We start from the raw sequence: 54,900 nt of genomic DNA, 5'->3' as shown, positions 1-54,900 counted from the left end.
GACCTGGGCGACCAGCAACCGGACCGGGCTGACCGGGGTGGTGGACATCCGGCGCAGCACGCCGCTCTCCCGGTAGCCCACCAGCGCCGCCGGCAGGGTGGTCAGTGCCATCGTCACCACGGCCAGGATCACCATCATGGTGGGAAAGTGAGTGTCGATGACCCGCTCCCCGCCCATCTCGGGAGGGGCCTCCTGAAGTCCGGCGGTGCTGCCCAGCCCGAGCAGGAGCGCGAGGGGGAGCAGGATCGCGAAGATCGGGCCGGCGGGGTCCCGCAGGAAGAGCTTGAGCTCGGTCAGGATCATCTTGTTCATCGGGAAAGCTTCTTTCCGGTGAGACCCAGGAAGGCGTCGTCGAGATTGGCCTGCTCCACGCGCAGGTCGGTGGGTACGACATGGGCGGCGGACAGGGCGGTCGTGATCGCGAGCAGCAGGTCACCGGTACCGGTGACCGTGATCTGCCCGCCGCTCCGCCTTATCTCGGTGACCTCGGGCAGTGCCTTGAGCACCGAGTCGTCGAACGGTTGGGAGGGCCGGAACCTGACGGTCTGCTGCCCGCCGACCTTGGCGATCAGACCCGCCGGGCTGTCCAGCGCGACCAGCCGACCGGAGTCGATCAGCGCGAGCCGGTCGCAGAGCCGCTCGGCCTCCTCCATGAAGTGGGTGACCAGCAGGATCGTCACGTCGTCCTCGCGTACCTGTTCGATGAGATCCCAGGTGTCCCGGCGGGCCTGGGGGTCCAGGCCCGTGGTCAGCTCGTCCAGGATCGCCACGCGGGGATTGCCGACCAGGGCCAGCGCGATCGAGAGCCGCTGTTGCTGGCCGCCGGAGAGTTTCCCGTAGGGGGTGTCACGCTTGTCGGCGAGCCCGACCCGCTCCATCAGCGTGACCCAGTTCGCGGGGGTTCGGTAGAAGGACGCGTAGAGGTCGAGCGCCTCCCACACCTTGAGTTTCCCCGGCAGCGTGGAACTCTGCAGCTGGATGCCCAGCCGCTCCCTGAGCCCGGTGCCGGTGAGGCCGCCGAGCACGCTGACGGTCCCGGAGTCGGGGACGCGCAGGCCGGCGACGCACTCCACGGTGGTCGTCTTGCCGGCTCCGTTGGGGCCGAGAACGCCGAAGATCTCGCCCTCTTCGACGGTGAACGAGACATCGTCCACCACCAGTTGGCCTCGGTACTGCTTGCGGAGGTTGCTGACCTCGATGACCTTCATGCCAACCGACGCTAGGAGCCGCGCCGCGCGGAGAGAATCCACCTGGACCCCCGGTGGGGGCGGGCCAGGCACCCGGCAGGGGTGTGGCTACCTCCACCCCCGGTCGGCGTCCGCCACCACTGGGCACATCCGGAGACATCATCGAGACTTGACACATGAAGACGTACGCGGTGGCGGTCGGCAAGGCACTGGCCCTGGGGGCGATGGCACTGGTGGACATCGCCCTGGTGGCACTGACCCTGTTCGCGTTCCTGCTGACGTTCGGGTTGGGGATGATCTTTGTGTTCCCTCCGACGGCCTGGCTGATCAGGTACCGTACGGCGTTCGCCAGGAGGTTGACCGGCAGCTGGCTCGGGACCGCGGTGCCGGTTCCCTACCTGCCGCCGCCGCTGCCGACGCGACCCCAGCCCGACGGGTGGTACCGCCACGAGCGCCAGCTCTACAAGACGCCACGCTGGCCCGACTGGAACAACCGCTGGAAGTGGATGTTCGGCGACCCGGCCACCTGGCGGGACGGGCTCTGGCTGTTCCTCAACCCGGTGGTCGCGGCCGCTCTGTTGCTGCTCCCCCTCACCCTGGCCACAGGCACCGTCCTGGCGTCGCGGTCCGCGGTGCCGGCGGTCGTGCCCCCGCTCCTGGGGTGCGCCGCCGTGGTCGCGCTGATCGCGCTGCCCCACCTGCTGCGGGGGTACGCCTGGTGGAACCACCTGTTGCTATCCCCCACGGCCAAGTCCGTGCTCACGGGGCGGATTCAGCGGCTCGACCAGGCGCGCCTGGCGACGGTCGACTCCCAGGCGTCCGAGCTGCGGCGGATCGAGCGCGACCTGCATGACGGTGCGCAGGCGAGGCTTGTCGCGATGGGCATGACGCTGGGCGCGGTCGAGGAACTGATGGACAAGGACCCGGCGGCCGCCAAGGCCCTGCTCGGCAAGGTCAGGGAGGCCTCCTCCACGGCGCTCGTCGAGTTGCGTGACCTGGTCAGGGGCATCCATCCACCGGTCCTGGCCGAGCGCGGCCTCGGCGACGCGGTGCGCGCCCTGGCACTGGACAGTCCACTGAAGGTCACGGTCACCGTGGACCTGGACGCCCGCCCGGACTCGCCCGTCGAGTCGGCCGCCTACTTCTCGATCAGCGAGCTCCTCACCAACGCGGCCCGCCACGGTGGCGCCGAGCGGGTGTCGATCGACATCAGCAGCCATGACCACGCGCTGCGCGTCGTGGTCACCGACGACGGCGCGGGAGGCGCCGACCCGTCGCTGGGCAGTGGCCTGCGAGGCATCGAGCGCAGGCTGGCGGCCTTCGACGGGGTGCTCGCGGTCAGCAGTCCGTGCGGTGGCCCGACGACCGCCACGTTCGACCTGCCCAACGCGCTCGCCGAGAAGCGCCGGGACAGCACGCCGCTACCTCGGGGGAAGGCCGTCATCGTCGGGATCTGCTGGGGGCTCGGCTGGCTACCGCTCTTCCCGCAGGGGCTGGTGACGATGGTCATGAAGCTCATCGACACCGAGCACCTCAGCTGGTTCCTCGCGCTCTACCTGCCCGAGCCTCTGCAGTGGCCGCTGATCGTCTTCAACATCTCCCTGGGCCTCTCCATGTACGCCGCAGGCATGATCATCCCCGCCATGCACTCCAGCCGGCGCCGGCTGGCGGAGGTCGTGCCGACCCGTCTATGGTTGGGCCGATGAGCCGTAGAGTCGTCATCGCCGAGGACCTCTACCTCCTGCGGGACGGTCTGGTCCACCTGCTCCAGGCACACGACTTCGAGGTCGTGGCGGCGGTGGAATCCGGGCCCGAGCTGCTGAAGGCGCTGATCGAGTTACGGCCCGACGTGGCGGTGGTCGACGTGCGCCTCCCGCCCACGTTCACCGACGAGGGGCTCCAGGCGGCGCTGGCAGCGCGCAGGGCCGTCCCCGGCCTGCCGGTGCTCGTCCTGTCCCAGCACGTCGAGCAGCTGTACGCGCGCGAACTGCTGGCCGACGGCTCGGGGGCGGTGGGTTACCTCCTCAAGGACCGGGTCTTCAACGCCGAACAGTTCGTCGACGCGGTCCGCCGGGTCGCCGCGGGAGGCACCGCGATGGACCCGGAGGTGATCGCCAAGCTGCTGGCCAGCACCGTCCGTCACCAGCCGCTCGGCGCGCTGACCCCGCGCGAGCGCGAGGTACTGGAGCTGATGGCCGAGGGCCGCTCCAACGCGGCCATCTCCCAGCGCCTGTTCCTCAGCGAGAGCGCGGTGGGAAAGCACACGGCCAGTATCTTCGCCAAGCTCGACCTTGTCCCCTCCGATGACGACAACCGTCGCGTGCTCGCCGTCCTGACCTATCTCAACGCGGCCCGAGGCTGACTTTCCCAGACCCGGACCCTGTTCTGTCGGTCCTAGCGGATAACGTGCTGAAGGACGGTTTCCGCACGTGGCGGTGCTGTTCAGGACGAAGGGATGATCAGGTGAAGTTCCGGGTTAACCGTGATGTCCTGGCCGACGCGGTGGCCTGGGTGGCCCGGGTGCTGCCGAACCGACCGGCCATTCCCGTGCTCTCCGGGCTGCTTCTGGAGGCCGACGGGGACGATCTCGTGCTGTCGGTCTTCGACTACGACGTCTCCGCCCGCGTCTCGATCGAGGCCGTTGTGGCGGAGCCCGGCAGGGCACTGATTCCGGGTCGGATTCTCGCGGAGATCACCCGCAGCCTGCCCGGCGACGCGGTGGAGGTCGCAACCAGCGGTTCCGAGGCGGTTCTGACCTGCGGCAGCGCGGAGTTCGGCCTGTTGACCATGCCGGTTGAGGATTTCCCCTCCCTCCCCGAGATGCCCCCCAAGATCGGCGCCGTCGGCGGCGGGATCTTCGCGACCGCGGTCGGCCAGGTGGCTCCGGCGGCCAGCCGCGACGAGGCCCTCCCCATGCTGACCGGCATCCGGGTCGACATCTCCGGCGACGACGTGACCCTGGCCGCCACCGATCGCTACCGCATCGCGGCCAGGGGGTTCGGCTGGCGCCCCGAGCGGCCGGGCACCGCGGCCGCCGCCATGGTGCCCGCGCGGGTGCTCGTCGAGGTGGCCAGATCGTTGCGCGGCGGCGAGGTCTCCGTGGCGCTGGGTGAGGGCATCGCCGGTTTCGAGAGCGTGGGCAGGGCCACCACCGTCCGCCTGCTCGACGAGCAGTTCATCGACTACCGCGCGCGGTTGACCGACGACTGGTCGATCCGGGCCGACCTGCGGGTGGCCCCGTTCGTCGACGCGATCAAGCGGGTCGCGCTGGTCGCCGAGCGCAACACCCCGATCCGGCTCTCCTTCGGCCAGGGGCAGGTTCTCATCCAGGCGGGTGGCGGCGACATCGGCCGCGGCACCGAGGTCGTCGACGCCGAGTTGTCCGGTGACGACATCCAGATCGCCTTCCAGTCCCACTTCCTGCTCGACGGCCTGAGCGGTGTCGAGACCGAGTTCGTCCGGCTCAACATGGAGTCGCCGAGCCGCCCGGCCCTCATCACCGAGGTTCCCGGCGATGCCGACCCCGCCTTCCGCTACCTGGTGATGTCCCTGCGCCTGACCTGAACGCCTCCATGCCCGGCGCACCGGGTGCTCTGGGCAGCTGAGCCGTGGCCCGGGACGTTTCCCACGCCGGCCGTCTCGCTGCCCAGGGGGCCTCTCACGGTGCGGGCTCCGCACCGTGAGAGGACCCGGGAAGGAGGGGTCAGGCGGAGAGTTCCTGTTCCTCGGTCAGGGCGATCAGGATGTGCTCCATGCACGCGTGTCCCGCGTGTTCGGCGGCGGCGGCGTCACCGGCCGCAATGGCACGGGCGATGGCGTCGTGCGGGATGTAGGTGGTGTTCAGGGTGCTGCTCAGCGAGGTGCCCGCGGCGGTGATGCTGGCGCGCAGCGCCGCTGAGAAGTCCTCGTAGAGCTCGATCAGCACCAGGTTGTGGGTGGCACGGACCACCGCGATGTGGAAGGCCAGGTCGGCCTCGACGAACGCGTTGGGTTCGCCCAGTTCCCAGGCGTTGTCCCGCTCGGTCAGCGCCGCCCCGATCGCGGCGATGTCGGCGTCGGTGCGCCTAGTGGCGGCGAGCCTCGCGGCCTCCACCTCCAGCGCACGCCGCACCTCCAGGATCTCAAGCTGTTCGGCGGAGCGTAGCCGCCGCAGCATGGCCCCGGAGAGCTCGCTCGTGGCGCGAACGTACGTTCCGTCACCCTGGCGACACTCCAGCAGGCCGGCGTGTGTGAGCGCCCGCACCGCCTCGCGCACGGTGTTGCGACCGACCCCGAGTTGTTCGGCGAGTACGGTCTCGGTAGGAATCTTCGCGTGCATCTGCCAGGAGTTAGAAGTGATCTGCTCCTTGAGTTGGTCGATCACTTGGTCGACGAGGGATGCTCGCTGCGCCGTACGCAGACTCACCGTCCGCCTCCTCCGGAGAAACCAATCATCCTATGAATCAATGACTGGTAGACCCTAGTTATTCCAGAGGTGCGAAAACAAATCTGGAACTCTCTTAGCGAAACCGGTCTTACCGGACCAGAGCCGAGCCGACGGTCACGCCCACCAGCGCGTCGCGCACCCCAGCAGTTTCGAGAGCCCTACGATACGCGCTGGCCTGGTCGTCACGCGCACCGACCTGGCCGTACAGATCTCCGAGGTCACGCCAGACCCGCGCGGCCCCCCGGTCAGGGCCGGAGAGCTCGTACCGGACGCCGTTCAGCAGCCGCTTGGCGGCGTCCAGGGCGGTCGTGACGTCGCTCCGGCCGTGGGCCAGCGCGGCCCGGGCGAGAACCAGCTGCGCGGTCGCCCCGATGGCGCCGGCCTGGCCGCCCGGTATGTCGAGGGCGGTTCCGGCCAGATCCGCCGCGCCCTGGGCGTCGCCGGTCGCCAGCCGGACCTGGGCGAGCACGACGATGCTCCTGATGTACTCGTGGATGCGCTCGGGGAACGCCGCGAAGACCTTGCCGGCGTTGGTCGCGAGCCTGTGGGCCTCGTCGAGTGGCTCGTCGCCCGTGGAAGCGGCGAGACGTGCCCAGTCCATCGCGATGAGGGCGAGCTGCGACGCCATCCGCGCCGGGCGCCCGGTCGCGATCGCGTCGTCGGCGAGGCGGACGGCCAGTGCCGAGTCCTCTCTGTCGGAGGCTGCGACGCTCGCTCGCCAGAGGGCCTGGATCTCCGCGGTGCGGTTGACCGCGGTGGGGACGCCATTGATCGACAGGACGTGCCGGACATAGGACATGCCCTGCGAGCCGGGCCCGCGGGGGGTTTCGGTCTCCATCAGGGAGGCGGCCAGTTCGATGGCGATCTCGCCCTGCGACAGGGGGAGCCGGTTGACCTCGCTGAGCGCGTGGGCGGCCAGGTCGCGCGAACGAGAGGTGTCTCCGGCACGCTGGTAGCAGCGGCTCAGCGCCACCGTCAGCGGCAGGTCGGCCAGGCGCTCGGGGTGGGCGGCCGCCTCACGGCGGAGTCGCTCGAACGCCTCCAACGCCGGACCGACCCTGCCCTGGGCCTCCAGTGCGCGTGCGCGGCCGAGTCGCGCGTGCGCGGCCAGCATCGCGTTCTCCTCGCCGGCGACCTTGACGATCTCACCGAAACGGTCCGCCGCGACGGACGGGTCGCCGTGGAGAAGCTCCAACTCCGCGTGGCGCAGGCCAAGCTCGGTGTCGATGCGCTGGCGCGGCTCGATCCCGTGCAGCAGGAACTCGGTGGTGCACCCCAGTCGCTCGGCCAGCAGACGGGCGACCACGGGGGTCGGCGTCCGCTTGCCGGACTCGATGAGGGAGACGTAGCTGTCGGAAAGGTCGGGCCCTGCCAGCTGGGCCTGGGACATGCGCCTACTCAGCCGCAGTCCGCGGACGCGGTCACCGATGGTTCCCTGACTCGGCATCTGATCTCTCAGGGCGGGGGATGGTCAATGTTCCCGCCATGATTGCATGAAGCAGTCGAATCGGGTAACCCCGCGTGAAAAATCCTCACCGGGGAGTGTGGGCAGCCACTATGTCATTGCTATCAATATGGACATAAGGCGCTAATCATCTGAATCATTGCCCCCTGGGAAGAGCATCTGGCAGACCTCCAGGTAGAGGGTCTCCGGGTATGGAATGTAATTGACCCTCGACAGAGCCTGGTCCTGACCGGCCGACTCCAGAACGAACTCGCCGTAGCCCAGCATGCGGCCGAGGATCGAGCGCTGGAAGCTCATGTCGGTCACCTTGCCGAGCGGCATCATGTCGACCTTGCGGGTGATCAAGCCGGTGGTGAGCAGCATGCGCTTGGAGGTGACGACGAAGTAGTCGACCGACCACTCCGCGACCTTCCAGACGAAGCGGATCAACAGCAGCAGCCAGGCCCACCAGACGATGACGAGCACGCCGCCGCCGCCCTGGTCGCCGAACCACTTGCTCAGCAGTCCGGCGAGGATCAGGCCGCCGAAAACCTCGGCGACCGCGCGAAGCAGCACGGCCGGGTGGCGCCGCACCATGATGACCTGGTGTTCGTGGGGGAGCAGGTAGCGGTTGACCGACGAGGGGGCGGAGTCCCCGTGGGTCACGAGCCTCATGACAGATGTGAGACGAATTGGGCCAGAGAATCGGCCGCCGTGTAAACCGTGTCCATGGCACCCCTTACGGCGTTGGCTGCGTCACCTGGTCGGGTGAACAGGAAAAACGCCACAAAACCGACAGCGCTATACGATAGGACTTTCTTGACCTGCACGTTGGCCTCCCGCTACCACTCACCCACTGCACCCGCCATATACATTACCCAGGGCCATGCCACGGTAAAGCGCATCGGCTCATTCGGTCTCGTACGCGTCGCGAGATCCTGCGTGAGGGCCCCGTGGGGCACCTCCCGGACATCCGCGCCCCTCGTGACCAGTCACCCGCGTTCGCTCGCGACCAGTGCGAGGACCTCGAGGTGCTTGCGGGCGATCCGCTCGACCAGCGTCGGATGGGCGTGGCCGACGACCTCCAGCGCTCCGTAGTGAGCCGCCTCTATGCAACGGGTCACCGTGGTCGCCGGATGGACCTCGGAGAACTCGTCCCTAAGCGCGGCGCTGAAGTCCGCGTAAGGGTCGGGTTCGGTGTCCGGAATGATTCGCTCGCTCATGGTTCTCCCTGGTGTGCGCCCGCGGCCTCGGCGGACCGGGGACACAGAAGAGATGTCTTCGCGACTCTTCGTACCCGCTCGACCGCGTTATGTAACGATCGGCGGGTAGAAGAACCATCCTTCAAGGGAAAAGGATGGCTCTGAAATCCCGGAACCTTCGGGCCGGCGGCGCTGCCGGGGAGTGCTCAGACGACGCCGTAGAGGCGGTCTCCGGCGTCGCCCAGCCCGGGGACGATGTAGCCGTGCTCGTTCAGGCGCTCGTCCAGGGCCGCGGTCACCAGGCGGATCGGCTTGCCGCTGCCGTTGAAGACCTTGTCCATGTGGGCGATGCCCTCGGGGGCGGCCAGCAGGCAGAGCGCGGTCACGTCGTCGGCGCCCCGGTCGAAGAGGAACTGGATCGCGGCGGCGAGGGTGCCTCCGGTGGCCAGCATCGGGTCCACCACGTAGACCTGACGGCCGGAGAGGTCGTCGGGCAGCCGGGTGGCGTAGGTCTCCGCCTGGAGCGTGGACTCGTTGCGGATCATTCCGAGGAAGCCGACCTCGGCCGTGGGCAGTAGCCGGGTCATGCCCTCCAGCATCCCCAGCCCCGCGCGCAGGATCGGGACCACCAGCGGGCAGGGCTGTGCCAGCCGCACGCCCTTGGCGGGAGCCACGGGTGTCTGCACGGACCACTCGGTGACGCGGACGTGCCTGGTCGCCTCGTAGGCCAGCAGGGTCACCAACTCGTCGGCGAGACGCCGGAAAGTGGGGGAGTCCGTGCCGGCGTCCCGCAGCACGGTCAGCTTGTGGGCCACCAGGGGATGGTCGACGACCAGGGTTTCCATGGTGGCCAAAGATATCCTGCACACTCGGCAGGCGATAAGCCGGGGGAGGGCGGGCGGTACCTGTTCGACATCACCCGCTCACTCGGATTTGATCACAATTTGGTCGGAGAGGCCCACGTCCGTGTCCCGCTTCTGAAAGCATTGACCTCCGTAGAGAAAGCATTCGGTGGGGATGGCCATGTCAGACGAAGACTCGCTGGACTTTGCCATCGTGATCTACCGTGAGGATGAGGGCTGGGAGGCGGAGATGCTCCCCGTGGCCCTCACATCCGACCTCGACGGCCTCATCCACGCCCTGCGTCAGCAGCCGAGCATGAACGGCACGATTGGCCTGGTCGCCGTTGGGGATGAGTTCTTCGTGGCGCTACGGGTGTTCGGCGAGAGGGTCGAGGTCTTCCTGTCCGACATCGCCGCGTCCTGGGATTTCCCGCTCGCCCGACAGGCGCTGGAATACCTGGACGTGCCGGTTCCCGACGAGGACGAACTCGACGCGATTCTTCAGGACGAGGAGACGGCGCTCCCCGCGGGGGACTTGTCGATCTTCGCGGACCTGGGGCTCGACGAGATGGAGCTCGGCATCCTTTCTGGCGACATCGACCTCCTGCCGGAGGACGTCCTGTCCAGCATCGCCGCGCGGCTGGGGTTCTCCGAGCCGTTCGAACGCGCCATCGACTCTGTGTTCGGCTGACCTCGGGAGATCGGCCATGCCCTCCAGACCACCCCGTAACAGTGTTTTCTCCGCGGCCTTCGTCCGTACGCCGGACGGTTGGAAAGGGGCGGAGGTCGACCTCAGTGAGGCCGAGATCGTCGACGATCTCGGCGACGCCGTTCAGGAGCATCTGGGGCTCAACGGCGACGAGCTTGCTCTTCTGTGTGTGGAGGTGGAGGACGAATGGTTTGCGCTCGTCCGATACCAGGGCGACCTGGAGCCACGCACCTTCCTGTCCGACGCCCACGCGGGGCTCTCCGACGGCCTCGGTGAGCTCTTCACCGAGCTTGCCGGGGTGGCGGTCGACAAGGACACACCCGACCTGGGCGTGCGGCCGGCGGGCGACTTCGAGTTGCTGGACGACCTCGGGCTGAGTTCCGACGAGCTCATCGAGCTCAGCATGGAGGAGGGCGCGCTCCCCGGGGACACGCTCTCGGTGATCGCCGAGCGGCTGGCCTTCGCCGACGAGCTCGACCGGTTGCGTTGACGGACTACGTCGGGGAGATGAGGCTCGCCCTGGCACAGGCCGCCGAAGCCGGAGCCCGCGGCGAGGTGCCCGTCGGTGCGGTGGTCATCGGCCCGGACGGCTCCGTGCTGGGGCGTGCGGGAAACGACAGGGAGGCCTCGGCCGACCCCACCGCACACGCCGAGGTGCTCGCCCTGAGGCAGGCCGCGAAGGCGTGTGGGCGGTGGCGGCTGACCGGCTGCACGTTGGTGGTCACCCTGGAGCCCTGCACCATGTGCGCGGGAGCCGCGGTGCTCGCCCGGGTCGATCGCGTCGTCTACGGCGCCGTCGATCCCAAAGGCGGAGCGGCGGGGTCGCTCTGGGACGTGCTCAGGGACCGCCGCCTCAACCATCGGCCCGAGGTGCTGCGGGGTGTCCTGGCCGATGACTGCGCGGCGGTTCTCACCGAGTTCTTCACCGCTCGCCGGATGCGCGAGCAATAGCGGTTATCCGGTAGGCTGCTCCGCGGTGGAGTCGCCTAGTGGCCGAGGGCGCACGCCTCGAAAGCGTGTGATGGGGCAACCTATCCGTGGGTTCAAATCCCACCTCCACCGCCACACAAAAGGGGCTCCCGCGGTCGCGGGAGCCCCTTTTGGCGTTCTGTCGTCTTTCCCCGCCGCTTCGCCCTTTCACGAGCCCGGCAAATCCCGTCCGGGGCCTCAGTTCTCCGCGGGCAGTTCCAGGACCCGGGCGTGCAGCACCGAGCGCTGGTGCAGGGCCGAGCGCAGGGCCCGGTGCAGGCCGTCCTCCAGATAGAGGTCGCCGCGCCACTGGACCACGTGCGGGAACAGGTCGCCGTAGAACGTGGAGTCCTTGGCAAGCAGGGAGTGCAGGTCCAGCACCGCTTTCGTGGTGATCAGCGTGTCGAGCCGGACCTGTCGCGGCGGTATCTGCGCCCACTCGCGATGCGAGAGACCGTGCTCGGGGTAGGGCCGTCCATCGCCGACCAGCTTGAAGATCACAGTACGTAGTTTAGGAGAGAATCCGGCCTCTCGCCTGTCCGATCTTCATCGCCGCAGTTCGGAGGCCGTCTTTCGGATGCGTCCCGGGCAGGCGCCGCCGGAGTTCTCAGATGCCGCCGGAGAAGGTGTCGCACCTGCCGGGATCGCCGCTCTGGTAGCCGGTGGTGAACCACTTGACGCGCTGCGCGGACGTGCCGTGGGTGAAGCCCTCGGGGGTGATCCGGCCCTGGGTCCGCTCCTGGATGCTGTCGTCGCCCACGGCGGACGCGGCGCTCAGCGCCTCCTCGATGTCCGTCCTGCTGAACGGTTTCTCGAACAGGCCGGTCTCGTAGGCGTTCTTGGCCCAGGCGCCCGAGTAGCAGTCGGCCTGCAGCTCCAGCCTCACCGAGCCGCTCTTGGGGCCCTGCCGGTCACCCCGGCCCCTGGCGTCGGTACCGAGCAGGTGTTGGACGTGGTGACCGTACTCGTGCCCGATGACGTACGCCTGGGCGAAGGGGCCGCCCTTGGCGCCGAACCTGCTCTGGAGTTCCTTGAAGAAGCTGAGGTCCAGGTAGACCTGGCGGTCGGCCGGGCAGTAGAACGGGCCGACGGAGGCGTCGGCGGCGCCGCAGGCGGTGCTGACCTGGCCGGAGAACATGACGGTCTTGGCGGGCTCGTATCCGTCGACCGCCTTCGGCCAGTACTCCTGGATGCTGTTGACCACGCCGACCACCCGGCACTCCTCGTTCTGGTCGGCGTCCCGCCCGGTCTTGCACTGCGCCGAGAGGTCGGCGCCCGGGCCGACAGGGGCCGGTTCGGACCCGCCGGTGATGTCTCCGGGGTTGATCCCGAACACCAGCGCGAGGATGAGCGCGATGATTCCGGCCGCACCGCCGCCGATCGCGAGACCTCCACCGGGAACCCTCCCCCGGCCGCGGCTTTCGACCTGCGAGCTGTCCAGCTGGACATCGTCCTTGAAATCCATCGCCCGACGTCCCTTCGATCCGCTTGGGGCGCTTCCCCTGCCCTGGGAAGGGCTTGACATGCCCGCACATGAACAAAGGCGTGAGATGTGAGGCTCACCCTGTTACATGGTTAAGTGCCCGTTTTATCCGAACGAATTCTCACCCTCGTGAAGATCGGCGGCATGCCCGGCTCACCGAGGCGTGTTCCCGAGCCGAGGGTGGGAATCGCCGCGATCTCCTTGAGTCACCCCAGGTCTCCCGCTCGACGCCCTGAGGCTCGGCGGACGTTCTCGCGGTGTCGACGACGGGAGAGCCGGCTCTGCCCCATGCACCACGCGGTGGCCGCTCCACGTCGAGGATTCCCCGTCACCGGGTCAGCGGCGGTTGCCAACGCATTGAGCCGTGTCTAACCGCAGTGCATCCACGTGCCTTCTGGTGTGCCTCCGTGGACGACCTTTAACGGCGCTTCGCGCGTTCGGCACGGGCGACCGGGAGGTCGCCAGGCGGCTCTTCATCACCGAGGCGACGGTCAAGACCCACCTGGTGCGCGTCTACGGTGAGTTGGGCGTGGACCCGCGCACCGCCGCCGTCACCGCCGACGGGCCGCCGTGGCGGCGCCGGCTCTGGTCTCAGCCGGCATGCACCTTCGGCACGGCCGGATCGACGGCCTACCCGGCCGGTTCCGCGCCGTCGTGGAGCGCCGGCCGCGTCCCGGTCCTGGGCGGTCCCGGCAGCCGATGACCTCCCCGGGCGGGGAGAGAGGTTCCGGAAAAGGCCAACCGAGACCCGAACGTCGGAAGGGGCGGCCCGCTGACGCGGGCCGCCCCTTCCGATAAGGCGGAGGATAGGAGATTCGAACTCCTGAGGGGTTGCCCCCAACACGCTTTCCAAGCGTGCGCCCTAGGCCAACTAGGCGAATCCTCCGTGGAGAAGCTTACCCAACTTTCGAGGTGCGCGGACCATGGATTTCCGACCCCGAGCACTCGGATCTGAGGCTAGACTGAGGGTCGACCCCTCGCGCGGCGTCATCCTGTGAACCTCCCCAGGGCCGGAAGGCAGCAAGGATAAGCGGGCTCTGGCGGGTGTGCGAGGGGTCTTTCGTTTCAGGACCCCTCGCAGGTGGGATCGTCGCATGAGTCTTGCGCTGTACCGCAAGTACCGGCCCGGAACCTTCGCCGAGGTCAAGGGTCAGGAGCACGTCACCGATCCGCTCCGCCAGGCGCTGCGCAGCGGGCGCATCAACCACGCCTACCTGTTCAGCGGGCCCAGGGGATGTGGCAAGACGTCCAGCGCGCGCATTCTCGCCCGCTCCCTGAACTGCGAGAAGGGCCCGACCCCCGACCCGTGCGGGGAGTGTGAGTCCTGCGTGGCGCTGGCGCCCACCGGCCCCGGCCACCTCGATGTCATCGAGATCGACGCCGCCTCGCACGGTGGTGTGGACGACGCTCGCGACCTGCGCGAGCGGGCCTTCTTCGCGCCGGTGTCGTCGCGCTTCAAGATCTACATCATCGACGAGGCGCACATGGTGACCCGCGAGGGTTTCAACGCGCTGCTCAAGCTCGTCGAGGAGCCCCCCCCTCACCTGAAGTTCGTCTTCGCGACCACCGAGCCGGAGAAGGTCATCGGGACGATCAAGTCCAGGACCCACCACTACCCGTTCCGGCTGATCCCGCCGGCCGCGCTGCGCACGCTCATGGAGGAGATCCTCACCTCCGAGAACGTCCCGTTCGAGCCCGCCGCGCTCCCGCTGGTGGTCCGGGCGGGCGCGGGTTCGGCCCGCGACTCGCTCTCCATCCTCGACCAGCTGTTCGCCGGGTCGGACGAGGCGGGCATCACGTACGCGCGCGCTGTCTCCCTGCTCGGCTACACCGACGGTGATCTGCTCGACGACGTGGTCGCGGCCTTCGCCGGCCGCGACGGTGCGCTGGTGTTCCAGGTGGTGAACCGGGTGATCGAGGGCGGCCACGACCCCCGGCGGTTCGCGATGGACCTGCTGGAGCGCTTCCGTGACCTGGTGATCCTGGCCAACGTGCCGGAGGCGGCCACCAGCGGGCTGCTCGACCGGCCGGCCGACGAGCTGGAACGGCTCCAGGTCCAGGCGGCCTCGATGGGCCCGGCCGAGCTGACCCGCGCCGCGGAGATCCTCAACGCGGGCCTGATCGAGATGCGCGGTGCGGCCTCGCCCCGGCTGCTCCTTGAGCTGATGTGCGCCAGGATCCTGCTTCCCGGCGCGGCGCAGGGCGAGGCGGCGCTGCTGGCACGGCTGGAGCGGCTGGAGCGGGGCGGAGTCGTCGTGCACGCCGCTCCGCAGGCCGCGGCTCCGGTACCGGTACCGGTACCGGAGCCGGCACCGGTGGTCCACGCGGCGCCCCCGCCGCAGGCGGAGCGGCCCGCACCGCCCGCCGTCAAGACACCCGTCGAGCAGCCCGGTGCCCAGGGTGACGACTGGCCGGTGGCGGTCAGACCCGGCGCACCGGCTACGGGGCAGCAGGTCCAGGCACCCGTTCAGCAGGCCCCCGGCGCGCCCGCGCCGGTCGACATGGCGGCCGCGCCCGGTTCCGGGGGCGGGGCCGTGCAGCAGGCGTGGCCCCAGGTGCTCGCCGCGCTCAAGCGGCGCAGCATCGTCGTGTGGGCCAACGTCAACACCAACGCCCAGGTCGTCGGGGTCGAGGGCAAGATCGTAACCTTGGGGTTCGCGCAGGTCGGCGCGATGAAGAACTTCACCGGGGGCGGCAAGGACGCGGTCGTCGCGGCGGTGCTGCAGGAGGTTCTGGGCGGGACCTGGAAGGTCGAGGCCGTCGTCGGCAACGGGCCCGCTCCGTCGGGCGGGGGCCGTGCGCCGGCACCGAGACAGCCCCCGGCTCCCCAGCAGCCCACCCCCCAGCCGTCGCAGCCGCAGGCGCAGGCACCTGTCCGTCAGGCGCAGGCCCCCGTCGCTCCGCCCGCGCCGCAGGCGGAGCGGGAAGCCCCGGCGAGTCAGACCCCGCCCGCGACGGACGAGTCCTGGCCGGACGCCCCCATGCCGGAGGACCCGGGCTCGCCTCCCCCGCCGATCTCCGGCCCCGGTCCCGGTCTGGCCGCCGCACGCTCGGCCGCCAAGGCCGCGGCCCAGGCCGGTCCAAGGGCCGTGGCCAAGACCGGCGCCAAGGCGGCCTGGCCCGACGCGGTGCCCGCCCGGGGTAACCGCGGCGCCGCCCCCGACGCCGACGAGGTCGACCCGCTGAACGACGCGGACGCCGACGTCGACGCGCTCACCGGGATGGCCCTCATCCAGCGCGAGCTGGGTGGTCAGATCATCGGCGAGATCGACCACACCTGACGGGCTCCACACCGCGCTCCCGTCCGCGTCCCGGAGGTCTCAAACCGGTCGACGGCGCGCGTCCGCCTCCTCGTATTCGCCGGGAAGCGGTCGCGGGGAAGTGGTCGCCGGGAAACCCGCCGCACACGTGGCGGCATGGGAATCCCCGCCTTCGGGATGGCGAGGACCTCAGGGCAGGTCGACGCCGCTGAGGCGGATCCGGGCCGTCACCGCGCGGTGGTCGTGGCGGGGCAGCGTGGCGGCGAGACGTTCGAGGATCTGGATGTCGTTCCTGCCGTGCTCGGTCTCGATGTAGGCCCAGAGGTCGTCGGGGTCGCCCCGCCGCAGGAGGCGGGCCCGTACCTGGCCCTCCAGTTCCTCCCGCTCGCGGCGCAGGGCGGGCGCCTCGGAGCGGGGCAGCAGGGGGCCGCGGTAGGCACGGGCGACCGGCGCGGTCTCGCCGGCCGCGAGCAGCCGCTTGAGTTCCAGGAAGTCGGCCTCGATCGTGCAGGTAAGGCGGTACGGCCTGGCGGCGATGGTGTGGCCGAGGTGGATGCGGAGCCGGTGGATCTCGGCACGGATGGTCACCGGATTTCCCGCGTCGCCGTACAGGTGGAAGGAGAGTTGGGCGGCCGTCATTCCCCGGGGGTTGAGGGCGAGCATCGCGAGGATCTCGGCATGGCGCAGGGAGAGCGGCAGGCGGACCCCCTCCAGGTACGCCGAGGGGTGCTCGGTGCCGAGGAGGGACAGGGTCAGCACGGGGCCGCGCGCCGGACCCGCGAGGCGGAGCAGGAAGCCCTCGTCGCCGAGCGCTTCAAGGAAGGCGCTCCGCCCGTCGGGCAGGACCAGACGGTGGCCCACCTCGGGCAGGCGGATGCGGTGACCCCACTGCGGCGCGTCGTCACCGGCGATGATCCGCCCGGTCGCGGTGACCAGGGCGCCAGGCTCGCCGCGCAGCGCGCTCACCTGTCTCTCGTGGCGGCGCCTGAGCCGCTCGTCACGTTCGAGCATGCGCAGCGTGAGGTGGCTCTCGGCCAGCCGCGCGGCGGCCTCGACGAGGGCGACGCTCGCCGGGTGCATGGCGCGCGTCGTGCCGCTGACGTCGACGCAGCCCAGCAGGCCGCCGCTGTCGGGATCGATGACCGGCGCGGCGGAACAGGACCAGATGTGGAGTGCCCTGACCAGGTGTTCGGAGGAGAAGACGTGGAGGGGGCGCCGGGTCGCGAGCGCGGTGCCCAGGCCGTTGGTCCCGATCGCCTGCTCGCTCCAGTCGAAGCCGGCGGCCAGTCCCACCTCGTCGGCGCGTTCCATCGTCCGGTGGTCGCCGTCCCGCCAGAGCACCCTGCCCTCGGCGTCGGCGATGAGCAGGATCTGGCCGTCCTCGGCGGCGGCTCCCAGAAGGGTGCCTGTGATGATCGGCAGCAACCCGCTCATCGGGTGGGCCGAACGGACCTCCCGGACGTCCTCGCCCTCGAAGGCCGGCGGGGCCGACCTGGTCTCGAGGTCGATCCCGGCGTCCAGCGACCGCTGCCACGACGAGGAGATCACGCTTCTGGGTCCCTCGGCCACCGGCTGCTCACCGTTGCTCAGGGCCTCGTGCAGGCGCCGCAGCCGTGACGCGTAGGAGTCGAGATCGGCTGTCTGGACGGCTCTCATCTGGCTGTCGGACACATATCCCCCCGGAATAGAGCCGATGGCGGAAGCATCGGGGCTCAGAACCCCGCACGCAACCCGTTCGATCAAAGAGGGCGCGCGAAGCGTGACCGGACGATCGCAACGTGTGTGCAACCTTCGGACGGTTACCCTTCGATCACACGTCGCCGTGTGCGGCCGCTCCGGGGCGTGTCCTGTCGGGTCTCGGACGTCTGGAGGGGGCCCGAGGCCCGACGAAGGTTTAATCCCCGTCAGCAGGGAACCCGTGCTCGCTTCAGTACAACACCCGGCTCAGAACCCGTAGGCTCGTGACGACCGATATCACGAATGAGGAGCACAACGACGGTGAACCCAGGGGATGTCAACCTGCAGCAGCTGCTGGAGCAGGCTCAGCTCATGCAGCAGCAGCTTGTGAGCGCCCAGCAGGAGTTGAACGACGCGGAGGTTCAGGGCTCCGCGGGCGGCGGCCTGGTCGTGGCCACCGTCAACGGCGGGGGCGAGCTGCTCGAACTAGAGATCAGAGCCGAGGCCATCGACCCCGGTGACCCCCAGGAGACGGCGGACACCGTCGCCGACCTGGTCATCGCGGCCATCCGCGACGCCGTGCGTGCCGCGGCCGACCTGCAGCAGGAGAAGCTCGGTCCCCTCGCGCAGGGGCTGGGGGGCGGGGGCGGGCTCGGCCAGCTTCCCGGGTTCTAGGTCATGTACGAAGGGGTCGTCCAGAACCTGATCGACGAGTTGGGGATGCTCCCCGGCGTCGGTCCCAAGAGTGCGCAACGCATCGCGTTCCACCTGCTGGCCGCGGAGCCGGCCGACGTGAAACGGCTCGCGCACGCTCTGCTGGAGGTCAAGGAGAAGGTCCGCTTCTGCCGGGTCTGTGGCAACGTCGCCGCGGAGGAGGAGTGCCGGATCTGCCGTGACGCCAGGCGCGATCCCCACGTGATCTGCGTCGTCGAGGAGTCGAAGGACGTCGTGGCCATCGAGAAGACCCGCGAGTTCCGAGGCCGCTACCACGTGCTGGGCGGGGCGATCAGCCCGATCGACGGTGTCGGCCCCGACGACCTGCGCATCAGAGAACTCATGACCCGCCTGGCGGACGGCCAGGTCACCGAGCTGATCCTCGCCACCGACCCCAACCTTGAGGGGGAGGCGACGGCGACCTATCTCGCCCGTCTGGTCAAGCCGATGGGACTGAAAGTGACACGACTGGCCAGCGGTCTGCCGGTAGGCGGTGACCTTGAGTACGCGGACGAGGTCACCTTGGGCCGCGCGTTCGAGGGAAGGAGGCTCCTTGATGTCTGATGACGCGTGGAGTGCTCTCGCGGAGCGGATCGCGGAGCACGCGAAGAACTACATCGACGGCCTGACCCGCCTGGCGGGCGGCGAGGGCGGCGACGCCATCCTGCCCCTGCTGCTGGTGGAGGTCGCGCAGGTCAGCTCAGCCGGCGCGCAGCTCGGCGCGAGCCAGGACGTGATCCTGTCGGGCAACTGGGAACCGCATCTGGGCGAGGACCCGGACGTCGACGCCGTCCGAACGGCTCTGGCCGAGCGGCTGGGGCCGGTCGACGACTACGCCGAGGTCTTCGACCCCTACAAGGACACCGGGGTCACTCCGTACCGTCTCTCCGACGACCTGACGGCGGTGGCCGCCGACCTCCTGCACGGTCTGCGGCACCACAGTGCGGGTCGCCCGCTGGAGGCTCTCTGGTGGTGGCAGTACTCCTATTTCAACACCTGGGGAAACCACGCCGGAGCGGCGATGCGGGCACTTCAGGCCCTTGTCGCCCATACCCGGCTTGATGTCGCCGAGGAGCGCACAACCGTGTGATCGTCCACATACTGAGCCACATCAGAAGATCCCAGCTAGGGCGCCAGTAGACTGTGAACTCCACAGCCCTAGATTGCTTCGGAGACATCTCGTGGCGCTCGTTGTTCAGAAGTATGGTGGTTCGTCCGTCGCCGACGCGTCCTGCATCAAGCGGGTCGCTCAGCGGATCGTCGCGACGAAAAAAGCCGGCAACGACGTCGTAGTGATCGTTTCCGCCATGGGTGACACGACGGACGAACTACTCGACCTCGCCCAGCAGGTCTCGCCGCTCCCGCCTGGCCGGGAGCTTGACATGCTGCTCACCTCGGGTGAGCGCATCTCGATGGCGCTGCTGGCGATGGCGATCGCCAACAGCGGCCAGGAGGCGCGTTCGTTCACCGGCTCCCAGGCCGGCGTGATCACTGACTCCTCGCACGGCCGCGCGCGCATCATCGACGTGACGCCCGGCCGGATACGTGGGGCGCTCGACAGCGGCCAGGTCGCGATCGTGGCCGGGTTCCAGGGCGTCTCCCAGGACACCAAGGACATCACCACGCTTGGCAGGGGAGGCTCGGACACCACGGCGGTCGCGCTCGCCGCCGCCCTGAACGCCGACGTGTGTGAGATCTACACCGACGTGGACGGCGTCTTCACCGCCGACCCCCGCATCGTCCCGACCGCCCAGAAGATTCCCAGGATCTCGTACGACGAGATGATGGAGATGGCGGCCTGTGGTGCGAAGATCCTGCACCTGCGCTGCGTTGAGTACGCTCGCCGTTTCGGCCTGCCGATCCACGTCAGAAGCTCGTTCAGCACCAAGGAAGGCACGTGGGTCGTCTCCGACCCCGACAGCGAAGGAACAGAGATGGAGCAGCCGATCATCTCCGGCGTCGCGCACGACCGGAGCGAGGCCAAGATCACCGTTGTCGGGGTTCCCGACAAGGTCGGCGAGGCTGCGACGATCTTCAAAACACTCGCCGACGCCGAGGTCAACATCGACATGATCGTGCAGAACGTGTCGGCGGCGACGACCGGGCGGACTGACATCTCCTTCACGCTGCCCACGAGTGACGCCTCCGTGGCGCTCACCGCGCTGAAGAAGATCCAGGAGCGCATCGGCTTCGAGTCGCTGCTCTTCGACGACCAGATCGGCAAGGTCTCGCTGATCGGAGCGGGCATGCGCTCGCACCCCGGCGTCACCGCGACGTTCTTCGCCGCTCTCGCCGACGCGGGGGTGAACATCGAGATGATCTCCACCTCGGAGATCCGCATCTCGGTGATCGTCGGACAGGACGAGGTGGACACGGCGGTCAGCGCCGCGCACCGCGCGTTCGACCTCGACGCCGACCAGGTTGAAGCCGTGATCTATGGAGGTACCGGGCGATGAGCCGCAAGCCCACCCTTGCCCTGATCGGCGCGACCGGCGCCGTCGGCACCGTGATGCGGGACATCATCTCCGGCCGCGAGAACGTCTACGGGGACATCAAGCTCGTCGCGTCCGCCCGTTCGGCGGGCAAGGTCCTGAGGGTCCGCGGTGAGGACCTCGTCGTCCAGGAGCTGACTCCCGAGGTCTTCGACGGCGTCGACATCGCGATCTTCGACGTGCCGGACGAGGTCTCCGCGACGTGGGTGCCGATCGCCGCCGAGCGCGGTGCCGTCGTCATCGACAAGTCGGGCACCTTCCGGATGAACCCCGAGGTTCCGCTGGTCGTGCCGGAGGTCAACCCCGAGGCCGCGCGCGAGCGGCCGCTGGGAATCATCTCCACCCCCAACTGCACGACCCTGTCGATGATGGCCGCGATGGGTGCCCTCCACGAGGAGTACGGCCTGCGTGAGCTGGTGGTCGCCTCCTACCAGGCGGTCTCCGGCGCGGGTGTGGCGGGCTCGGCCCGCCTCTACGACGAGGTCGAGGCCCTGGCGGGCGACCGTACGGTCGGGCAGACCGCCGGTGACGTGCGCAAGGTCCTGCAGAACAGGCTCGGGGACGCCGAGTCGCCCTTCCCGGCACCGGTGGCGTTCAACGTGGTGCCGTGGGCGGGCTCGCTCAAGGACGGCGGCTGGGCCTCCGAGGAGATCAAGCTCCGCAACGAGTCGCGGAAGATCCTTGGGATCCACGACCTGAAGGTCTCGGCGACCTGCGTCCGCGTCCCAGTGATCACCACCCACTCGCTGGCCGTGCACGCGACCTTCGAGCGTGAGATCACCGTCGCCGACGCCCATCGGATCCTGGAGGCCGCTCCGACCGTGGTCGTCATGGACGACCCGGCCAACGGCATCTTCCCGACCCCGGCGGACGTCGTCGGAACCGACCCCACCTACGTGGGCCGAATTCGCCAGGCGCTCGACTTCCCCAACACCCTCGACCTGTTCGTCTGTGGCGACAACCTTCGCAAGGGCGCCGCCCTGAACGCGGCGGAGATCGCCGAGTTGGTCGCGGCCGAGTACGCGTAACCTCCCCGGTCGTGCGGCGGCATCGGGTGTCGCCGCACGACCCTCGCGGCACTCGTGTGAGCGGCGGACACCGGAGGCGGTGGAACCCGGCGCTTGGGAGGTGGGATCTCGCGAGTCAGCGGAAGAGGATGTCCCAATGGTCCGCCTCGCGGGCGTAGAGGGTGCCCGAGGTCGCCGATTCGCCGTACAGGGGGGCTCCGTCGCCTCGTATGCCTTGTGACGGATAGTTCTTCGTGATGTAGCGGTTGATACATGCGTTGGGCTTGATGTCCAGCTTGTAGCCCATGTAGTGGCTGAAGGGGCCCGGGGCATGGCCCACCTCGGTGCCGCCGGTGACGACCAGGGGACAACCGCTGCGGCGCTTCAGCTCGATCACGTCGGAGACGGTGGCGGCCCGGACCGCCTGCAGCGAGGTGCAGTGCCGTCCGCGACGGTTCGCGCATTTGCCTGAGGAGCTCCAGGTCAGGCCCGCCGCCCGCAGGCGCTGCTTGGCATCCGCCTGCGCCAGCCGCACCGGCTGGCGCTGTTTGGCCCGCTGCGCCTGAGGGGGGTGGGCCTCGGTCGGGTTCTCGGGGGCGGAGGGTGCCTGCTCCGCGAAGGTTTCGGGGAGGGACCGCGGCTGGAAGGCCCGGGTCTCCCGGGGGCTCTGGGGGATCAGGAGGGCCGCCTGTTCCGATGGCGCGTCCGCGGTGGCGGTGTCCCGCGTTCGCGCCGCGGCTTCGAGGATCGGGGGAGTCGCCTGTTCCGGTGGGGTGCCCGCCGGGGCGGCGGCCCGCGTCCGTCCCGTGGTCTCGAGGATCAGGGGGGCCGTCTGTTCCGGTGGGGTGCCCGCGGTGGCGATGTCCCTCCCCCGGGGGGAGGGCTCCTGGTGGACGGTCCGGCGGTAGAGCCCGGCGGTTTCCAGGGCACCGGTGTCGTACGTCCCGATGATCGTGGACCGGTGTGCCTCCACCGGGCCGGTCGTGATCGGCCGGCTCACGATCGTGACGGTGGCCGACGCGTGTCCGCTCTCCGCGGTCGCACTGTCGTCCCGGGCCGATGCGATGAAAGATATCTGCAGAGCGAGCAGTGCTCCGGCGGTGAACCGGGCAGCCCGCTGTCTACAGGGACGTGTCCCCATTGTGTATCCCTTGTCGCGGGAGCCCTTCCGCCAAATGGATCAATCCCACCCCCGAACCCGGATGATCCCTCCCGAAGAGTGAATTTTGCCCGGTAATGGGGATCATCGTGCGGCTCGATGACCTGCTGAGACAGGGGTCGCACGGTGCTCGGCATGATCGGGTCGCTACCGCCAGAGGCACGCGGAGACGAGAGCCGTGTGGCAATAGTTGATATGAGTGGCGGGGGCAATGTGGCGCGCCTAGGGTCGTTGACTGGGGCTTCTCCCTGGTGACGCGGGACGGATGATCTAGGGTTCGTCCAGTGGAGAGAGACCAGATGAGCCCGTTCTCCCAGCTCCAAGCGATAGGTGACAGGTGCTCTATGGCCGAGCCGCCCCCGAGAAGCCGTGGATCAGACAGGACCCGTGAGGTCATCGTGGAGACGGCCCTGCGGCTTTTTCGCGAGCGAGGGTACGAGGCGACCACGATGCGGGCCATCGCCGCCGAGGCCGGGGTGTCGGTGGGCAACGCCTACTACTACTTCGCCTCGAAGGAGATCCTGGTCCAGGCCTATTACGACCGGGCCCAGGCCGAGCACGAGGCCGCGTGCGAGAAGCTGCTGGCCGCCGAGCACCGATTCGCCGCACGGTTGGAAGGCGTGCTGCGGGAGTGGGTGCGGGTCTCCGAGCCGTACCACGAGTTCGCGGTGAAGTTCTTCAAGCACGCGGCCGAGCCGAGCAACCCGCTCAACCCGTTCAGCGCCGAGTCCTCGCCCTCCAGGGACGCGTCGATCGAGATCTACCGGCGGGTCGTGGAGGGATCCTCCGACCGGATGGACGCCGAGTTGCGGGCCGAGTTGCCCGAACTGCTCTGGCTGATGTCGATGGGCGTCGTGCTGTTCTGGGTGCACGACGACTCGGCGGGATGCCGACGGACATATCGGTTCATCGAGCTCACCGTGCCGCTGGTGGACCGGTTGGTGGGGCTCTCGCACCTGCCTGGCCTGCGCGGGGTCGCCCGTGACTTCATCGCGGGAGTTCACGAACTTCGCGAGTGAATACCGGCGGAACTCCAGGAATCACCGTGTCGATCTGATTACCCTGAGTGATTGATTTGATGACGGATTCAAGGGAGTCCCATGGGTTGGGTAGCCGTGCTGGTGGTGCTGTCCGTCGCGATCCTGCTGATCGCGTTCCGTGTGCTGAGGAGAAAGGGGCGGGATGACGACGGGCACGGCTCGTCGTCCGTCGACTTCTCCGCCAATCTCGCCCTCGCCGTCTACCTGCTGGTGCTGGCCTACGCCGCGGTTCTGTGCCGGGACGGGCTCTGGACGACGGAGACCGACGTCCAGGCCGAGGCCGAGAGCCTCACCGAGATGTACTGGTCGGTGGCGCCCATCCCCGAGGCGGTGCCGGTCAGGACCCAGATCCGCCAGTACACCGCGCAGAGCATCGACCTCGACTGGCCGCTCATGGCCGGCAGCGAGATGTCCCCGCTTCCCGGGCAGACCCTCGCCGACATGCGGGCCTCGGTGCTCCGGCTCCAGCCGATCGGCGACGCGAGCAAGAACCTCCAGCAGGACGCGCTCGACCGGATCTCCGAGATCTCCCACGCCCGAACGGTAAGGGGGGACGACGCGAGTACCGGCCTGGAGAGCATCTTCGTGATCTTGATGATCCTCTCCGGGCTGCTGGTGATCGCGCTGCCCTGGACGCTCAGGGTGCGGCCCACGTTCCCGTCGATCGTCGCCGATCTGGTCCGGGTGGGCGTGGTCGTCATCGGGGTGTGTTTCATCATCCTGATCAGTCACCCGTTCAGCGGGCCGGGTGCCGTCGGGCCTGACGCGTTCAAGGCCGCACAGCGGCAGTACGACCAGATCGACGGTCAGTTTCCCGCCCAGCCGTAGTTCGGCGCGTCCGGGATCGGAAAAGCCCGCCGGTGGCTCCCGGCGGGCTTCGTTGTCCGATCGTGTGCCGTCCGCGCTATCTGCGGCCCCGGTGATTGAGGGCGGCGACCGCGGTGACCGAGATCACGCCGGTGAACATCACCAGAAGGACGAGTCTGCGGTCGGTGCCCTCGCGCCGCTCGGCGTAGCGGTCCAGCACCAGTCGCTGCCGCAGGAGGGGAGGAGCGCTGGGACGCGTCACCGGTGCGGGCCGCGGGGGGCGGGTCCGGGGTGGTGCCGGCGTGACAGCGGCCTTGGGAACGTAGGCGGGCGGAAAGGGGCGGGGCGGTGAGGGTGGGGCGGGCGTCGGCGACTCCGGTTCGGGTGTCGGTTCGGGTTCGGGTTCGGGCTTGGGTTCGGGCTTGGGTTTGGGTTTGGGTTTGGGATCCGACTCCGGTTCCGGCTTGATCGGAATGTCTGCCGGGTAGCCCGGTTTCTCCGGCGGTTCCTTCGGATGATCCGGTTCGGGTTTCACCTCGGCGGGAAACACGACCGGATCCCCGGGCTCCCAGCCCACCCGGGGAGGTGCTGTCGGGTAGTCGGGCTCGGCCTTCATCTCGGGTGACGGCATGGCCGGATATCCGGGCTTCCAACTCGCCTGGGGGCCTGCCGTCGAGTGGTCCGTCCCGGGTTCCGGGCGCGCTGAGCGACTGGAGGCCGAGATCGGCTTTCCGACGTGCCGGACGACCTGCGGGGCGGGCGGGCCGGCACCGCCCGTCGTCGAGAGCGCCGAGAGCGCCGAGAGCGAGGGCAGCACAGCCGGCGTGGCCGGTGCGGGGGCCGCGATACAGGTCGCGAGGACCGCCGCGCCGAGCAGGCCCCGTCGTTTTTTCCTCCACCGATGCGTCGTCACGCAAGGTTTCTAACATCATACGGAAAGTGATGAGAGGGTAAGCGGAGAGCCGACATAGATCATTACATCCGGGGCGTACCGTCTGGTTGGTACAGTCACCCTATTGACGACCCCCCAGCCGGGTGCGGCAAGCTACATCAGAATGTCGTTCTAGGGGGAAGGTCCCGGGGCGGCGACCACTGATATGGAGGCGGCACGATGGTTACGGGCCCACGCTGGGGTATGACGGTTCCCTTCAACGACCGCTCACTGGCCAGTTCCAAGGATCTGATCGCCGAACTCCCCGGGCTCGGCTACACCGACGCCTGGTCCGCCGAGGTCAGCGGCGTCGACGGCTTCGTGCCCCTGGCGATGGCCGCGGAATGGGCGCCGGGGATGCGGCTCGGCAGCGCGATCGTCCCGGTCTCCACCCGGGGGCCCGGCCTGCTCGCCATGTCCGCCGCGACGCTCGCCGACCTCGCCCCCGATCGCTTCGTCCTGGGCATCGGGGCCTCCTCCCCGGCCATCGTGGAGCGCTGGAACGCCGGAGCGTTCGTCAAACCGTTCGCCAGGACCAGAGACACCCTGCGCTTCCTGCGCAAGGCCCTCGCGGGAGAGAAGGTCACCGAGCGGTACGAGACGTTCGAGGTCAAGGGTTTCAAGCTGGAGCGCGCCCCCAAGATCCCGCCGAAGATCGTGCTCGCCGCGCTCCGCCCCCGCATGCTGCATCTGGCCGCCGACGAGGCCGACGGCGCGATCACCAACTGGCTCTCGCCGCAGGACGTGCTGAAGGTCAGGGCCGAGGTCGGGCAGGAGACCGAGCTGATCGCCCGGCTGTTCGTATGTGTCAGCGAGGACGCGGAGAAGGTGCGCGAGCTCGGGCGCTGGATGCTCGCGAGCTATCTGACGGTCCCGGTCTACGCGGCCTTCCACGACTGGCTGGGGCGCGGGGAGGTGCTGCGGCCGATGCACGAGGCATGGGCGGCCGGCGACCGGCAGGCGGCGCTCAAGGCCATCCCCGACGAGGTGGTGGACGAGCTCATCGTGCACGGCGACGCCGCCACGTGCAGGGCCAGGATCAGGGAGTATGTGCGCAACGGTCTGAGCACCCCGGTTCTCGCCCCCATCCCCGGTGGCGAGGTTCCGATCACGCAGGCCGTACGAGATCTGGCCCCCGCCGAGGAGTGACTCTTGCACGACCTGTTGAAGTTGGACGCGCTCGCACAGGCGCAGGCCGTATGGAAGGGAGAGGTCTCTCCGAGAGAGCTCGCCGAGGCGGCGATCGCGCGGATCGAGGCGTGTGACGGCGCGATCAACGCGGTGGTCCACCGCAGGTTCGAGCGGGCACTGGAGGAGGCGGACAAGGTCGAGCTCGACGCCCCCTTCGCGGGGGTGCCGACACTGCTGAAGGATCTGGGCTGGGGCATGGCCGGTGAGCCGTACCGTGCGGGATCGCGCACCCTCGACGGGATCTCGGCGGAGCGCGACGGTTACGCGGTGGCCAAGCTGCGCCGGGCGGGGTTCACGATCCTGGGCCGGACCAACACTCCGGAGTTCGGCACCGCGATCAGCACCGAGCCGGTGGCGTTCGGCCCGACCCGCAACCCGTACGACCTCCGCTACAGCAGTGGCGGGTCGAGCGGGGGATCCGCGGCGGCGGTGGCGGCGGGCATGGTCGCGGTGGCCACGGCCAGCGACGGCGGCGGATCGATCCGGATCCCGGCGAGCATGTGCGGGCTGGTCGGGCTGAAGCCCAGCAGGGGCAGGGTCAGCTCAGGGCCGTCGGCGGGCGAGCCCTGGGCGGGCTTCTCGGCCGCGGGCCTGCTCTGCCGTACGGTCAGGGACAGCGCGGCGACCCTCGACGTGGTCGCGGGGACGATGCCGGGCGATCCGTACGGCGCGTCCGCCTGGCGGCGCCCGCTCGCCGAGGAGGTCGGAGCCGACCCCGGGCGGCTGCGGATCGGTTTCCTCACCGAACATCCGGACGGGACCGTCCCGCCCGAGGCGGACCTGGTGGCCGCGGTCACCGGGGCCGCCGGGCTGCTGGCGGCGCTGGGGCACGAGGTCGAGCCGGGGGGACCGCCCGCGCTCGCCGAGGACGGCTTCGCCGCGCACTTCGGTACTGTCGTCGCCGCTCACGTGGCCGCCGACCTGGAGGACATCGGGCGCTGGCGCGGCAGACCCGTGGAGCTGGACGAGTTGGAGACGCGCAACCGGATCCTGGGCGCGGCGGGTCGCGAGCTCGGTGCGGTCGGCTACCTGGCCGCGCGCGACTGGATCGACGGGTTCCGGCGGCGGATGGCCGTCTGGTGGGAATCCCACGACCTGCTGCTCATGCCGTCCCTGGGGGTGGCGCCCTTCCGCCTCGGCCGGCTGCCCGCGGACGACGTCAGCCTCTCGCGGGGCCTGACCAACCAGGCGGTGGCGTTCACCTCGCCGATCAACGCCACCGGGCAGCCCGCGATCTCCCTGCCGCTGCACCGCACCACGGACGGTCTGCCGGTAGGCGTGCAACTGGTCGCCGCGGCGGGACGGGAGGATCTGCTCATCCGGGTGGCCGCCCAGATCGAGGAGGGGCGGCCCTTCCAGCACCCGGCGATGCGCTGACGCGATTTTTTCGGGATATTTGGTGATACCGGGGAACGGATGGACGGGAGCGGCGGCGGGGGTGTGATCGTCCCGGTCGCGGCGGGCGTTCGGGAACCGTATCGGAAAACCACGCGTTATATCGTGAGGTGGTGGGGTAATACGCCACCAGGCGAACGTGCTTCCGAGAGGAATCCCCATGGCGAAGGCGGCGCGCGCGGCACAGGCGTGGAAGACGTACAGGAACGTGTCGAAGCCGGGCTCACCCGGTCTCGGCGCTCGCCTGCGCGCTCTCCCCAGGATGATCGGCGCGGTCATGCGCGGGCAGTACCCCGGTATGAGCAAGGGCAAGCTGGCCATGATGGGCCTTGGCGTGCTCTACATCATCTCGCCGGTCGACGTCATCCCCGACTTCCTGGTTCTCATCGGGGTGGCCGACGACTTCGGCGTCTTCCTGTGGCTGATGAGTTCCCTGCTCGGCGAGGGCGGACGCTACGTCGACTGGGAGCGTGACCGGGTCAGAGCTGTTCCATCCTGAGCCAGGCGCGAGAGGGCAGCGGGTGGCCGAACAGGCGGGCGGCGTTGCCGTAGGCCACCCGGGCGATGTCGGCGGGCGGCAGGCTGCCCAGGTTCGTCGCGATGGCCTGCTGGGTGTCGGGCCAGGTGGAGTCGGAGTGGGGATAGCCGCTCTCCAGCAGCACGTGCTCCAGCCCGACGGCGAGCCGCACCCCGGACAGGGCGTGGTCGTTGAGCGTGCCGAAGAAGAAGTTTCTGCGCAGCACCTCGCTGGGCTTCAGGCCACCCTCCCAGGAGGCCTCACCGGCCACCGGGTGGTCGAGCGCGTAGTCGGCCCGCTCGGCGAGCATCGGCAGCCAGCCCACGCCCCCCTCCACGATGAGGATCCGCAGCGCGGGGAAGCGCAGCGGGATGCCCGACCAGAGCCAGTCGGCACAGGCGAACATGGCGCTCGCCGGCATCAGTGTGGTGATCGCCTCGATCGGGGTGTCCGGTGAGGGAACGGGTGCCCAGGAGCCGGCGCCGGCGTTCAGGCAGACGACCGTTCCCGTCTCCTCACAGGCCTGGAAGAACGGGTCCCAGTGGTCGCTGTGGATGGACGGCAGACGTAGCCGGGTGGGGAACTCGGGGAAGAGCACCGCCTTGAAACCACGCGCCGCGTTGTCGCGGATCTCCTTGGCGGCGATCTCGGGGTCGGTCAGCCAGGGCAGCTGCAGGGCGATGATCCGCTCCGGATAGGTGCCCGCCCAGACGTCCACGTGCCAGTCGTTCCACGCGCGCAGGATCGCCAGGCCGAGTTCCTGGTCGCGGGTCTTGGCGAAGACCATGCCCGACTGCCCGGCCAGCATGCCGGGGAAGCAGAGCGCGGCCCAGACGCCGGCGCGGTCCATGTCCTCGATTCGGGCCTCGATGTCGTGGCAGCCGGGACGCATGTGCTCGAACCGCACCGGGTCGAGCGTCCACTGCTCGCGGGGCAGACCGGCGCCCACGTCGAGCCCGGCGCAGGGATAGGTGGCACCGCCGTAGCGCCAGACCTGATGACCCGAGTCGGTCTCGACCACCTTGGGAGCCAGTTCGGCGTACTTCTCCGGCAGCCGGTCGTCGAACATGTCGGGCGGCTCGATCAGGTGGTCGTCGGCCGAAATGATCACATAGTCCCGCCGCCTGGGCTCGGGGTCGGGGAGCAGCGGCGTAGTCACACGGTCAACCGTATGACGCTGGAATAACACTGTTCAAGCCGCAAGGTCTCCGGTTGGTATCTCTGTCTCCCAAGACGTCTCTTACCGGCGCCCTACAGGACCACCGGCTAGCCTGTCTGGCGGTGGATCTCGCGTGACGGGGGCAGAGATGCGAGTGGTGGTTCCGGCACGGGGCGACATACCGTATGTCGTGCGTCTGGCACTGCTGTTCGTGCTCGCGATCTCCACGGTGGTCGTCCACCTCAACCAGGCGCCACCCCTGCGGCCCGCCTCGGAGCTCATCTCGGACCTGCGGGCGGGCGGGGTGACCAAGGTCGTCTACGACCGCAACTGGCCCGCCTACGGCACGCTGACGTGGTCGCACGGGCCGCTCTCCTGGAGCCAGGCCCGCTTCGACCAGCCCGACGACGTCTGGGACCCCGAGACCACCCGGCTGGTCCCCGAGGCCCTTGAGCGCCGCCAGGGGGCCTTCCTGGCCCAGGTGCGCGCCGCGGCCGACCCCGGCGTGGAGATCGTGCGCACCGAGGGCTTCGGCGGTCTGACGGGCTCGCCCGCCTATGGGCGCTGGTGGGAACCCTTCGGCCCGGTGGCGGTGGCGGCGGAGGTGCTGGCCTGGCTGCTCATGCTGACCCGGCCGAACCCCCGCTACGCCAGCCGCTGGGCGTGGTTCTGGATGTTCCTCACCGGCGGCTCGCTGCTCTACGTCCTGCTGGAGCCCCATCCCCTGTGGCGCGGGCCGTACGAGGTGCTGCCCGCACCGGCCAGAATCGACGGCACGCGGGGGTTCGCGATCGCGGTGGCGCTTCTTTTCGGTATGGCGATGGTTAATGCATGACCATGAAGTAGTAAATAAGGCATGGCTCCTGAAGCGGTCGAAGTCCGGCGCGGTTGGCGGATCCTCGGGCTGACCGTCCGGACGGTGCTCCTGCTCGTCCTGCTCTTCGGCGTCCTGGTCACCGTGCTGAGCCTCACGCCCCTGACGGCGACGCGGGCCGAACTCCGCGCCGCGGGGGCGGTCGACCGCCTCTCCCTCATCGAGTACGACGAGCAGGCCGGGGCGATCCACCGGATCCGATGGGCCCAGGGCCCGCTGATCTGGTGCGAGATCGGCCCGGAGACGCTCCTGGCGGGCCCGGCCGCCTATACGAGGGCAGACCTCAGAGGCGACCTGGGCCGGAGCCAGGTCAGGATGACCGAGCTGGATGACTCCGATGAATGGAAGTTCATACCCTTCTGGGCCCGCGAGGTGCCGACGTCCGTCGGCGGCGTGTGGGTCGTCGGAGCCTGGCTGCTTACCTTTCTGATCATGCTTGGCTCGACGCCCAGGCTGGGCAACCGGTGGGCCTGGCTCTGGATCTTCACCGTCGGGCAGGCCGGAGCGATGCTGTTCCTGCTGCTCGAACCCCGCCCGCTCTGGTTCGAGGCCGGGCGGCGCCCCGCGCCGCGCGAGCGGCTCGGCGGGGTGCGGGGTTTCCTGCTGGCGATCGGGGTGGGCCTGCTCTCCACGGGTCTGGCGTTGGGCGCCGGCACGCTGCTGAACCTCGTCGGCGGCTAGGCTCCGCGGCTTTCCGCCGGGTCCGCACCTGGGTGCCGGTGTTCAGGCGGGTTCTTCGTCAGGTGCCGGCCCGCTCAGCCGGTGCGGCCTGTTCCGCCGGTGCGGTCCGCTCGGGGGCGTCCGGGAGTTCGGCGGGGTCGCCGGGCTCCGGACCGCCGGTCGTGGCCGGCGCGACGGTGGCCGCGGCCCTGAGGTCGGCGGCCTCCCTGCGGATCAGCAGCGCCCAGCCGCCGATCGCGATCCCGATGAACAGCCACCACTGCACGCCGTACGCCAGGTTGAGCCCGCCTCCCCCGCCGACGTCCGGCGCCGGGACGGGTTCCGGCGCGGTGGTGGCCGCGGGCGACTGCCCGGTCAACTCGACATACCCGCCGAGAAGCCGGTACGGCAGGCGGCTGCCGATCGCCTCGGTGTTGATCAGTAGGACCTGGCCCGTGGGCAGGCCCGCTCGGTCCCGGATGCCCGAGGTCTCCTCGGTCTCGGTGGGCCGTAGCCTGCCGGTGACAGTTACCTCACCCGAGGATGGGGCGGGGACCTCGGGGAGGGCGTCGGCCGTGGCACCCGCCTTGACCCAGCCCCGGTTCACCAGCACACCGGTGCCGTTCGGGGAGATCAGCGGGGTCAGCACGTAGAAGCCGACCACCTTGTTCTGGGTGCGGCGCCTGACCAGGAGCTGGGCGTCCGCGTCGTACCTGCCGCCGACCGTGACGGGGCGGTACTTGTCCTGCACGGAGACGGTGCCGCCGGGCGAGGTCAGCTCTTCCACGGCGACGGGGGCGGTGGCGAGGTTGCGAGTGATCTGGTCGCTGCTGGTGGATCTTTCCGTGAAACGCCCGAACTGCCACTGGCCCAGCAGCACGAAAGCGGGGATGACCAGCAACACCACCACGTGCAGAGCCAGCCATCGGGGAGTCAGCAGAAACCGGTACACGCTCTCAAGAGTAGGCATCGGGAGTGCCGCCCCGTTCTCCGAGTGCGCTTTTGGGAGTGGCGGGGGGTGCCTGCGGGCGTAGTAAGGTGCCCGGAACCGCGCGATCGTCGGATGTCATGGAAAAATCCGTGGACACTTCGGACATCGCATATGGTCGGCTGAAATATCCCCCGGGACGTTCCACCACCCTCGGAGCCTGCTCCTGATGACTGTGCTCATGCCCGCTCCCACGGCTCCGATCGCACTCCCCCGTCTCGGCGCCCTGTTGCGGCATGCCGCCCCCAGGGTGTTCGAGAGCATGATGCTTCCCGTTCTCGTCTTCTACGTCGCACTGATCTTCACCAACTCGCACGTCGCGCTCGCGGTGGCGGCGCTCTGGGTCTACGGCGGGGTCGCCTGGCGACTGGTCAGGCGGAGCGAGGCGCCCGGCACGCTCATGCTGGCGGCGGGCACGATCACCGTCAGGGTGGTGCTGACCGTGGCGACGGGCAACCCCATCGTGTTCTTCCTCCAGCCCTGCCTCGGGGTGTTCTGCGTGAGCATGGGTTTCCTGCTCACCGCGCCGTTGCGGCGGCCGCTGATCCGGCGGGTGGTGGCCGATCTCGTGCCGCTGCCCGACCAGGTGACGGAGCACCCGCGGATGCGCCGTTTCTTCGTGTCGCAGTCGGTGCTGTGGGGTTGCGCGCAACTGCTGAACGCGGTGCTGAGCCTGTGGCTGCTGCTCAGCCAGACTCTGGAGACCTACCTTCTGGTGCGCACCTCGGCGGTCGCGGTGCTGCTCGGTGGTGCGGCACTGATCTCGGTGCTCAGCCTCCGGCACTGCCTGCGGGGGCTGGAGACGCGGGGGTTGGAGGGCTGAGGCGCATGCCGGGTCCGGGAAGCGGGGTGACCTCTCTCGGGCCGGACACCTCGTGCCCCTCGGCGCAGCGGAAGTGCTGCTCGATCGGCGCGCCGCAGCCACGGTGGGCGAGGAGTATCGGCGGCCCCTCGTGGTCGCTGAGATACCTGTCGCCCCACCGCATCAGGGCCACCAGGGTCGGGTAGAGGTCGAGACCCATCTGGGTCAGCCGGTATTCGTCGCGCTGCCGTTGCCCGGGTTCGCGGTAGGGCACCTTGCGCAGCAGCCCCTCCTCCACGAGCCGGGCCAGCCTGGCGCTGAGTACCTGCCTGGGCGCTCCCGTGGCGGCCTGCATGTCGGCGAAGCGCCGTACCCCGCTGAACGCCTCGCGCAGCACCAGGAACGTCCACTTCTCGCCGACAATGCCAAGGGCGCGCTCGATGGAACAGTTCTCCAGTCGCAGGGGCAGGTTGCCGGGAGCCGCCTCACTCATGTGCGAATCGTAAGTCGCCATGGCGCCACCTCCAACGCTCATCTAAGTCTACTTGACATACTCAGCTCTCCTGCGAGAATCTGAGTCCATGATGCGAACTCAGCTGGCGTCGCCGTGCCAGGCCTCGGCACCGCCCGTGCCCGTGGACGTCGTGGCCGGGTCCTGGAAGGCTGTCGAGATCCGGCCCGCGCGGCCGGATGACGAGGAACGGGTCCGTCGCTTCCTCGGGGGGCTGTCGTCCTGGACGCAGGCACGGCGATTCTTCACCGGGGTGAGCCGTCCCGGCGCGGGCTTTGTCAGGGCGCTTCTGGCCGTGGACGAACGGTGCGACGCGCTGCTCGCGGTACGCGGGGACCTCGTCGTCGGGCACGCGATGAGCCACCGGAGCCAGGGAGAGGCGACCGACATCGAGATCGCCGTGGTGGTGGGCGACGAGTGGCAGGGGGTGGGGCTCGGCTCCCGGCTCGTCCGTGCGCTGATGCGCCGCGCGGCGGCCCGGGGGGCCGGGACGGTGGGGATGGACGTGCTCGGAGACAACCGCACGGTGCTGGCGATGATCCGCAAGATGTGGCCTGAGGCGACCATGCGCGCCTCCTGTGGCACGGTGGAGGTGACCGCGAGAATCCTGCGCTGAGGAGTCCCCGTGCCGGGACGCGAGCATGTGGCAGGGCTTCCGGGGCGGTGGCGCGGTGTCGCGATCAAGGCGGTATGATCGGCGTGGTCCAAGCCGTTTCCCGCCCAGTTTGCGGAATAAGGTTCTGGTGCCTCACCATTGGAGTCGTGAAGACTGCCAAGAACGGACGCGACGGCCGCACCAGGATCGTCGAGGGCGCCCTACGACGATTCAGCCAAGATGGTGTCTCGGCCACCACGCTGGCCAGCCTCCGGGAGGAGAGCGGCGTCAGCGTCGGCAGCTTCTATCACCACTTCGCCAGCAAGGAACATGTCTTCGGCGTCCTGTACGCCGAGACCCTGCGCATGTACCAGGACGCGTTCCTCGCCGAGCTCCATCGCCACGAGGGGGCGAGGGAGGGCATCGAGGCCATCGTCGCGCTGCACATGTCCTGGTGCGGCGAGCATCGCGAGCGCGCCCACCTGCTGATCAGTGAGCGGCCGCCCAGGCGCGAGGAGCCGGGCGGCACCGAGGTGTCGGAGTCGCGCAGGGCGTTCTTCAGAACGGTCTCCGACTGGTGGCGCCCGCACATGAAGAACGGGCTGCTCCAGCCCGTCCATCCGACGATGTGCTACGTGCTCTGGCTTGGACCGGCCAACGAGATGTGCCGCCTGTGGTTCGCCGGGGCGCACCAGCCCACCTCCGAGGAGATCGGCGGCCTCTGTGAGGCGGCCTGGCAGAGCCTGCGGCAGCAGGGCTCCTGACCGTCGTCACCGTTCCTGCCCGGCCGGAGCGGGTTCAGCGCGTGCCCGCCAGCTGGCGCATCCGCGTCGACACCCGCCAGACGTCCTTGTCGAGCGAGATGTCCAGTCGCAGGTCCTGACGCCGGCGCCGCAGGCCGGGCACGCGCACCCGGTCGGAGACGTCGAACCTGCCGCGCCTGGCGTAGCCGAACCCCAGCTCTCCGGGGAAGACTCGTAACTCATCCTGATTGCCACATCGCGGACAGGTCCAGGCGACCAGGTCCTTGCCTCGGCAGTAGTCGTGGCAGGCGCGAAAATACTCATCAGGGCGAAAACGGGACTCACAGGCGAAGCAAGGGATCAGCATCACGGATCCTTTGGAACGGATGGTGCAGCTACCAAGAAGTACCGCCTCCCGGTTGAAGTCCGCTTGCAGAATGCTTACCCCGGTGTGTAACAGTCTCATCACTCGGAGCAGCCGGACGTGCCCGGTGCGAGGATTGCCCGGTGAACGATCTGCTGGACCGGCTCAGAGAGCTCCTGCTCGACACCGGCTACACCATCGACGGCGTCCGCGAGCGACTCGGTGACGTCGCCGCCACCGCGCTCTCTCGTGAGGAGACGGTGCCCGCCCTGCGCGTCACCGGCCAGGGTGACCCGCTCGGCACCCTGATCCGGCTGTGGTGGCTCGGCGCCCCCATGGAGGCGCGAGGGGCACCGGCGGGCCTCCCACTGGAGGAACTGGCCGCCGCGGGACTGGTGACCGTCGAGGGCGGGTGGGTCACCTCCACGGTTCACCTGCAGCCCTGGGAGACCGGTGGTTACGTGGTCTCCGACCGCAAGGTCAGGCCGGGCGACCCCGCCCTGCGCCCGGACCACGTCGTCGGCGCGGGGGGAGCCTCGGCGAACCTCGCCCAGCTGGCCTCACATCGCCCGGTCGGGCGTGCTCTGGATCTCGGTACCGGATGCGGGGTCCAGGTGCTCCATCTGAACGGCCGCGCCGAGGAGATAACGGCCACCGACGTCAACCCGCGCGCGCTGGAGCTGGCCCGGTTGAGCTGGGCGCTGTCCGGGATCACCGGGGTCGAGGCGCGGCAGGGTTCCATGTTCGATCCCGTCCAGGGCGAACGCTTCGACCTGGTCGTCTCCAACCCGCCGTTCGTGATCTCCCCGGCCGGCCGGTTCACCTACCGGGAGTCGGGCCTGCCCGCCGACGACTTCTGCCGCGACCTCGTACGGCGGGCGCCGGGCCACCTCGCACCCGGCGGCACCTGCCACCTGCTGGCCAACTGGCTGCACGTCGACGGCGAGGACTGGCGTGACCGGGTGGGCGGCTGGCTCGCCGGGACCGGCTGTGACGGCTGGGCGGTCCAGCGCGACGTGCAGGATCCCGCCGAGTACGTCGAGCTGTGGCTGAGGGACGCCGCCGAGCAGGGCACCCCGCGCTACCGCGAGCTCTACGACGACTGGCTCGGCTGGTTCGACTCCGAGAACGTCACCGGGATCGGCTTCGGCTGGATCACGCTGCACGACTCCGGGAGCCTTGACCCGGTCGTGCGGGTGGAGGAGTACGGCCTGCCGGTGGAGTTGCCGGTCGGCGGATACGTGGACGAGGTGCTCGGCGCGATCACCACGGCGCACCGGCTGACCGACGCCCAGTTGCTGGGCGCCAGGCTGGCGGTCGCCGAGGGAGTGCTGGAGGAGCGGAGCGGACCGCCCGGAGCCGAGGACCCGGCACGGATCGTGCTGAGGCAGACCGGGAGGCTGCGCCGCAGCACGCGGGTCGGGACCGTGGAAGCCGCCCTCGCGGGGGTCTGTGACGGTGACTATCCACTGGCCCCGCTGCTCGACGCGATCGCGGAACTCACCGGTGAGGACCCCGATGACCTGCGGGCCAAGGCCCCTGCCGTGCTCCGTCCGCTGATTGCCGAGGGGTTTTTCCACATATCCACAGGGTGATTATCCACAGACTGTGGATAACGCCGCTATTGCCTGTCAATCGGATGTCAAACCCGGCGGGGGAAGCTCTGGGCGTGGGGCACGGACTCGGGGGGTGAAGGGTCCGTGCAAAGTCCGGCCGGCTGCCACTGTGAGGCGGCCGGCCCGCGGGCGACGTACCGGATGACCGGGCCCCCTACACGTCGCCCGGGGCCAGGCGGCCGGCCGGGCTTCCATGTTCATCCCGGACCGCGGACCGACTTCGAGGGGTATGCCAGTGATCAACCATGTTTGGATGACGCGACTTGATGATGATCTTTATGATGATCTTGGATTAGCTGTCGACCTGGTCGCGCTCCAGCAGAAGGCGCAGATCCTCGGCCTCGGGTGCGCCGAGCCTGCTGAACAGGTCGTGGGCACGTTCGAGGCAGTCGCGCCCGCGGCCGGTGCTGCCGAGACCGTTGAGCGCCTTGCCTAGCACCCACAGAGCCTGCGCCTCACCGTACGGGTGGCTGATCTCCCGGCTCACGGTAAGCGCCTGCTCCGCGTGACGGGTCGCGTCCGTGAAGCGGCCCGCGTGGATGAAGGTCTCGGCCAGCCGGGAACAGACCCGCTGCTCCCAGACCCGCTGCCTGCTGGCCCGGAAGAAGGCGAGGCACTCGGCATGGTGATGGACCGCCTCGTTCAACCGGCCGACCCGCGACAGGATCATCCCCAGGTGGTAGCGGGCCCTGGCGGTGCCGGCGCTGGAGCCCATCTCGATGAACAGGGCCAGCCCCTGCTCGGCGGCGGCGATCGCCTCCTGCGGCTGCTCCAGGAACAGGTGGTCGCGGGCGGAGTAGCTGAGTGTCAGCGCCTCCCCGCCCCGCGCTCCGACCTCCCTGAACGCCTCGCGCGCCGAGCTGAACCAGGCCAGGGCCTCCACGTGGCGGCGTCGGCGCCCGGCCACGACGGCCAACGCGTTCAGTACCTCACCGACAACGATGCGATCGCCCCCGGCCGACAGCTCCAGGGAGGCACGGAACTCCTCCTCGGCCTCGGCCAGCCGGTTGGTGCCGAACAGCACCCGGCCCAGCACGTAGCGGCAGCGCAGCTCGCTGGAGACGGCACCGAGCCGTCGCGCCACGGCCAGCATCTCCCGCGTCCGGCTCTCGAATTCGCGGCCGTGGCTCCCCGACTCCAGCAGCGGCTCCATGGCGAGCAGCAGGTCGGCCCCCGGCAGCAGTGCCTCGGCCTGGTTCGCGCGGGTCACCTGGACGATCGACGCGAACAGCGACTCCGCCTCCACCGACAGCCAGGCCACAGCCTCGTCGGCGGAGGCGAAGGCGTGGCCGGTACCGGTGACCCCCAGCTGGTCGGCGATCGTGCTGCCCTCGTAGGCGAGGCGGTGCGCCGAGCGCGCGGACGCCAGGTAGAAGTCGAGCAGCCGGGCCAGCGCCGCCGCGCCCTCCCCGCCGATGGCCACGCTCACCCCGGACCCGCGCCGCTCCCCGCCATCCTGACCGCCATCCCCCTCCACCGTGCCCTCGGCCCGTTCCGCGACCCGGCGGGCGAAGAGCTTGAGCAGGTCGTGGAAGCGGTAACGGCCAGGGGCCGGGGCCTCAAGCAGGCTGGCGTCCACCAGGGACTCCAGGACGTCCTCGGTGTCCATCGCCTCCAGCGCGAGCAGCCCGGAGGCGGCCCCGATCGAGATGTCCGGGCCCCCGGGCAGGGAGAGCAGCCGGAACGCGCGGGCCTGAGCCGGACTGAGCTGGCCGTACCCGAGGGCGAAGGTCGCCTCCACCGCGAGGTCTCCCACGCGCATCTCGTCCAGACGACGGCGTTCGTCGGCCAGCCGGGGAACCAGGGAGGCGACGGTCCAGGACGGCCGGGCGGCCAGACGCGCCGCCACGATTCGCACCGCGAGCGGCAGGAAACCGCAGGCGGCGACCACGTCCATGGCGGCGGCGCGTTCCGCTTCCACCCTCTCGGTGCCGGCGACGGTGCCGAACAGCGCGAGAGCCTCCTCAGGCTCCATGACGTCCAGGTCGATCAGCCGGGCCGAGGCCAGGTCGGCGAGTTTGCCGCGACTGGTCACGATCGCCGCGCACCCGGCCGAACCGGGGAGCAGCTGGCCCACCTGCGCGGCGTCGCGGGCGTTGTCCAGCAGCACGAGCATCCGCCGATCGGCCAGGAGCGAGCGGAACAGCGCGGAACGCTCGGCCAGGCCGTCGGGGATGGCGTCGGCGGGCAGGCCGAGCCCACGCAGGAACGCGGCCAGCACGGACTCGGGCGCGGTCGGCTCCACGCCGTACCCGCGCAGGTCGGCGTAGAGCTGGCCATCGGGAAACAGGTCGTGCATGGCATGGGCGACATGCACCGCCAGAGCCGTCTTGCCCACGCCGCCGATGCCGGAGATGGCCGCCACGGGCACGCCCTCGGAGCCCTCCTGGGCCGACAGCAGCGTGCGCAGCCGCGCGATGATCTGACGGCGCCCGGTGAAGTCGTTCACGGCGGCGGGAAGCTGTGCGGGGCGCGGCAGTTCCGGGACCACCGGCGTTCCCCGCGTTCTCGTCGGCTCCGGCTTCGGGCTCCGATCCGGGGCGGCCGGTGCGGTCTCGGCGGGCGTGAGCCGTGCGGGTCGGTCGGCAGGGGCGAGCGCGAGGGTCGGGGCGTCGGTGAGAATGCGCTGGTGCATGCTCATCAGGTCGGGGCCGGGCTCGATGCCCAGTTCCTCGATCAGCGTGGCGCGGGTCTCGGCGAAGGCGGCCAGTGCCTCCGCCCTGCGCCCGCAGCGGTAGTAGGCCAGCATCAGCTGGGCGCGGAGTCGCTCGCGCAGCGGATGGTCGGCGGTCAGCGCGATCAGCTCGGACAGCACGTCGGCGTGCCTGCCCAGCTCCAGGTCCAGGTCCATCAGGACTTCCAGCACGCTCATCCGGCGCTCGGTGAGCCGGTCGCGCTGGTGTTCGGCATAGGGGCCGACGGCTCCGGCCAGCGGCTCGCCGGTGCACAGCGCCAGGCTCGCACGCAGGCTCTCCGCGGCTTTCGCCAGGTCGCCCGCGCGGCGCGCGACCTCGGCCTCGGCGATGCCGCGCTCGAAGAGAACCAGGTCAAGGACGATCCCGTTCAGCCGCAGCGCGTACCCCCTGCCGACGGAGGTGAGCAGCTCGGGGCGGGTGCGCGGGGACCTGTCCGGCTCCAGCACCGCGCGCAGCCGGGAGACGTAGGTGCGCAGGGCGCCGAGCGCGCGGGGCGGGGCGTCGTCCCCCCAGATCGCGTCGATCATCTCGGTCGGCGTCACCGCCCGGTTCTCCCTCAGCAGGAGCATCGCCAGGATGGAACGTTGCAGTGGAGTGCCCAGGTCGAGTTCGGATCCGTCACGCCAGGCCTGGACAGGACCGAGTACGGCGAACCGTAATCCGTCTCCGCTGCCCTGAACAGCCATTTCTTGAATCTCCGCCCGATGGGAAGTTTTATGGCCAAATGATAGATCCTACTCTGCTGACTCAGTAAGTAGAGGGTTGTCCGTTCGCCGAGCCGTTGATCGCACGTTAATCGGCTGTTGAGTCATGTCCACAATGCTGTGGCTGTCGGGCATGGCCCCATACGGGGGCGGCCATGCCCGACATGTCGGTGGATTGCAGGTATGGATAAAGGCGCTGTAAGCGTGATGAAGGCGGGCGAGTCTATCAATGAGCCATGGCTCCTAGAGGAAGTCGGGAGCCGCCCCCTCAAGGAGAGAACCATCATGCGCCGCTCGATCAGCAAACTCCTCGGTCTCGCCGCCGCCACCGCCGTCATCGCGATCGGTGTTCCGGCCCTCGCCTCTCCGGCCTCGGCCGCCACTACCACCGCCGGCCCGGCCGCCTCCAGCGACTACGACGAGTTCTGGGGCTCCTACTACTCCAAGTACTACGACGACTCCCGCGCCAGCGCCAAGGGGCGCGTCTGGACCGAGGACGACGACAGCGTCCACGTCCAGGGCAGGGTCTACGACAGGTACTCGCCGGGCTGGCTCTGCGGCTACGTCCAGTTCAAGGTCGAGGACCACGAGGGCGAGGAGAGCTACTACTGGGCGCGCAAGTGCGGCTCCCAGGGTTACACCCCCTTCCACTTCGTTCGGGAAGAGGTCGAAAACCTGCAGGTCAGGGTCTGCTACTGGGACAAGCACGACGCCAAGAGGACGCTGTGCGGCAAGTGGCGCTACATCTACGAGGTCGACGGCGAGGAGTAATCCCACCTCGTGACCCGCTCGGTGGCGCGGCGTACGAACGCCTCCCATGACCCGCGTACGACATCAGGCGAATACCAGGCCCGCCCGGAACCCCGGGCGGGCCTTTTGTTCCATTAAGTAGTTAAAGTGAGCTTTGACCGTTATATGGCTTTTGTCGGTTTATTTGGTTCTCCTTGCGTTACCCCTTGTTCAGGGGCGTCTCACGCGGCCTCGAACAGGCCCATCCGCGCGCGCAGCCGTTCTCGGACGATCGGCCATTCGTCGCTCAGGATCGAGTAGTACGCGGTATCTCGGACCGTGTCGTCGGCGCCTCGGCTCTCCGCCCGCCGCACACCGTCGAGGTGCGCGCCGAGGGCTTCGATGGCGGCCCGGGATTGTACGTTCCGTATGTCGGCCTTGAGGGTTATGCGGTGGACCTGCCAGGTCTCGAAGGCGAGGGAGAGCATCAGGTACTTGCTCTCGCGGTTGGCACCGGTTCCCTGCGCGGAGGCGGAGAGCCAGGTGTAACCGATGTCCGCCACGGACGGGACATCGCCCACCGCCCCACGAGTGCCCGGAGGCCAGGGCATGGGGCCCTGCCAGTACTCCAGGTTCATGAGACGGGTGGCACCGACCACACGGTCGGTGTGAAGCCACCGGATGGCGAAGGGCATCGTGCGGCCCTCCGCCTGCTCAGCCAGAGTGGCCTCCACGTAGGAGACCATCTCGTCCCGGCCATTGGGGACGCGAGTGAAGCCGTAGGTAGAGCGGTCTTCACTCGCCGCGGCGACGAGGTCGTCGACGACCGCGAGGCTGAGCGGTTCCAGGCGCACGAGGCGCCCGGACAGGGTGACAGAAGCGGGCATGAGCACATAATGAGGGCTCTTTCCCCTGCCTGATGCCAAACGACACGAGACATCTTGGCGAGCATCGTGGGAAGCGCCGCCCTCAGGGCTCTCCGCGGTAAGAAAGACCAGGCCAGAGCCGCTAAATCCGCCCTTGGAACGCGCGTCGCCGACGCGGGGCCGCGATGCGATCTCACCCCGTCGCGGGGGCCGCGACGAGCGGGGCGGGTACCTGCGGGCGGGGTGGCCGCCGGGTGGCGCGCAGGTCGGCCAACGCCTCGCTCAACTGGTCCAGCGAGGCCGAGATCCAGGGCAGTTCCAGGGGGTCGGGAGCACCGAGCGCGGCCAGCCGGCGCCGCGTCGTCTCGCCGTACAGGAGGCTGGTCGCCACCCGCGCCCGCAGGGCCGCCGGGTCGTCGCCGAAGACGTGGCCGGGAAGCACCCCGACGCCGTGCCGGTCGAGCAGATACGCCGACAGGTCGGCGGAGGACGCGAAGTCCAGCCCGGTGAAGTCGGGATAGAGGTAGAAGCCGCCCTGCGGCGCGTCCACCCTTACGCCCGCGCGGACGAGGCGCTCGTGCACCGCCCGCACCACCGCGCCGTGCAGCCTGCGGCTCTCGCCGATCCGCTCGACGAGCTCCGGCGGTTCGGTGTACGCGTACGCCGCCGCCTGCTGGACGGGTGCGGCCGGGCTGGACCAGATCTCGCTCGCGATCGCCAGCAGCCGGTCACGCAGCCCCGCGGACGGGAGCCGGGCCACCCCGATCCGCCAGCCGCCCAGGGCCAGGCTCTTGCTGAGCCCGCTGGTGATCACGGTCCGCTCGGGGGCCACGTCGGCGGGGCTGAGAAAGCCGGTGGCCGGGGAGTGGACCAGGTCGCGGTAGATCTCGTCGGAAATGATGGTGAGGTCGAGCTCGCGGGCGACCTCGGCGATCCGCCGGATCGTGGCCGCCCCGGCCAGCGTGCCGCTGGGGTTGTCGGGCAGTGTGACCAGCAGCGAACGCACGTCGCGCCCCTGGGCGCGGGCGTGCGTGACCGCCGCCGCCACGCGCTCGGGGTCGGGCACCCCACCCTCGCCGTCGGGCGTGGGAACGAGCAGGGAACGCGCCCCGACCAGGTCGGCCTGGGCGGTGTAGCTGACCCAGCTCGGCATCGGCAGCACGATGTCGCCGCCGATCGCCAGCAGCAGGCCGTACAGCAGAGGTTTGCTCCCGGGGCCGCAGACCACCAGTTCCGGGTCGGTGGGCAGACCCCGCCGCGACCAGTAACCGGAGGCCGCCTCGCGCAGCACCGGCGCGCCGGCGACGGGCCCGTACCCGTTGTGCTCGGACGCCGCGGCCAGCCGCTCGCGCAGAGCCGGATGAACGGGCAGCCCCGCCTCTCCGAAGGCCAGATGCAGCACGCGCTCCCCGGCGAGCCGTCTTCGCTCGATGTCCTCGTTGGCCGCCAGGGTGGCGGAAAGGGTGACGTTCATCGTGGGGTTCCCTTCCTCGTTGCGGAACGTTCCCAACCCTGATGAGGTAGGGGCGTAAGGACAAGCTTCGGTTCTCGCGGGTGGGCATAAGGAAAGCTGATGCTTGATTTGCGGAGACTCGCGCTGATCTGCGAATTCGCCCGCCGGGGTAGCATCGCCGCCACCGCGGCATCCCTGGGTTACAGCCCCTCGGCGGTCTCCCAGCAACTGGCCGCGCTGGAGCGCCAGGCCGGGACCGCACTGATCGACAGAACCGCCAGGAGCGCGGAGCTGACCGACGCGGGGCGCCGCCTGGTCGAGCACGCCGAGCGCATCCTGGCCCTGGTGGAGAGCGCCGAGTCCGACCTGTCGGCCCAGGCCGTCACCCCGGCGGGACGGGTCACCGTGACCGCCTTCCCCACCGCCGCGGTGGCCTTCGCGCCCGCACTGACCAGGACGCTCCGCCGGCACGGCGAGATCACCCTGCGGATGGGGCAGGGGCGCTCGGGGCGCGGGATGCGCGAGGTGCAGTCGGGTGAGGTGGACATCGCCCTGATCGACGACTGGTACGGCGGCATACGCGAACCGGACACCATGCGGATCTTCCCGCTGCTGCGCGATCCGCTGGTGCTCGTGGTGCCGCGCACGCACCGGCTCGCCTCCCCCGACATCCCCGTCGACCTGCGCGAGCTGAGGGAGGAGCCCTGGATGGCCACCCCGGACGGCGAGCCCTCCCGGCTGGCGGTGGACCGGCTGATGGCCGACGTCGGCGGCCATCGGCCGGTGCCCTGGGAGTTCGAGGGACTGAGCACGATCATCGGTCTGGTCGCCAAGGGCATCGGCATCGCGGCCGTTCCCGCCCTGGCGCTGGCCGCGGGGGTCCGGGGCATCGTCGTCCGCCGGCTGCCCGGCCCGCCGGTCGGCCGGACCGTCCACGCCGTCGCCCGATCCTCCAGCGTTCACCGCCCTGCCGTCTCCGTCACCCTCAGGGCCGTCCACGTCGCCGCCAGGCTCCTCGCCGCCGACCTGGAGGCGGTCGAGCCCGTGCCCAGATGACGGTGGACCGGGAGGCGGTCGTGCTCCCCTGCCGGTAACGTCGGCGCATGCCTCCCTCCTACGCGCTAGAGCGATTGCTGAACGACGGCGGTGCCAAGCTGGTCGCCGGGGTGGACGAGGTCGGGCGCGGGGCCTGGGCGGGCCCGGTGGCGGTCTGCGCCGTGGTCACCGACCTGTCGGAACCGCCCGCCGGCCTCACCGACTCCAAACTGCTCACCCCCGCCCGCCGCGCCGCCATGGTCTCCGAGATCACCGCCTGGGCGGCCGGTATCGGGTACGGCGAGGCGTCCCACGAGGAGATCGACGCGCTCGGGATGACCGAGGCCCTGCGCAGGGCGGCCAGGAGGGCGCTGGCCGGGCTTCCCGTCCGGCCCGACGTGGTCGTGCTGGACGGCAAGCACGACTATCTGGGCGCGCCCTGGCCGGTCCGGTGCGAGGTCAAGGGCGACCTGTCCTGTGTCTCCGTGGCCGCGGCCTCCGTGATCGCAAAGGTTCGCAGGGACACCTACATGACCTCGCTGGGCTTCTCCGAGTACGGGTTCGCCGAGAACGCGGGCTACCCCTCGCCGGTTCACCAGGCGGCCCTGGCCGAGCTCGGCCCGACGGAGCACCACCGCCTGTCCTGGTCGTACCTGGACGATCTGCCCCGCTGGCGCCACCTCAAGAGGCACCGCAACCCACTGGCCGGTGAGGGCCAGCTCGACCTCTTCGGCTAGCGGCGGACATCGGACATCATCGAAGAGTGCGAATCGGAGTCTTCCTGGTCGCGGCGGGATTTCCCGGCCGGCAACCGGGAGAGGTGCTGCGCGACACTGTGGACGCGGTCGTGGCCGCGGAGGAGGCGGGATTCGATGACGCGTGGATCGCCGAGCACCACTTCATGTCGTACGGCGTCTGCCCGTCGGCGGCGACGCTGGCCGGTGTGGCGCTGGGGCGCACCGCCAGGATCAGGGTCGGGACGGCGGTGAGCGTCCTGTCCACCCGGCATCCGGTGGATCTGGCCGAGCAGGCGGCGATCCTCGACCAGGTCTCCGGGGGCCGGTTCGCCCTGGGGGTGGGCAGGGGCGGACCGTGGGTGGACCTGGAGGTGTTCGGCACGGGCCTGGCAAGGTTCGAGCGCGGCTTCCGCGAGTCGCTCGACCTGCTGTGCGAGGCGCTCTCGCGTGACACGCTCTCCGCGAGCGGGGAGTTCTTCACCTTCAGGCAGGTGCCGATGGTGCCGACGGCCCGGATCAGGCCGATCGTCGCGTGCACCTCTCCCGCGACCGTGCTGATCGCAGCCGAGCGCGGGCTGCCGATGCTGCTGGGCATGCACGTCGGGGATCGGGAGAAGGCTGCCATGATCCGCGACTACGGTGCGCTGGCGGCCGGCCCGCTGTCACCGCCCGGTCATGTCGCGGCGGCCGTGGGCTATGTGGCCGACACGACGGATCAGGCCGTGCGGGAGATGCGGAAGGCCATGCCGCGCTGGCTGGAGCCGGGTCTCGCGGGATACGTACCGGTGGACGGGCGGGCGCGGCCGGCGCGCGACATCGGGGAGTACGTGGACTTCCTCTGCGGGACGCATCCGGTCGGCTCGCCCGATCTCTGCGTGGCGCGGATCGAGCGGACCGCCGAGGTCACCGGCCTGCGGCACCTGATCCTCATGGTGGAGGGTACGGGCGAGAGCGCCCGCACCCTTGAGAACATCAGGCGGTTGGGAGCCGAGGTGCTGCCCAGGCTCTCCGGCCGTGCCCGCCGGGTGCGGCGGGCACGGGGCAGGAAGGCCTCGGGATGAGGCCGCCCGTCAGCAGTCGACGAGCTCGGGCGTCTGGTTGAGGATCTGAGACCTGGCGGTGATGAAGTCCGCGTGGGCCCCGGTGGCGGCCGGGTCGAAGACCGCGACCCGGTGGCAGTTCTGGAAGGCCAGCCGCACCCCGAAGTGCCGCTCCAGGGCGCCACGCATGGCGTCGCTGGCGAGCGCGCGCAGGAGCTGGCCGCGGGCGGCCTCGTCCGGCGGCGGCACGGTGTTGTCGGCGAATTCGGCACCGGTATGTTCACGCTGTTTGACCAGGTCGCTGATCAGCGACCAGGCGTAGGGCAGTGAGTCTCTGACGCAGGTGACAAAAACCGCGTCGTCCACCTCACCGGTCCTGGCCTGGTCGAGAAGATCGTTCGAAACGGTCAGCGACATACTGCGTTCTCCTCTCGGAAGGGGATCAATCAGACACTAGGTCGGGCGTGGTGATCGCTCCATCTAGCCGGAGAGCGACACTCGCGTGGGCCCGAAGACGAAGTCGGGGTCGATCTGGGCCGCCAGATCCTCACCCGTGGCCCTGTTCGCCCAGGCCTCGGCATTGCGGAGGTGGAACCGCACGGCCTGGCGGCCGAAGCGGTCCCAGTCCTTCTCCTGGGCGTCGAGATGGTCGAGGAGCGTGCCCAAGGCCCGGGAGTTGGCCACCTCGAGGTCGGAGAGGGTGAAGGGGCGGCCCTGCTCCATCGCGCGGATCGCCGCGGAGTGCTCCAGGCAGACGAGCAGGTCGTCGCCGACCTGCTCGCGCAGGAACGACACGTCCCCAGGGCCATGGACCTTGTTGCCCACCACCGCGATCGGCACGCCGTAGTCGGCGGCGTAGTCACGGTACTGCCGGTAGACGCTCACGCCCTGACGGGTCGGCTCGGCCACCAGGAAGGTCATGTCGAAGCGGGTGAACAGCCCCGAGGCGAATGAGTCGGCCCCGGCCGTCATGTCGACCACGACGTACTCACCCGCGCCGTCGAGCAGATGGTTGAGATACAGCTCCACGGCGCCGACCTTGGAGTGGTAGCACGCCACTCCCAGGTCATCCTCGCTGAACGGCCCGGTGACCATCAGCAGGGGCCCCTCGGGTGCGGCGGCGGCGAATCCGCCGTGGACCGGGTCGTTCCGCTCGTCGAGGCGGAGCAGTCGTGAGCCGCGCCCCGGCGGGGTGGTCTTGACCATCGCCGAGGCCGAGGAGATGCGGGGGTTGTCACCTCGCAGGTACTCCTTGATCTCGGTCAGGTGCGAGCCCATCGGTCTTGGCAACGCGCCATCGACCACTCCCAGCGCCATGCCCAGGTGCTGGTTGATGTCGGCGTCGACGGCCACGACGGGACCGCCCCGGCTCGCTGTGTATCTCGAGAACAGCGCCGACAGAGTCGTCTTGCCGCTGCCGCCCTTGCCGACGAATGCCACCCTCACGACGACGATCCAATCTGATTATGAAAATCATTACAACTCCTGTGGGGGGACCATCATGCCACGGAAGGCGAGGGCGTGTGACGTGTATCACCGAGCGGTCTGGGAGGGTGTCCGCGCTGCGAACACGGATGAAAGTGGTCTCTCATGACAAGTACGGATGTGGGGTCTGAGGGAAAACACCTGCCATGTCATGACCGGTGCTGAAGATCCGCGGTTACCGCTTCGCTCCCTCCTGTACTGACTCGGCGACGGCCTTGGGTGCGGGTAGGACAGATGTTTGCCATCGACTCCGGTGAGACCCCGGCCGCCCGGGTATCCCACCCCGAGTCGGTTGATCTTGAGCCCCCCGGCGGGATCGTGGACAAGGGGTCAGCAAGGGGCTTTGGTGATAGGTACCGATACCCGGTCACGTCGCGTTTCCGAGCGGCGAGCCGACGGATTCGCCGCGTGGGGGGTCGCGCTCGCGATGCTCGCGACGCCGTTGGTCGTCTCCGCCCCGCCCCAGACCGGGACGGAGACGCCGCCGTCCCCGCCGGCCACGGTGAGATCGGAGGCCGGCGAGAGAGCCCTGTCCGCTCCGGTGGAGGCGGCGGAGGCGGTGGCCGGGGCCGGCAAGACGGTCTCGACTGTTCTCGCCAAGTCCGGTGGGAGGTCCTTGCCCGCTCCAGTGGAGGCGGGGGTCGAGATCACCAAGACGACCTCGCCCGTCCTCGCCAGGCCCGGGCAGAAGATCACCTACACCGTCGAACTGCGCAACACCGGTGACGACGACCGGCCGGACTTCACCTTCACCGACGACCTGTCGGGCGTGCTCGACGACGCGGACTTCGACCACGACGAGTCGGCCACCTCGGGCACGGTCTCCTTCGCCGAGTCCAGGGTGACCTGGTCGGGGGACGTGGCCGCCGGTCGGACGGTGACGGTCAGCTACGGAGTCACGGTGAACGATCCTCCGGCGGGGGACCTGCGGCTCTCCGGCGAACTGGTCGGTGGCGAGGGTTCCAACTGCGAGGCCGGTTCCACCGATCCCGCCTGCGGCAACCTCGACGCGCCCGGCCTGCCGCTGCTGTACGTCCTGATGACCGCGGACCGGGAGACGGTCGATCCCGGCGAGGTGGTCGCGTACACGGTCACCGTGGGCAATGTCGGCACCGCCGCCTATCAGGGGGCCGCGCTCACCGGGGAACTCTCCCGGGTGCTCGACGACGCGATCTACAACGGCGACGCGCGGGCCACGGATGGAACCGTCTCGTACGGCGCGTCGAAGCTGGCCTGGACCGGTGACATCCCGGCGGGCGAGACGGTCACGATCACCTACAGCGTGACCGTGAACACCCCCGACACCGGGGACCGGGTGCTGGACGGCGCCGTCCAGGCTCGCGGGGGCGGGACGAACTGCCCCGGACCGGCGCCGGGACCGGCCAGGCTCGGTGAGCCCGTTCCCGGGGCGAGCCTCGGCTGTGCGCAGCGGGTCGCGGTGGAGGGTGTGACGATCAGCAGGACGCTCGCGCCGGAGGAGCCCGAGGCGGGTGACACCGTGACCTACACGATCACGGTCACCAACCCGGGGCGGATCGCGTACCCCGGAGCCCGTCTCACGGACGATCTGTCGGGGGTGCTCGACGACGCGGTGTTCGGCGATGTGGAGGCATCCTCGGGCACCGTCAGCTACGCCGAGCCGGTGCTCGACTGGCGGGGTGACATTCCGGCGGAGTCCGCGGTGACGATCACCTACCGCGTCACGGTGGCCGACCCTCCCCCGGGCGACTCCGTGCTGCGCGACGAGGTGGTGGGCGTGAGGCCCGAGTCCAACTGCTCCGCGGGGTCGACCGATCCCGACTGCGGAACGGAGCCGGTGAGGGTGGCACCGGCACCGGCACCGGCACCGGCATTGGAGGCCGGCCCCGGCCCGGAACCGGGGGCCGTCACCGATCATGTACCGGAGTCGACACCGGTCCCCGGCCGGGAACCGGTGTCGCCGCCCGGTTCCGATCTGGTGCCGATCCCCTCGCCCGTCCGGACCTCGTCGCCCGTCCGGACCCCTTCGTCCGCCCGGGTGCCCGAGTCGTCTCCCGCGCCGTCGCACCGGCCGGGCTGGGAACGGCCCCTGCCGATCCCCTGTCCCGTCGGCGGGCCCTGCGCGGGACCGGGCAGGCCCGCGCTGCCGTTCACGGGCCTGCCGCTCGGACCGGTCCTGGCGGGGCTCCTGCTCCTCGGCCTCGGCCTGGCCCCACGGCTGTGTCGCCGACGCGGGACGCGGTGATGCTCCGTTCCTCAACGGAGGTCGCGAACGCGCGCCCGGGAGGCTGAGGCCGTCAGGACGGTTCCCTGAGGAACGCCGCACCAGGACTCTCGCGCGGGTCAGGCCGGCTGGGCCCGGCGGCGACGGCGACGGAGTAGGAACGCGGTAGTGGCCAGCCCGGCCGCGGCGGCGGAGGCCAGTGAGATCGGCAGGACCCAGTCGGTCGTCTCCGGCGAAGCCACGGTGTTGACGTCCGTGGCGCAGACCAGCACGGGGCCGGCCGCGCTCCTGCGGGCGCAGGCAGTCGTCGCCAGGTCCCGCACCTGCGCCCCCGCGACCGCGCCGACCCGGGCGCTCAGGTGGACGACGGTCTCCTTCCTGGGCAGGACGTTCACGGTCCACGCCACCTTGCCCTGCTCCACGCGGCCTCCGGCGTCGGCCTTCACGAAGGTCATCGACGGCGGCAGGGACTGCACCAGGAGGATCTGCCTCAACCGGGTGGTTCCCTGGTTGCTGATACGGAGCGTGTACGTGCTCTCCGCGCCGGGAGTGGTGTCCCTCGTCCCGTCGTCGAGGGAGATGGAGAGTGAGGGGACCGGATCACCCCAGGCGGGCTGCCATCCGACAGCGGGTACGGCGACCGCGGTGAGCAGGCTCAGACTGGCCAGGCGGCGTTTCATCCTCTTACCTCCATTGTGACTCTAAGTAATCACTCCATAACAGCATTCCGGCCCTCGTGGGCGCTCTCAACGCGCCGGGTGTGTCGCTCATCAGCCGTTACCCGCTGGTCTGCCGCCCGTCAGTCGCAGGCGGAGTCGAGGACGACGGCGCCCGCCCCCGCGCGCTCCCCGGCGTTCCTGCCACGGTTCCCCGTCGGTACGGCGGGCACCGCGGCGTCGGCCCCGGCGGGCGGGGCCGCAAGGGTGGCGGTGACCTCACGCCTGATCAGGTGGTAGTCGGGCGCACCCGTATAGATCAGCGGGGGCACGAACTGGAGGCTCCTGATCCTGGAGTTCTTCACCTTCTCCGAAAGCTCGACCAGGTCGGGCAGCAGCTGCCGTGGTATGTCGGTGGAGATCGCGTCGACGGTGGCGGCGGCCAGCCTCTCGAAGCTCTTGAACACCGTCACCGGGTCGGCCTGCTTGGCGACGGCGTTCAGCAGGCATTTCTGGCGGCTCATCCGTACGTAGTCGTCGCTGAAGGTACGGGACCTGCCGTACCAGAGCGCCTCCTCGCCCGAGAGTCTGCGCCGGCCCGCCTCGATCCGGCCCTCGTTCTGCCTGCCGTACACGATGGGGTCCTTGATGCGGACCCGCACGCCGCCCATCGCATCGACGATTTCCACGAACCCCCTCATGTCAACCATCGCGTAATAGGAGATGTCGAGTCCGAGGATGCCGCCGATCGTCCTTTTCAGCAGCGAGGGGCCGCGGTGTCTCTTGCCCAGCTTCGGGGCCATTTCTGGGTAGTCCTCGGCGTACTGGTAGACCTCGTTGAGCAGGCCCGGTGTGTAGGGCGGCTCGCCTTCGAAGCCGAAGGGAAATCGCTCGTGGGCCGGGCCCGGCGGCATCGGGACTTTCTCCAGATTCCTCGGCAGGCCGAAAAGCACGGTTTCGCCGGTCCGGGTGTCGACGCTGGCCACGGTCATGCTGTCGGTGCGCACGCCGACCCGGTTGGCCGCCGCGTCCGCGCCGACGAGCAGGATGTTGATCCGCTCCATGCCCTTCCACGGGTCCGTCGGTATCGGCGTGACGCTCTCCGCGAACACCGAGGTCACCACGCCCTGGGAGACGTAGGCCAGCCGAGCCACATAGATCATCGGAGCGGTCACCAGCACGCACAGCAGGCCGACGGCGGCGGTTGAGAGGTACTGGGCCGCGGGCGATGACGAGTCCGGCCGCACCAGCAGGTAGGAGTGTATGACCACGGCCACCGCCACGGCGGCCAGCAACATCGCGGCGAGCGCGAAGGCCCAGAGCCAGACGGGCTGTACGGCGAGGGCGAGCAGGGCGGGTCCCGCGGTCAGCACGGCGATCGCGGCGGCTCCGGCGAGGGTCAGCTCGATGCCCATCAGAAAGGCGCCCGTCAGGCGGCGGCCCGCCCAGACATGGGCCAGGCCCCACAGAACGGCCGAGCTCAGTGTCAGCGCCAGACTCGATCCGACGCCTGTCCGTCCCGTGTTATCGGCCATAGCCCTACATCTCCTGTCCGTCACCCCAATACGTCGCAGGTTAGTAACGGTTTCCAGTTGAATGGGCTATGTGGTTGTTCGACGCGCTGAGGGTGGTCGGTCAAGGTTTGTAAACCAGATCGCGCCGTCAGGATGACGCTGACCTCCAAGTTATGGTCAAAAAGGACACGTAATCGATTTTGGCTGGCAAACGCGGGGATTTCCAGGTAAAGCGGTTAGGAGGTCCCGTGCGTAAAATGATCAGCTCGATTTTGATCGCGCTCGGCTGCCTTCTCGCGCCCCTTACCCTCGTCGCGTTCTGGACGGCGAACGAGGTGGCGGACCCCGGCGGCTACCTCAGGAACATGGCACCGCTGGCCCGCCACCCGGACGTACGGGACGCGGTCACCGGTCGCGTCGCCGACGAGATCACCCCGAGGTTGCGCGAGCTGGGTGTCACCGCCGAGGAGGGGCTTGTCCGCAACGCGGTGGGGGATCAGGTCGGCGACGACTTCGTCATCGCCTGGGTGGAGGTCAACAGGCTGGCGCACCGCCGGTTCGTCGCGGTTCTGAGCGCGGATTCCGGCATACCAAGCAGCATCGGCTACGACCTCGCCCCGATGTACGAACTGGTCAAACACCGGCTGCGGAGCGGCGGTCTGGAAGCCGCCTCCCGCCTGCCCAGGACACATCCCGTCGCCGAGGTGCTCCCCGCCTCCGCCGTGGCCAAGATCGACCACATCCATGACAGGCTGATCTCACTGAGGTGGGTCCTGGCGGGTACGTCATCGGCCCTGATCGCCGCCGGAGTCTTCCTGGCCCGCGACCGGTGCACCGCACTGATCGGTGCCGGTATCGGCATGGCCGGGAGCATGTTCACGCTGGCGATCGCCATGTCCGCGCTACGTAACGTCTACCTGCCGAACTCCACCGGCCCCGGCGGCCTGCCGGTCGCCGCCGTGCTCGTGATATTCGACGCGCTGACCGCCTTCCTGAGAAACGGCCTGCGCGTGCTCTTCACACTCGGCCTGCTCATGGCGGGGGTGGTCTTCGTCGCCAGGAACGGGCTCATCCGTTACCTGGCCACCGCCGCCATGTCCGGATCCCGCGCTCACCAGTCGGAGGAGCCGACGAACGACGTCGCCGACGGCCGGTAGCCGAGGCGGGCGCGCGCCGCGGTGATGTCGAGGGTCCGCTCGACGGCCAGGTGGCCCGCGGCGTAGCGCGTCAGCCGGGGCGGGTGTGGGCGTCGGAGCAGCCGGAAGGCGACCTCGGCGACGGCCGCGACGGGGTCGGCCAGCTTCAGCGGCAGATAGTACGGTTCGGCGTCGATGCCGCGCTCCGCGAGGATCGAGCGCAGGGCGTCGTCGAGCATGACGGGTTCGGCGTCGGTCACGTTGAAGACACCGTGGTCGACGGGTCCCGCGGCGGCGAGCAGACAGGCCAGGACCAGGTTGTCCACCGAGGTCAGGCTGATCCGCTGGCGTCCGTCGCCCACCGCGAGAAGCCTGCCACCCCTGACCGCGCCGAGGACCCGGGGAAGCAGCGTGGTGTCCCCCCTGCCGTAGACCGCGTGCGGTCGTAGGATGACCGCCCGCTCCAGACACCTCTCCGCGGCGGCCTTCGAGGCGCCGTAGGCGTTCGCGTACCGCCCGACCGGGGCGGCCTCCTCGGTGGCCATCACGGTCGGCAGGAACGGGTCGTAGACGCTCGCCGTGCTGACGTGCACGAACCTGGCGCCGGGAAAGGCCGCGGCCGCGTTGCGGGTGCCGTCGACATTGGCCGCCCAGATGTCGCGCGCCGGCCCCCAGTCCGTGACGCTCCCGGCACAGTGGATCACCGCGTCCACCTCCCGCGGCTCCGGTCGCTCGCCGAGGAGATCCCACGGTGTGTACGGCGCGTGGCCGACGTGCCCGCCGTTCACTCCGGACCGCCTGCCGAAGGCGAACACCGTCCAGCCCTCCGCCACGGCCGCCCGGCAGACCGCGCCTCCCACGAACCCCGAGGCCCCCGTCACCGCGACCCGCAACGCCCTGCCGCCCGGCCCGGGAGCGGTGCCGGCCCGATGCGGGCGGTTCCGATGCTCAGTCACGGCGGGTGACCAGATCGCGCAGGGCGGCCCGGTCGAGCTTGTCGGCCCGCCCCGAGCGGGGAAAGGCGTCGAGCGGCTCGATCCGGTCGGGCAGGGCAGCCGAGTCCATGATTTCGGGGAGTGCCCCGCGCAGCAGGCCCTCGTCGTAGCCGCCGGTGGGCACGACGGCCAGCACGACCTCCTCGTCCCCGGTTTCGGGGTCGGCGAGTCCGACGATCGCGGCCTCGGCCACCCCGGGCAGCGCCGCGATGCCGGACTCGTACAGGCCCGGATAGATGTTGACGCCGTCGCGGAGGATCATGTCCTTCTTCCGGCCGAGCAGTACCAGCCGGCCGGCGTCGAGCCGGACCAGGTCGCCGGTGGCGATCTCACGCAACGGCTCCTCACCGAGGTAGCACCGCGCGAGGTGGGGCCCCGAGACGAACAGCTCACCGTCCTCGGCGATCCGGACGCCGACACCGGGCAGCGGTGCCCCGAGCAGGTCCCCCTCGGCCTGGGCCAGTTTCTCCCGCGCCGACGCGATGGCGATGGGGAGCGCCTCGGTCATCGCGTAGACGGACAGCACCTCGGGGCCGGCCTCGATCGCGCGCCGGAGCACGCCCGGCGGGGCGGGGGCGGCGCCGAGCAGGAGGTAGCGGAGGGTTCCGGGAAGCCTGGGGGTCTGGCGCAGCAGCCTGTCCAGGTGCACCGGCACGGCGAAGGTGTGGGTGGCCCGCCTCGCGGCCAGCTCGGCGGCGAGGTCCCCGCCTCCGGGCAGTGACCAGGTCGCCCCGGCCAGCAGGGCGGGGAGGCCGAGCATCAGCTGGTCGGTGTGCACGATGTCGCCGGGGCCGAGCGGGAACACGCTTCTGAACATCTCCAGCCCGGTCGCGAGCGACCTTCGGGTGTGCACCACACCTCGCGGGCGCGCCGTGGTCCCGGAGGTG

The 54,900-nt window shown here is 69.7% G+C and carries 55 protein-coding genes, 2 tRNA genes and 1 other RNA gene (2 of these 58 running past the window's edge); 32 read left to right on the top strand and 26 right to left on the bottom strand.

The window, feature by feature from the left end; translation table 11 throughout:
* Both ACQP0P_RS47660 and ACQP0P_RS47655 read right to left on the bottom strand, forming a co-directional pair.
* Positions 1-312: the start of an ABC transporter permease gene (locus ACQP0P_RS47660; RefSeq protein WP_433369842.1), read on the bottom strand. Its footprint begins 423 nt before the window's first position; only the first 312 of its 735 coding nucleotides appear in the window; it begins with the start codon at positions 310-312; the stop codon falls past the left edge of the window.
* On the bottom strand, positions 309-1,208 hold the full coding sequence (locus ACQP0P_RS47655; RefSeq protein WP_433369839.1) for an ABC transporter ATP-binding protein: 900 nt from the start codon (positions 1,206-1,208) through the stop codon (positions 309-311). The genes ACQP0P_RS47660 and ACQP0P_RS47655 overlap by 4 nt, the downstream gene beginning before the upstream one ends.
* A gap of 155 nt (positions 1,209-1,363) precedes the next feature.
* Between ACQP0P_RS47655 and ACQP0P_RS47650 the strand changes: the two genes are divergently transcribed.
* The 3 genes from ACQP0P_RS47650 to dnaN all read left to right on the top strand — a co-directional run bounded on the left by ACQP0P_RS47650 (position 1,364) and on the right by dnaN (position 4,751).
* The gene (locus tag ACQP0P_RS47650; RefSeq protein WP_433369837.1) at positions 1,364-2,893 is read left to right on the top strand and encodes a sensor histidine kinase; all 1,530 of its coding nucleotides are present in this window, start codon (positions 1,364-1,366) and stop codon (positions 2,891-2,893) included.
* On the top strand, positions 2,890-3,549 hold the full coding sequence (locus tag ACQP0P_RS47645) for a response regulator (protein ID WP_433369834.1): 660 nt from the start codon (positions 2,890-2,892) through the stop codon (positions 3,547-3,549). The genes ACQP0P_RS47650 and ACQP0P_RS47645 overlap by 4 nt, the downstream gene beginning before the upstream one ends.
* 101 nt (positions 3,550-3,650) lie before the next feature.
* Positions 3,651-4,751, top strand: a complete 1,101-nt coding sequence (dnaN, locus tag ACQP0P_RS47640) for a DNA polymerase III subunit beta (RefSeq protein ID WP_433369831.1) — start codon at positions 3,651-3,653, stop codon at positions 4,749-4,751.
* Between the two features lie 139 nt (positions 4,752-4,890).
* Here the strand turns inward: dnaN and ACQP0P_RS47635 are convergent, their stop codons facing one another.
* The 5 genes from ACQP0P_RS47635 to upp form a co-directional block, all read right to left on the bottom strand.
* Positions 4,891-5,592, bottom strand: coding sequence for a FadR/GntR family transcriptional regulator (locus tag ACQP0P_RS47635; protein ID WP_433369828.1), 702 nt, complete (start codon positions 5,590-5,592; stop codon positions 4,891-4,893).
* A 109-nt stretch (positions 5,593-5,701) separates the two neighbouring features.
* Positions 5,702-7,003 (bottom strand): helix-turn-helix domain-containing protein, encoded by a 1,302-nt coding sequence (locus ACQP0P_RS47630; protein ID WP_433369826.1) that lies wholly within the window; start codon positions 7,001-7,003, stop codon positions 5,702-5,704.
* A gap of 198 nt (positions 7,004-7,201) precedes the next feature.
* Positions 7,202-7,732: a PH domain-containing protein gene (locus ACQP0P_RS47625; RefSeq protein WP_030919774.1), complete on the bottom strand. Its 531-nt coding sequence runs from the start codon at positions 7,730-7,732 to the stop codon at positions 7,202-7,204.
* A 317-nt stretch (positions 7,733-8,049) separates the two neighbouring features.
* The gene (locus tag ACQP0P_RS47620; protein WP_030919778.1) at positions 8,050-8,280 is read right to left on the bottom strand and encodes a hypothetical protein; all 231 of its coding nucleotides are present in this window, start codon (positions 8,278-8,280) and stop codon (positions 8,050-8,052) included.
* Between the two features lie 185 nt (positions 8,281-8,465).
* On the bottom strand, positions 8,466-9,104 hold the full coding sequence (gene upp, locus ACQP0P_RS47615; RefSeq protein WP_433369821.1) for a uracil phosphoribosyltransferase: 639 nt from the start codon (positions 9,102-9,104) through the stop codon (positions 8,466-8,468).
* A gap of 178 nt (positions 9,105-9,282) precedes the next feature.
* Here upp and ACQP0P_RS47610 point away from each other — a divergent pair, with 178 nt between their 5' ends.
* The 4 genes from ACQP0P_RS47610 to ACQP0P_RS47595 all read left to right on the top strand — a co-directional run bounded on the left by ACQP0P_RS47610 (position 9,283) and on the right by ACQP0P_RS47595 (position 10,875).
* On the top strand, positions 9,283-9,792 hold the full coding sequence (locus ACQP0P_RS47610) for a tRNA adenosine deaminase-associated protein (RefSeq protein ID WP_433369818.1): 510 nt from the start codon (positions 9,283-9,285) through the stop codon (positions 9,790-9,792).
* A 16-nt stretch (positions 9,793-9,808) separates the two neighbouring features.
* A complete protein-coding gene (locus ACQP0P_RS47605) occupies positions 9,809-10,300 on the top strand; it encodes a tRNA adenosine deaminase-associated protein (protein WP_433369815.1) in 492 nt (163 codons plus the stop codon).
* 17 nt (positions 10,301-10,317) lie between these two features.
* Positions 10,318-10,761: a tRNA adenosine(34) deaminase TadA gene (gene tadA / locus ACQP0P_RS47600; protein ID WP_343970930.1), complete on the top strand. Its 444-nt coding sequence runs from the start codon at positions 10,318-10,320 to the stop codon at positions 10,759-10,761.
* Positions 10,762-10,785: 24 nt separating this feature from the next.
* Positions 10,786-10,875 (top strand) — tRNA-Ser (locus ACQP0P_RS47595).
* Between the two features lie 102 nt (positions 10,876-10,977).
* On the opposite strand, the gene ACQP0P_RS47590 is transcribed toward ACQP0P_RS47595, so the two are convergent.
* Together ACQP0P_RS47590 and ypfJ are read right to left on the bottom strand one after the other, a co-directional pair.
* Positions 10,978-11,280 carry a type II toxin-antitoxin system VapB family antitoxin gene (locus ACQP0P_RS47590; RefSeq protein ID WP_350913620.1) on the bottom strand — a complete coding sequence of 101 codons (303 nt, stop codon included), beginning with the start codon at positions 11,278-11,280 and terminating at the stop codon, positions 10,978-10,980.
* A 106-nt stretch (positions 11,281-11,386) separates the two neighbouring features.
* A complete protein-coding gene (gene ypfJ, locus ACQP0P_RS47585; protein WP_433369811.1) occupies positions 11,387-12,244 on the bottom strand; it encodes a KPN_02809 family neutral zinc metallopeptidase in 858 nt (285 codons plus the stop codon).
* Positions 12,245-12,659: 415 nt separating this feature from the next.
* Here ypfJ and ACQP0P_RS47580 point away from each other — a divergent pair, with 415 nt between their 5' ends.
* Positions 12,660-12,965, top strand: a complete 306-nt coding sequence (locus tag ACQP0P_RS47580; protein WP_433369809.1) for a LuxR C-terminal-related transcriptional regulator — start codon at positions 12,660-12,662, stop codon at positions 12,963-12,965.
* A gap of 97 nt (positions 12,966-13,062) precedes the next feature.
* On the opposite strand, the gene ACQP0P_RS47575 is transcribed toward ACQP0P_RS47580, so the two are convergent.
* Positions 13,063-13,148 (bottom strand) — tRNA-Ser (locus ACQP0P_RS47575).
* Positions 13,149-13,230: 82 nt separating this feature from the next.
* On the opposite strand from ACQP0P_RS47575, the gene ffs reads away from it, so the two are divergent.
* An RNA gene (gene ffs, locus ACQP0P_RS47570) (signal recognition particle sRNA small type) lies at positions 13,231-13,326 on the top strand.
* A gap of 30 nt (positions 13,327-13,356) precedes the next feature.
* Complete coding sequence (locus ACQP0P_RS47565; protein WP_433369806.1) at positions 13,357-15,543, top strand: DNA polymerase III subunit gamma and tau; 2,187 nt, start codon at positions 13,357-13,359, stop codon at positions 15,541-15,543.
* A gap of 168 nt (positions 15,544-15,711) precedes the next feature.
* On the opposite strand, the gene ACQP0P_RS47560 is transcribed toward ACQP0P_RS47565, so the two are convergent.
* Positions 15,712-17,178 carry a GAF domain-containing protein gene (locus ACQP0P_RS47560; RefSeq protein ID WP_433369804.1) on the bottom strand — a complete coding sequence of 489 codons (1,467 nt, stop codon included), beginning with the start codon at positions 17,176-17,178 and terminating at the stop codon, positions 15,712-15,714.
* Between the two features lie 342 nt (positions 17,179-17,520).
* Between ACQP0P_RS47560 and ACQP0P_RS47555 the strand changes: the two genes are divergently transcribed.
* The 5 genes from ACQP0P_RS47555 (at position 17,521) to ACQP0P_RS47535 (ending at position 21,433) form a co-directional block, all read left to right on the top strand.
* Positions 17,521-17,874 carry a YbaB/EbfC family nucleoid-associated protein gene (locus ACQP0P_RS47555; RefSeq protein ID WP_433369801.1) on the top strand — a complete coding sequence of 118 codons (354 nt, stop codon included), beginning with the start codon at positions 17,521-17,523 and terminating at the stop codon, positions 17,872-17,874.
* A gap of 3 nt (positions 17,875-17,877) precedes the next feature.
* Positions 17,878-18,477, top strand: a complete 600-nt coding sequence (gene recR / locus ACQP0P_RS47550) for a recombination mediator RecR (RefSeq protein WP_030919803.1) — start codon at positions 17,878-17,880, stop codon at positions 18,475-18,477.
* Positions 18,470-19,003 carry a DUF5063 domain-containing protein gene (locus ACQP0P_RS47545; protein WP_350913610.1) on the top strand — a complete coding sequence of 178 codons (534 nt, stop codon included), beginning with the start codon at positions 18,470-18,472 and terminating at the stop codon, positions 19,001-19,003. Before recR ends, ACQP0P_RS47545 begins: the two co-directional genes overlap by 8 nt.
* 91 nt (positions 19,004-19,094) lie before the next feature.
* Positions 19,095-20,369: an aspartate kinase gene (locus ACQP0P_RS47540; RefSeq protein WP_433369796.1), complete on the top strand. Its 1,275-nt coding sequence runs from the start codon at positions 19,095-19,097 to the stop codon at positions 20,367-20,369.
* On the top strand, positions 20,366-21,433 hold the full coding sequence (locus tag ACQP0P_RS47535) for an aspartate-semialdehyde dehydrogenase (protein ID WP_433369793.1): 1,068 nt from the start codon (positions 20,366-20,368) through the stop codon (positions 21,431-21,433). Before ACQP0P_RS47540 ends, ACQP0P_RS47535 begins: the two co-directional genes overlap by 4 nt.
* A gap of 115 nt (positions 21,434-21,548) precedes the next feature.
* On the opposite strand, the gene ACQP0P_RS47530 is transcribed toward ACQP0P_RS47535, so the two are convergent.
* Positions 21,549-22,412, bottom strand: a complete 864-nt coding sequence (locus ACQP0P_RS47530; protein WP_433369790.1) for a hypothetical protein — start codon at positions 22,410-22,412, stop codon at positions 21,549-21,551.
* 557 nt (positions 22,413-22,969) lie between these two features.
* Here ACQP0P_RS47530 and ACQP0P_RS47525 point away from each other — a divergent pair.
* Positions 22,970-23,590, top strand: coding sequence for a TetR family transcriptional regulator (locus ACQP0P_RS47525; RefSeq protein ID WP_433369787.1), 621 nt, complete (start codon positions 22,970-22,972; stop codon positions 23,588-23,590).
* Positions 23,591-23,671: 81 nt separating this feature from the next.
* Complete coding sequence (locus ACQP0P_RS47520; RefSeq protein WP_433369784.1) at positions 23,672-24,439, top strand: hypothetical protein; 768 nt, start codon at positions 23,672-23,674, stop codon at positions 24,437-24,439.
* Between the two features lie 76 nt (positions 24,440-24,515).
* Here ACQP0P_RS47520 and ACQP0P_RS47515 read toward each other — a convergent pair whose 3' ends face one another.
* Positions 24,516-25,331, bottom strand: coding sequence for a hypothetical protein (locus ACQP0P_RS47515; protein ID WP_433369781.1), 816 nt, complete (start codon positions 25,329-25,331; stop codon positions 24,516-24,518).
* Positions 25,332-25,529: 198 nt separating this feature from the next.
* Between ACQP0P_RS47515 and ACQP0P_RS47510 the strand changes: the two genes are divergently transcribed.
* From ACQP0P_RS47510 to ACQP0P_RS47500, 3 genes are all read left to right on the top strand, one after another.
* Positions 25,530-26,498: an LLM class F420-dependent oxidoreductase gene (locus ACQP0P_RS47510; RefSeq protein ID WP_433369779.1), complete on the top strand. Its 969-nt coding sequence runs from the start codon at positions 25,530-25,532 to the stop codon at positions 26,496-26,498.
* A gap of 3 nt (positions 26,499-26,501) precedes the next feature.
* The gene (locus ACQP0P_RS47505; RefSeq protein WP_433369776.1) at positions 26,502-27,917 is read left to right on the top strand and encodes an amidase; all 1,416 of its coding nucleotides are present in this window, start codon (positions 26,502-26,504) and stop codon (positions 27,915-27,917) included.
* A gap of 178 nt (positions 27,918-28,095) precedes the next feature.
* Positions 28,096-28,434 carry a YkvA family protein gene (locus tag ACQP0P_RS47500; RefSeq protein WP_433369773.1) on the top strand — a complete coding sequence of 113 codons (339 nt, stop codon included), beginning with the start codon at positions 28,096-28,098 and terminating at the stop codon, positions 28,432-28,434.
* Here the strand turns inward: ACQP0P_RS47500 and ACQP0P_RS47495 are convergent.
* Complete coding sequence (locus tag ACQP0P_RS47495) at positions 28,415-29,611, bottom strand: amidohydrolase family protein (protein ID WP_355626719.1); 1,197 nt, start codon at positions 29,609-29,611, stop codon at positions 28,415-28,417. The genes ACQP0P_RS47500 and ACQP0P_RS47495 overlap by 20 nt on opposite strands.
* A 190-nt stretch (positions 29,612-29,801) precedes the next feature.
* Here ACQP0P_RS47495 and ACQP0P_RS47490 point away from each other — a divergent pair, with 190 nt between their 5' ends.
* The gene (locus ACQP0P_RS47490) at positions 29,802-30,446 is read left to right on the top strand and encodes a hypothetical protein (protein ID WP_433369770.1); all 645 of its coding nucleotides are present in this window, start codon (positions 29,802-29,804) and stop codon (positions 30,444-30,446) included.
* Between the two features lie 21 nt (positions 30,447-30,467).
* Entirely contained in the window at positions 30,468-31,166 is a 699-nt protein-coding gene (locus tag ACQP0P_RS47485; RefSeq protein ID WP_433369767.1) for a hypothetical protein, read from the top strand.
* A 58-nt stretch (positions 31,167-31,224) separates the two neighbouring features.
* Here the strand turns inward: ACQP0P_RS47485 and ACQP0P_RS47480 are convergent, their stop codons facing one another.
* Positions 31,225-32,097 carry an SURF1 family cytochrome oxidase biogenesis protein gene (locus tag ACQP0P_RS47480; RefSeq protein WP_433369764.1) on the bottom strand — a complete coding sequence of 291 codons (873 nt, stop codon included), beginning with the start codon at positions 32,095-32,097 and terminating at the stop codon, positions 31,225-31,227.
* 205 nt (positions 32,098-32,302) lie between these two features.
* Here ACQP0P_RS47480 and ACQP0P_RS47475 point away from each other — a divergent pair, with 205 nt between their 5' ends.
* Complete coding sequence (locus tag ACQP0P_RS47475) at positions 32,303-32,956, top strand: VC0807 family protein (protein ID WP_433369761.1); 654 nt, start codon at positions 32,303-32,305, stop codon at positions 32,954-32,956.
* Here the strand turns inward: ACQP0P_RS47475 and ACQP0P_RS47470 are convergent.
* Complete coding sequence (locus ACQP0P_RS47470) at positions 32,904-33,428, bottom strand: winged helix-turn-helix transcriptional regulator (protein WP_433369758.1); 525 nt, start codon at positions 33,426-33,428, stop codon at positions 32,904-32,906. The genes ACQP0P_RS47475 and ACQP0P_RS47470 overlap by 53 nt on opposite strands.
* 88 nt (positions 33,429-33,516) lie before the next feature.
* Between ACQP0P_RS47470 and ACQP0P_RS47465 the strand changes: the two genes are divergently transcribed.
* Positions 33,517-34,062 carry an N-acetyltransferase family protein gene (locus tag ACQP0P_RS47465; RefSeq protein WP_433369755.1) on the top strand — a complete coding sequence of 182 codons (546 nt, stop codon included), beginning with the start codon at positions 33,517-33,519 and terminating at the stop codon, positions 34,060-34,062.
* A 146-nt stretch (positions 34,063-34,208) separates the two neighbouring features.
* Positions 34,209-34,805 (top strand): TetR/AcrR family transcriptional regulator, encoded by a 597-nt coding sequence (locus ACQP0P_RS47460; RefSeq protein ID WP_030917031.1) that lies wholly within the window; start codon positions 34,209-34,211, stop codon positions 34,803-34,805.
* A 34-nt stretch (positions 34,806-34,839) separates the two neighbouring features.
* Here ACQP0P_RS47460 and ACQP0P_RS47455 read toward each other — a convergent pair whose 3' ends face one another.
* The gene (locus tag ACQP0P_RS47455; RefSeq protein ID WP_433369752.1) at positions 34,840-35,151 is read right to left on the bottom strand and encodes a hypothetical protein; all 312 of its coding nucleotides are present in this window, start codon (positions 35,149-35,151) and stop codon (positions 34,840-34,842) included.
* A gap of 140 nt (positions 35,152-35,291) precedes the next feature.
* Here ACQP0P_RS47455 and ACQP0P_RS47450 point away from each other — a divergent pair, with 140 nt between their 5' ends.
* Positions 35,292-36,743, top strand: a complete 1,452-nt coding sequence (locus tag ACQP0P_RS47450; RefSeq protein ID WP_433369750.1) for a DUF7059 domain-containing protein — start codon at positions 35,292-35,294, stop codon at positions 36,741-36,743.
* A gap of 313 nt (positions 36,744-37,056) precedes the next feature.
* On the opposite strand, the gene ACQP0P_RS47445 is transcribed toward ACQP0P_RS47450, so the two are convergent.
* Positions 37,057-40,146 carry an AfsR/SARP family transcriptional regulator gene (locus ACQP0P_RS47445; RefSeq protein ID WP_433369747.1) on the bottom strand — a complete coding sequence of 1,030 codons (3,090 nt, stop codon included), beginning with the start codon at positions 40,144-40,146 and terminating at the stop codon, positions 37,057-37,059.
* Between the two features lie 303 nt (positions 40,147-40,449).
* On the opposite strand from ACQP0P_RS47445, the gene ACQP0P_RS47440 reads away from it, so the two are divergent.
* A complete protein-coding gene (locus ACQP0P_RS47440; RefSeq protein WP_433369745.1) occupies positions 40,450-40,935 on the top strand; it encodes a hypothetical protein in 486 nt (161 codons plus the stop codon).
* A gap of 200 nt (positions 40,936-41,135) precedes the next feature.
* Here the strand turns inward: ACQP0P_RS47440 and ACQP0P_RS47435 are convergent, their stop codons facing one another.
* Together ACQP0P_RS47435 and ACQP0P_RS47430 are read right to left on the bottom strand one after the other, a co-directional pair.
* Complete coding sequence (locus tag ACQP0P_RS47435; protein ID WP_433369742.1) at positions 41,136-41,780, bottom strand: GNAT family N-acetyltransferase; 645 nt, start codon at positions 41,778-41,780, stop codon at positions 41,136-41,138.
* Positions 41,781-41,952: 172 nt separating this feature from the next.
* Entirely contained in the window at positions 41,953-43,233 is a 1,281-nt protein-coding gene (locus tag ACQP0P_RS47430; RefSeq protein WP_433369739.1) for a pyridoxal phosphate-dependent aminotransferase, read from the bottom strand.
* Positions 43,234-43,332: 99 nt separating this feature from the next.
* On the opposite strand from ACQP0P_RS47430, the gene ACQP0P_RS47425 reads away from it, so the two are divergent.
* The 3 genes from ACQP0P_RS47425 to ACQP0P_RS47415 are packed head-to-tail and all read left to right on the top strand — an operon-like array spanning position 43,333 to position 46,045.
* The gene (locus ACQP0P_RS47425) at positions 43,333-44,268 is read left to right on the top strand and encodes a LysR family transcriptional regulator (protein WP_433369736.1); all 936 of its coding nucleotides are present in this window, start codon (positions 43,333-43,335) and stop codon (positions 44,266-44,268) included.
* 47 nt (positions 44,269-44,315) lie between these two features.
* On the top strand, positions 44,316-44,984 hold the full coding sequence (locus tag ACQP0P_RS47420; protein WP_433369733.1) for a ribonuclease HII: 669 nt from the start codon (positions 44,316-44,318) through the stop codon (positions 44,982-44,984).
* A gap of 26 nt (positions 44,985-45,010) precedes the next feature.
* Positions 45,011-46,045 (top strand): LLM class flavin-dependent oxidoreductase, encoded by a 1,035-nt coding sequence (locus ACQP0P_RS47415; protein WP_433369730.1) that lies wholly within the window; start codon positions 45,011-45,013, stop codon positions 46,043-46,045.
* 9 nt (positions 46,046-46,054) lie between these two features.
* On the opposite strand, the gene ACQP0P_RS47410 is transcribed toward ACQP0P_RS47415, so the two are convergent.
* Both ACQP0P_RS47410 and ACQP0P_RS47405 read right to left on the bottom strand, forming a co-directional pair.
* Positions 46,055-46,441: an SCO5389 family protein gene (locus ACQP0P_RS47410; RefSeq protein WP_433369727.1), complete on the bottom strand. Its 387-nt coding sequence runs from the start codon at positions 46,439-46,441 to the stop codon at positions 46,055-46,057.
* A 63-nt stretch (positions 46,442-46,504) separates the two neighbouring features.
* On the bottom strand, positions 46,505-47,470 hold the full coding sequence (locus ACQP0P_RS47405) for an ATP-binding protein (protein ID WP_433369724.1): 966 nt from the start codon (positions 47,468-47,470) through the stop codon (positions 46,505-46,507).
* 385 nt (positions 47,471-47,855) lie between these two features.
* Between ACQP0P_RS47405 and ACQP0P_RS47400 the strand changes: the two genes are divergently transcribed.
* On the top strand, positions 47,856-49,733 hold the full coding sequence (locus tag ACQP0P_RS47400) for a hypothetical protein (protein ID WP_433369721.1): 1,878 nt from the start codon (positions 47,856-47,858) through the stop codon (positions 49,731-49,733).
* Between the two features lie 98 nt (positions 49,734-49,831).
* Here ACQP0P_RS47400 and ACQP0P_RS47395 read toward each other — a convergent pair whose 3' ends face one another.
* Entirely contained in the window at positions 49,832-50,392 is a 561-nt protein-coding gene (locus tag ACQP0P_RS47395; protein ID WP_433369718.1) for a hypothetical protein, read from the bottom strand.
* 119 nt (positions 50,393-50,511) lie between these two features.
* Complete coding sequence (locus ACQP0P_RS47390; protein ID WP_433369714.1) at positions 50,512-51,903, bottom strand: LCP family protein; 1,392 nt, start codon at positions 51,901-51,903, stop codon at positions 50,512-50,514.
* Positions 51,904-52,130: 227 nt separating this feature from the next.
* Here ACQP0P_RS47390 and ACQP0P_RS47385 point away from each other — a divergent pair, with 227 nt between their 5' ends.
* Positions 52,131-53,039 carry a hypothetical protein gene (locus tag ACQP0P_RS47385; protein WP_433369711.1) on the top strand — a complete coding sequence of 303 codons (909 nt, stop codon included), beginning with the start codon at positions 52,131-52,133 and terminating at the stop codon, positions 53,037-53,039.
* Here ACQP0P_RS47385 and ACQP0P_RS47380 read toward each other — a convergent pair.
* The gene (locus tag ACQP0P_RS47380; protein WP_433369708.1) at positions 52,994-53,974 is read right to left on the bottom strand and encodes an NAD-dependent epimerase/dehydratase family protein; all 981 of its coding nucleotides are present in this window, start codon (positions 53,972-53,974) and stop codon (positions 52,994-52,996) included. The two genes, ACQP0P_RS47385 and ACQP0P_RS47380, sit on opposite strands and share 46 nt — an antisense overlap.
* Positions 53,967-54,900, bottom strand: partial view of a class I adenylate-forming enzyme family protein gene (locus ACQP0P_RS47375; protein ID WP_433369706.1) — the 3' portion only. The gene runs 581 nt beyond the window's last position; 934 of the gene's 1,515 nt are visible here — the last part of the coding sequence; its start codon lies off the right edge, out of view; it ends in the stop codon at positions 53,967-53,969. The genes ACQP0P_RS47380 and ACQP0P_RS47375 overlap by 8 nt, the downstream gene beginning before the upstream one ends.

The sequence above is a fragment of the Streptosporangium sp. CA-115845 genome, from assembly GCF_050943795.1.
Lineage (GTDB): Bacteria > Actinomycetota > Actinomycetes > Streptosporangiales > Streptosporangiaceae > Streptosporangium.
Note: the sequence above shows the minus strand (reverse complement) of the source record. Positions and strands in the feature narration are given on the sequence as shown.

What these genes read in the sequence shown, in the direction of transcription:
- ACQP0P_RS47655 (WP_433369839.1), bottom strand. Translation starts at nt 1,208, where the DNA reads ATGAAGGTCATCGAGGTCAGCAACCTCCGCAAGCAGTACCGAGGCCAA.
- ACQP0P_RS47650 (WP_433369837.1), top strand. Translation starts at nt 1,364, where the DNA reads ATGAAGACGTACGCGGTGGCGGTCGGCAAGGCACTGGCCCTGGGGGCG.
- ACQP0P_RS47645 (WP_433369834.1), top strand. Translation starts at nt 2,890, where the DNA reads ATGAGCCGTAGAGTCGTCATCGCCGAGGACCTCTACCTCCTGCGGGAC.
- ACQP0P_RS47630 (WP_433369826.1), bottom strand. Translation starts at nt 7,003, where the DNA reads ATGTCCCAGGCCCAGCTGGCAGGGCCCGACCTTTCCGACAGCTACGTC.
- ACQP0P_RS47625 (WP_030919774.1), bottom strand. Translation starts at nt 7,732, where the DNA reads ATGAGGCTCGTGACCCACGGGGACTCCGCCCCCTCGTCGGTCAACCGC.
- ACQP0P_RS47620 (WP_030919778.1), bottom strand. Translation starts at nt 8,280, where the DNA reads ATGAGCGAGCGAATCATTCCGGACACCGAACCCGACCCTTACGCGGAC.
- upp (WP_433369821.1), bottom strand. Translation starts at nt 9,104, where the DNA reads ATGGAAACCCTGGTCGTCGACCATCCCCTGGTGGCCCACAAGCTGACC.
- ACQP0P_RS47610 (WP_433369818.1), top strand. Translation starts at nt 9,283, where the DNA reads ATGTCAGACGAAGACTCGCTGGACTTTGCCATCGTGATCTACCGTGAG.
- ACQP0P_RS47605 (WP_433369815.1), top strand. Translation starts at nt 9,809, where the DNA reads ATGCCCTCCAGACCACCCCGTAACAGTGTTTTCTCCGCGGCCTTCGTC.
- tadA (WP_343970930.1), top strand. Translation starts at nt 10,318, where the DNA reads ATGAGGCTCGCCCTGGCACAGGCCGCCGAAGCCGGAGCCCGCGGCGAG.
- ypfJ (WP_433369811.1), bottom strand. Translation starts at nt 12,244, where the DNA reads ATGGATTTCAAGGACGATGTCCAGCTGGACAGCTCGCAGGTCGAAAGC.
- ACQP0P_RS47565 (WP_433369806.1), top strand. Translation starts at nt 13,357, where the DNA reads ATGAGTCTTGCGCTGTACCGCAAGTACCGGCCCGGAACCTTCGCCGAG.
- ACQP0P_RS47560 (WP_433369804.1), bottom strand. Translation starts at nt 17,178, where the DNA reads ATGAGAGCCGTCCAGACAGCCGATCTCGACTCCTACGCGTCACGGCTG.
- recR (WP_030919803.1), top strand. Translation starts at nt 17,878, where the DNA reads ATGTACGAAGGGGTCGTCCAGAACCTGATCGACGAGTTGGGGATGCTC.
- ACQP0P_RS47545 (WP_350913610.1), top strand. Translation starts at nt 18,470, where the DNA reads ATGTCTGATGACGCGTGGAGTGCTCTCGCGGAGCGGATCGCGGAGCAC.
- ACQP0P_RS47535 (WP_433369793.1), top strand. Translation starts at nt 20,366, where the DNA reads ATGAGCCGCAAGCCCACCCTTGCCCTGATCGGCGCGACCGGCGCCGTC.
- ACQP0P_RS47520 (WP_433369784.1), top strand. Translation starts at nt 23,672, where the DNA reads ATGGGTTGGGTAGCCGTGCTGGTGGTGCTGTCCGTCGCGATCCTGCTG.
- ACQP0P_RS47510 (WP_433369779.1), top strand. Translation starts at nt 25,530, where the DNA reads ATGGTTACGGGCCCACGCTGGGGTATGACGGTTCCCTTCAACGACCGC.
- ACQP0P_RS47500 (WP_433369773.1), top strand. Translation starts at nt 28,096, where the DNA reads ATGGCGAAGGCGGCGCGCGCGGCACAGGCGTGGAAGACGTACAGGAAC.
- ACQP0P_RS47485 (WP_433369767.1), top strand. Translation starts at nt 30,468, where the DNA reads ATGGCTCCTGAAGCGGTCGAAGTCCGGCGCGGTTGGCGGATCCTCGGG.
- ACQP0P_RS47475 (WP_433369761.1), top strand. Translation starts at nt 32,303, where the DNA reads ATGACTGTGCTCATGCCCGCTCCCACGGCTCCGATCGCACTCCCCCGT.
- ACQP0P_RS47470 (WP_433369758.1), bottom strand. Translation starts at nt 33,428, where the DNA reads ATGAGTGAGGCGGCTCCCGGCAACCTGCCCCTGCGACTGGAGAACTGT.
- ACQP0P_RS47465 (WP_433369755.1), top strand. Translation starts at nt 33,517, where the DNA reads ATGATGCGAACTCAGCTGGCGTCGCCGTGCCAGGCCTCGGCACCGCCC.
- ACQP0P_RS47455 (WP_433369752.1), bottom strand. Translation starts at nt 35,151, where the DNA reads ATGCTGATCCCTTGCTTCGCCTGTGAGTCCCGTTTTCGCCCTGATGAG.
- ACQP0P_RS47445 (WP_433369747.1), bottom strand. Translation starts at nt 40,146, where the DNA reads ATGGCTGTTCAGGGCAGCGGAGACGGATTACGGTTCGCCGTACTCGGT.
- ACQP0P_RS47440 (WP_433369745.1), top strand. Translation starts at nt 40,450, where the DNA reads ATGCGCCGCTCGATCAGCAAACTCCTCGGTCTCGCCGCCGCCACCGCC.
- ACQP0P_RS47435 (WP_433369742.1), bottom strand. Translation starts at nt 41,780, where the DNA reads ATGCCCGCTTCTGTCACCCTGTCCGGGCGCCTCGTGCGCCTGGAACCG.
- ACQP0P_RS47430 (WP_433369739.1), bottom strand. Translation starts at nt 43,233, where the DNA reads ATGAACGTCACCCTTTCCGCCACCCTGGCGGCCAACGAGGACATCGAG.
- ACQP0P_RS47425 (WP_433369736.1), top strand. Translation starts at nt 43,333, where the DNA reads ATGCTTGATTTGCGGAGACTCGCGCTGATCTGCGAATTCGCCCGCCGG.
- ACQP0P_RS47420 (WP_433369733.1), top strand. Translation starts at nt 44,316, where the DNA reads ATGCCTCCCTCCTACGCGCTAGAGCGATTGCTGAACGACGGCGGTGCC.
- ACQP0P_RS47410 (WP_433369727.1), bottom strand. Translation starts at nt 46,441, where the DNA reads ATGTCGCTGACCGTTTCGAACGATCTTCTCGACCAGGCCAGGACCGGT.
- ACQP0P_RS47395 (WP_433369718.1), bottom strand. Translation starts at nt 50,392, where the DNA reads ATGAAACGCCGCCTGGCCAGTCTGAGCCTGCTCACCGCGGTCGCCGTA.
- ACQP0P_RS47390 (WP_433369714.1), bottom strand. Translation starts at nt 51,903, where the DNA reads ATGGCCGATAACACGGGACGGACAGGCGTCGGATCGAGTCTGGCGCTG.